Origin of the sequence: Streptomyces marianii, assembly GCF_005795905.1 — a bacterium.
GTDB classification, from domain to species: Bacteria; Actinomycetota; Actinomycetes; order Streptomycetales; family Streptomycetaceae; genus Streptomyces; species Streptomyces marianii.
On record NZ_VAWE01000001.1, the window covers coordinates 6,516,257 to 6,573,927 of the forward strand.

Annotated in this window: 44 protein-coding genes, 1 tRNA gene and 2 pseudogenes (1 of these 47 cut by a window edge); 28 read left to right on the forward strand and 19 right to left on the reverse strand. The window is 73.5% G+C overall.

Going from position 1 to position 57,671, the window contains the following annotated elements:
• The 6 genes from trpC to lgt form a co-directional block, all read left to right on the forward strand.
• On the forward strand, nucleotides 1-290 hold the end of the coding sequence (gene trpC / locus FEF34_RS29560) for an indole-3-glycerol phosphate synthase TrpC (protein WP_138055880.1). The gene continues 520 nt to the left of window position 1, outside the view; only the last 290 of its 810 coding nucleotides appear in the window; its start codon lies beyond the left edge, outside the window; the stop codon is at nucleotides 288-290.
• A gap of 8 nt (nucleotides 291-298) precedes the next feature.
• Nucleotides 299-517 (forward strand): tryptophan biosynthesis modulator TrpM, encoded by a 219-nt coding sequence (gene trpM / locus FEF34_RS29565; protein WP_138055881.1) that lies wholly within the window; start codon nucleotides 299-301, stop codon nucleotides 515-517.
• A gap of 69 nt (nucleotides 518-586) precedes the next feature.
• Nucleotides 587-1,891 carry a tryptophan synthase subunit beta gene (gene trpB / locus FEF34_RS29570; protein ID WP_138055882.1) on the forward strand — a complete coding sequence of 435 codons (1,305 nt, stop codon included), beginning with the start codon at nucleotides 587-589 and terminating at the stop codon, nucleotides 1,889-1,891.
• Complete coding sequence (gene trpA / locus FEF34_RS29575) at nucleotides 1,888-2,700, forward strand: tryptophan synthase subunit alpha (protein WP_138055883.1); 813 nt, start codon at nucleotides 1,888-1,890, stop codon at nucleotides 2,698-2,700. Before trpB ends, trpA begins: the two co-directional genes overlap by 4 nt.
• A gap of 112 nt (nucleotides 2,701-2,812) precedes the next feature.
• Nucleotides 2,813-3,640, forward strand: coding sequence for a DsbA family protein (locus FEF34_RS29580; RefSeq protein WP_171053142.1), 828 nt, complete (start codon nucleotides 2,813-2,815; stop codon nucleotides 3,638-3,640).
• Between the two features lie 307 nt (nucleotides 3,641-3,947).
• On the forward strand, nucleotides 3,948-4,913 hold the full coding sequence (gene lgt, locus FEF34_RS29585; RefSeq protein WP_138055885.1) for a prolipoprotein diacylglyceryl transferase: 966 nt from the start codon (nucleotides 3,948-3,950) through the stop codon (nucleotides 4,911-4,913).
• 359 nt (nucleotides 4,914-5,272) lie between these two features.
• Here the strand turns inward: lgt and FEF34_RS29590 are convergent, their stop codons facing one another.
• From FEF34_RS29590 to FEF34_RS29620, 7 genes are all read right to left on the reverse strand, one after another.
• Nucleotides 5,273-6,070: an HpcH/HpaI aldolase/citrate lyase family protein gene (locus FEF34_RS29590; protein WP_138055886.1), complete on the reverse strand. Its 798-nt coding sequence runs from the start codon at nucleotides 6,068-6,070 to the stop codon at nucleotides 5,273-5,275.
• The gene (locus FEF34_RS29595; RefSeq protein WP_234042610.1) at nucleotides 6,067-7,317 is read right to left on the reverse strand and encodes a CaiB/BaiF CoA transferase family protein; all 1,251 of its coding nucleotides are present in this window, start codon (nucleotides 7,315-7,317) and stop codon (nucleotides 6,067-6,069) included. Before FEF34_RS29595 ends, FEF34_RS29590 begins: the two co-directional genes overlap by 4 nt.
• A 309-nt stretch (nucleotides 7,318-7,626) precedes the next feature.
• Nucleotides 7,627-8,535 carry a ribokinase gene (gene rbsK, locus FEF34_RS29600; RefSeq protein WP_138055887.1) on the reverse strand — a complete coding sequence of 303 codons (909 nt, stop codon included), beginning with the start codon at nucleotides 8,533-8,535 and terminating at the stop codon, nucleotides 7,627-7,629.
• Complete coding sequence (locus tag FEF34_RS29605; protein ID WP_138055888.1) at nucleotides 8,532-10,025, reverse strand: ADP-ribosylglycohydrolase family protein; 1,494 nt, start codon at nucleotides 10,023-10,025, stop codon at nucleotides 8,532-8,534. Before FEF34_RS29605 ends, rbsK begins: the two co-directional genes overlap by 4 nt.
• Nucleotides 10,022-11,188 carry an ADP-ribosylglycohydrolase family protein gene (locus FEF34_RS29610; protein ID WP_138055889.1) on the reverse strand — a complete coding sequence of 389 codons (1,167 nt, stop codon included), beginning with the start codon at nucleotides 11,186-11,188 and terminating at the stop codon, nucleotides 10,022-10,024. The genes FEF34_RS29605 and FEF34_RS29610 overlap by 4 nt, the downstream gene beginning before the upstream one ends.
• Before the next feature lie 73 nt (nucleotides 11,189-11,261).
• Nucleotides 11,262-12,680 carry an ADP-ribosylglycohydrolase family protein gene (locus tag FEF34_RS29615; protein WP_407698363.1) on the reverse strand — a complete coding sequence of 473 codons (1,419 nt, stop codon included), beginning with the start codon at nucleotides 12,678-12,680 and terminating at the stop codon, nucleotides 11,262-11,264.
• A gap of 590 nt (nucleotides 12,681-13,270) precedes the next feature.
• Nucleotides 13,271-14,266 (reverse strand): ADP-ribosylglycohydrolase family protein, encoded by a 996-nt coding sequence (locus tag FEF34_RS29620; RefSeq protein ID WP_138055890.1) that lies wholly within the window; start codon nucleotides 14,264-14,266, stop codon nucleotides 13,271-13,273.
• A 232-nt stretch (nucleotides 14,267-14,498) separates the two neighbouring features.
• On the opposite strand from FEF34_RS29620, the gene FEF34_RS29625 reads away from it, so the two are divergent.
• The 5 genes from FEF34_RS29625 (at nucleotide 14,499) to FEF34_RS29645 (ending at nucleotide 23,668) form a co-directional block, all read left to right on the forward strand.
• On the forward strand, nucleotides 14,499-15,227 hold the full coding sequence (locus tag FEF34_RS29625) for a VIT1/CCC1 transporter family protein (protein ID WP_138055891.1): 729 nt from the start codon (nucleotides 14,499-14,501) through the stop codon (nucleotides 15,225-15,227).
• Between the two features lie 411 nt (nucleotides 15,228-15,638).
• The gene (gltB, locus tag FEF34_RS29630; protein ID WP_138055892.1) at nucleotides 15,639-20,228 is read left to right on the forward strand and encodes a glutamate synthase large subunit; all 4,590 of its coding nucleotides are present in this window, start codon (nucleotides 15,639-15,641) and stop codon (nucleotides 20,226-20,228) included.
• Complete coding sequence (locus tag FEF34_RS29635; RefSeq protein ID WP_138055893.1) at nucleotides 20,221-21,681, forward strand: glutamate synthase subunit beta; 1,461 nt, start codon at nucleotides 20,221-20,223, stop codon at nucleotides 21,679-21,681. The genes gltB and FEF34_RS29635 overlap by 8 nt, the downstream gene beginning before the upstream one ends.
• 580 nt (nucleotides 21,682-22,261) lie before the next feature.
• Complete coding sequence (locus tag FEF34_RS29640) at nucleotides 22,262-22,984, forward strand: vWA domain-containing protein (protein ID WP_138055894.1); 723 nt, start codon at nucleotides 22,262-22,264, stop codon at nucleotides 22,982-22,984.
• A 213-nt stretch (nucleotides 22,985-23,197) separates the two neighbouring features.
• Nucleotides 23,198-23,668, forward strand: coding sequence for a pyridoxamine 5'-phosphate oxidase family protein (locus FEF34_RS29645; protein WP_138055895.1), 471 nt, complete (start codon nucleotides 23,198-23,200; stop codon nucleotides 23,666-23,668).
• Between the two features lie 109 nt (nucleotides 23,669-23,777).
• Here the strand turns inward: FEF34_RS29645 and FEF34_RS29650 are convergent, their stop codons facing one another.
• The 4 genes from FEF34_RS29650 to FEF34_RS29665 all read right to left on the reverse strand — a co-directional run bounded on the left by FEF34_RS29650 (nucleotide 23,778) and on the right by FEF34_RS29665 (nucleotide 30,342).
• On the reverse strand, nucleotides 23,778-25,349 hold the full coding sequence (locus FEF34_RS29650; RefSeq protein WP_138055896.1) for a DUF4139 domain-containing protein: 1,572 nt from the start codon (nucleotides 25,347-25,349) through the stop codon (nucleotides 23,778-23,780).
• Between the two features lie 4 nt (nucleotides 25,350-25,353).
• Complete coding sequence (locus tag FEF34_RS29655) at nucleotides 25,354-27,534, reverse strand: DUF4139 domain-containing protein (RefSeq protein WP_234043260.1); 2,181 nt, start codon at nucleotides 27,532-27,534, stop codon at nucleotides 25,354-25,356.
• A 643-nt stretch (nucleotides 27,535-28,177) separates the two neighbouring features.
• Entirely contained in the window at nucleotides 28,178-29,188 is a 1,011-nt protein-coding gene (locus FEF34_RS29660) for an acyl-CoA dehydrogenase family protein (RefSeq protein ID WP_138055897.1), read from the reverse strand.
• A 2-nt stretch (nucleotides 29,189-29,190) separates the two neighbouring features.
• On the reverse strand, nucleotides 29,191-30,342 hold the full coding sequence (locus tag FEF34_RS29665; RefSeq protein WP_138055898.1) for an acyl-CoA dehydrogenase family protein: 1,152 nt from the start codon (nucleotides 30,340-30,342) through the stop codon (nucleotides 29,191-29,193).
• Between the two features lie 49 nt (nucleotides 30,343-30,391).
• On the opposite strand from FEF34_RS29665, the gene FEF34_RS29670 reads away from it, so the two are divergent.
• The 5 genes from FEF34_RS29670 (at nucleotide 30,392) to FEF34_RS29690 (ending at nucleotide 35,436) form a co-directional block, all read left to right on the forward strand.
• Nucleotides 30,392-31,180 carry an SDR family oxidoreductase gene (locus FEF34_RS29670; RefSeq protein WP_138055899.1) on the forward strand — a complete coding sequence of 263 codons (789 nt, stop codon included), beginning with the start codon at nucleotides 30,392-30,394 and terminating at the stop codon, nucleotides 31,178-31,180.
• 154 nt (nucleotides 31,181-31,334) lie between these two features.
• Nucleotides 31,335-31,949, forward strand: a complete 615-nt coding sequence (locus FEF34_RS29675) for a TetR/AcrR family transcriptional regulator (protein WP_138055900.1) — start codon at nucleotides 31,335-31,337, stop codon at nucleotides 31,947-31,949.
• A gap of 60 nt (nucleotides 31,950-32,009) precedes the next feature.
• A complete protein-coding gene (locus FEF34_RS29680) occupies nucleotides 32,010-33,167 on the forward strand; it encodes an acetyl-CoA C-acetyltransferase (RefSeq protein ID WP_138055901.1) in 1,158 nt (385 codons plus the stop codon).
• Nucleotides 33,168-33,409: 242 nt separating this feature from the next.
• Nucleotides 33,410-33,613, forward strand: coding sequence for a cold-shock protein (locus FEF34_RS29685; RefSeq protein WP_093653209.1), 204 nt, complete (start codon nucleotides 33,410-33,412; stop codon nucleotides 33,611-33,613).
• A 92-nt stretch (nucleotides 33,614-33,705) separates the two neighbouring features.
• The gene (locus FEF34_RS29690; RefSeq protein WP_138055902.1) at nucleotides 33,706-35,436 is read left to right on the forward strand and encodes a DEAD/DEAH box helicase; all 1,731 of its coding nucleotides are present in this window, start codon (nucleotides 33,706-33,708) and stop codon (nucleotides 35,434-35,436) included.
• Between the two features lie 83 nt (nucleotides 35,437-35,519).
• Here the strand turns inward: FEF34_RS29690 and FEF34_RS29695 are convergent, their stop codons facing one another.
• From FEF34_RS29695 to FEF34_RS29710, 4 genes are read right to left on the reverse strand one after another with little or no spacing between them, the layout of a single operon-like run.
• On the reverse strand, nucleotides 35,520-36,569 hold the full coding sequence (locus tag FEF34_RS29695; protein ID WP_138055903.1) for an NAD(P)H-dependent flavin oxidoreductase: 1,050 nt from the start codon (nucleotides 36,567-36,569) through the stop codon (nucleotides 35,520-35,522).
• Nucleotides 36,566-37,315 (reverse strand): CoA-transferase subunit beta, encoded by a 750-nt coding sequence (locus FEF34_RS29700; RefSeq protein ID WP_138055904.1) that lies wholly within the window; start codon nucleotides 37,313-37,315, stop codon nucleotides 36,566-36,568. Before FEF34_RS29700 ends, FEF34_RS29695 begins: the two co-directional genes overlap by 4 nt.
• Nucleotides 37,312-38,163 (reverse strand): CoA transferase subunit A, encoded by an 852-nt coding sequence (locus FEF34_RS29705; protein WP_138055905.1) that lies wholly within the window; start codon nucleotides 38,161-38,163, stop codon nucleotides 37,312-37,314. The genes FEF34_RS29700 and FEF34_RS29705 overlap by 4 nt, the downstream gene beginning before the upstream one ends.
• Before the next feature lie 3 nt (nucleotides 38,164-38,166).
• Nucleotides 38,167-38,910: an enoyl-CoA hydratase family protein gene (locus FEF34_RS29710; protein WP_138055906.1), complete on the reverse strand. Its 744-nt coding sequence runs from the start codon at nucleotides 38,908-38,910 to the stop codon at nucleotides 38,167-38,169.
• Nucleotides 38,911-38,976: 66 nt separating this feature from the next.
• Here FEF34_RS29710 and FEF34_RS29715 point away from each other — a divergent pair, with 66 nt between their 5' ends.
• A complete protein-coding gene (locus FEF34_RS29715) occupies nucleotides 38,977-39,903 on the forward strand; it encodes an SDR family oxidoreductase (protein WP_234042611.1) in 927 nt (308 codons plus the stop codon).
• 1 nt (nucleotide 39,904) lies between these two features.
• Nucleotides 39,905-40,828 carry an SDR family oxidoreductase gene (locus FEF34_RS29720; RefSeq protein ID WP_138055907.1) on the forward strand — a complete coding sequence of 308 codons (924 nt, stop codon included), beginning with the start codon at nucleotides 39,905-39,907 and terminating at the stop codon, nucleotides 40,826-40,828.
• A 145-nt stretch (nucleotides 40,829-40,973) separates the two neighbouring features.
• Here FEF34_RS29720 and FEF34_RS29725 read toward each other — a convergent pair whose 3' ends face one another.
• Nucleotides 40,974-41,873 (reverse strand): hypothetical protein, encoded by a 900-nt coding sequence (locus FEF34_RS29725; protein WP_138055908.1) that lies wholly within the window; start codon nucleotides 41,871-41,873, stop codon nucleotides 40,974-40,976.
• Nucleotides 41,874-42,140: 267 nt separating this feature from the next.
• Here FEF34_RS29725 and FEF34_RS29730 point away from each other — a divergent pair, with 267 nt between their 5' ends.
• From FEF34_RS29730 to FEF34_RS29750, 5 genes are all read left to right on the forward strand, one after another.
• Nucleotides 42,141-42,911, forward strand: a complete 771-nt coding sequence (locus FEF34_RS29730; protein WP_138055909.1) for a S1 family peptidase — start codon at nucleotides 42,141-42,143, stop codon at nucleotides 42,909-42,911.
• 544 nt (nucleotides 42,912-43,455) lie between these two features.
• Nucleotides 43,456-43,794, forward strand: coding sequence for a chorismate mutase (locus FEF34_RS29735; protein ID WP_138055910.1), 339 nt, complete (start codon nucleotides 43,456-43,458; stop codon nucleotides 43,792-43,794).
• A gap of 53 nt (nucleotides 43,795-43,847) precedes the next feature.
• A complete protein-coding gene (pepN, locus tag FEF34_RS29740) occupies nucleotides 43,848-46,343 on the forward strand; it encodes an aminopeptidase N (protein WP_138055911.1) in 2,496 nt (831 codons plus the stop codon).
• 678 nt (nucleotides 46,344-47,021) lie between these two features.
• On the forward strand, nucleotides 47,022-48,440 hold the full coding sequence (locus FEF34_RS29745; RefSeq protein WP_234042612.1) for a pyridoxal phosphate-dependent decarboxylase family protein: 1,419 nt from the start codon (nucleotides 47,022-47,024) through the stop codon (nucleotides 48,438-48,440).
• Nucleotides 48,437-49,882 (forward strand): lysine N(6)-hydroxylase/L-ornithine N(5)-oxygenase family protein, encoded by a 1,446-nt coding sequence (locus FEF34_RS29750; RefSeq protein WP_138055912.1) that lies wholly within the window; start codon nucleotides 48,437-48,439, stop codon nucleotides 49,880-49,882. Before FEF34_RS29745 ends, FEF34_RS29750 begins: the two co-directional genes overlap by 4 nt.
• A gap of 474 nt (nucleotides 49,883-50,356) precedes the next feature.
• Here the strand turns inward: FEF34_RS29750 and FEF34_RS29755 are convergent, their stop codons facing one another.
• Complete coding sequence (locus FEF34_RS29755; RefSeq protein ID WP_138055913.1) at nucleotides 50,357-52,150, reverse strand: bifunctional metallophosphatase/5'-nucleotidase; 1,794 nt, start codon at nucleotides 52,148-52,150, stop codon at nucleotides 50,357-50,359.
• A 182-nt stretch (nucleotides 52,151-52,332) separates the two neighbouring features.
• Between FEF34_RS29755 and FEF34_RS43300 the strand changes: the two are divergent.
• From FEF34_RS43300 to FEF34_RS29775, 4 genes and pseudogenes are all read left to right on the forward strand, one after another.
• Nucleotides 52,333-52,611 (forward strand): annotated as a pseudogene (locus tag FEF34_RS43300) (SIMPL domain-containing protein); the annotation flags it as partial.
• 142 nt (nucleotides 52,612-52,753) lie between these two features.
• Nucleotides 52,754-54,190, forward strand: coding sequence for a pyruvate kinase (pyk, locus tag FEF34_RS29765; RefSeq protein ID WP_138055914.1), 1,437 nt, complete (start codon nucleotides 52,754-52,756; stop codon nucleotides 54,188-54,190).
• Between the two features lie 116 nt (nucleotides 54,191-54,306).
• Entirely contained in the window at nucleotides 54,307-54,891 is a 585-nt protein-coding gene (locus FEF34_RS29770) for a hypothetical protein (protein WP_138055915.1), read from the forward strand.
• A gap of 26 nt (nucleotides 54,892-54,917) precedes the next feature.
• The gene (locus FEF34_RS29775) at nucleotides 54,918-55,694 is read left to right on the forward strand and encodes a hypothetical protein (RefSeq protein ID WP_138055916.1); all 777 of its coding nucleotides are present in this window, start codon (nucleotides 54,918-54,920) and stop codon (nucleotides 55,692-55,694) included.
• Nucleotides 55,695-55,734: 40 nt separating this feature from the next.
• On the opposite strand, the pseudogene FEF34_RS29780 reads toward FEF34_RS29775, so the two are convergent.
• Together FEF34_RS29780 and FEF34_RS29785 are read right to left on the reverse strand one after the other, a co-directional pair.
• Nucleotides 55,735-56,524, reverse strand: a pseudogene (locus tag FEF34_RS29780) (helix-turn-helix domain-containing protein).
• A gap of 79 nt (nucleotides 56,525-56,603) precedes the next feature.
• Nucleotides 56,604-56,687: transfer RNA gene (locus FEF34_RS29785), tRNA-Leu, on the reverse strand.
• A gap of 93 nt (nucleotides 56,688-56,780) precedes the next feature.
• Here FEF34_RS29785 and FEF34_RS29790 point away from each other — a divergent pair.
• The gene (locus FEF34_RS29790) at nucleotides 56,781-57,446 is read left to right on the forward strand and encodes an ANTAR domain-containing response regulator (RefSeq protein WP_138055917.1); all 666 of its coding nucleotides are present in this window, start codon (nucleotides 56,781-56,783) and stop codon (nucleotides 57,444-57,446) included.
• Nucleotides 57,447-57,671 lie beyond the last annotated feature (225 nt).

The following is a 57,671-nucleotide window of genomic DNA, read 5'->3' on the forward strand; positions in this document are numbered from 1 at the left end:
GGGCCGTGGACGCCGGAGCCAAGATCATCGGTGTCAACGCGCGTGACCTCAGGACCCTCAAGGTCGACCGCTCCACCTTCGAGCGGGTCGTCCCCGAGGTCCCCGCGGGGATCGTCAAGGTCGCCGAGTCCGGCATCCGAGGCCCGCACGACCTGATCGCGTACGCCAACGCCGGCGCCGACGCGGTGCTGGTCGGGGAGTCGCTGGTCACCGGTCGGGACCCGAAGGCCGCCGTGGCCGACCTGGTCGCCGCCGGCGCCCACCCGGCCCTGCGGCAGGGGAGGGACTGACCCACCCCGTGACCGCCGTCGTCCGCCGCGCGCACACCGCCACCGGGCCGGGCCTTCCCCGGCCGGGCCGGGCGGCCGGGGGCGCCTGCGTGCCGCACGCCCCGCTGGCGCGCGGCTGCCGTCCCCGCGGCTGCCGCGCCCCGGCCCGGCGGGTGCACGGACGACGGGTCAGGTACGTCATCGGGGACGAGCCCGGCCAGGTCAACGGCATGCGATGGCGCCGCTGAGCGACACGCTCAGCACCGCACGTCATCACTCATTTCTCTTCGGCTCACACGCATACGAGGAGTTCTGGCATGCCCAGTCAATACTTCGTTCCCGACCCCGAGGGCCAGGTGCCGAACGCCGCCGGCTACTTCGGCGACTTCGGCGGCAAGTTCATTCCCGAGGCGCTCGTCGCCGCGGTCGACGAGGTGGCCGTCGAGTACGACAAGGCCAAGTCCGACCCGGCCTTCGCCGCCGAACTCGACGACCTGCTCGTCCACTACACGGGCCGGCCCAGCGCCCTGACCGAGGTGCCCCGCTTCGCCGAGCACGCGGGCGGCGCGCGGGTCTTCCTCAAGCGCGAGGACCTCAACCACACCGGCTCGCACAAGATCAACAACGTGCTGGGGCAGGCGCTGCTGACCCGGCGCATGGGCAAGACCCGTGTCATCGCCGAGACCGGCGCGGGCCAGCACGGTGTGGCCACCGCCACCGCGTGCGCTCTCTTCGGCCTCGACTGCACGATCTACATGGGCGAGATCGACACCGAGCGCCAGGCGCTGAACGTCGCCCGCATGCGCATGCTCGGCGCCGAGGTCGTGCCGGTGAAGTCCGGCAGCCGCACCCTGAAGGACGCCATCAACGAGGCGTTCCGCGACTGGGTCGCCAACGTCGACCACACGCACTACCTGTTCGGCACGGTCGCGGGCCCGCACCCGTTCCCGGCGATGGTCCGCGACTTCCACCGGGTGATCGGCGTCGAGGCCCGGCGCCAGATCCTGGAGCGCGCCGGCCGCCTCCCGGACGCCGCCGTGGCCTGTGTCGGCGGCGGCTCCAACGCCATCGGCCTCTTCCACGCCTTCATCCCGGACGAGGGCGTGCGCCTGGTGGGCTGCGAGCCCGCGGGCCACGGAGTCGAGACCGGCGAGCACGCGGCCACCCTGACCGCGGGCGAGCCCGGCATCCTGCACGGCTCCCGCAGCTACGTCCTCCAGGACGACGAGGGCCAGATCACCGAGCCCTACTCGATCTCGGCCGGTCTGGACTACCCGGGCATCGGCCCTGAGCACTCGTACCTCAAGGACACCGGACGCGGCGAGTACCGGGCCGTGACCGACGACGCCGCCATGCGGGCGCTGCGGCTGCTCTCCCGCACGGAGGGCATCATCCCGGCCATCGAGTCCGCCCACGCGCTGGCCGGCGCCCTCGAACTCGGCAGGGAACTCGGCGCGGACGGACTGATCCTGGTCAACCTGTCCGGCCGGGGCGACAAGGACATGGACACCGCCGCCCGCTACTTCGGGCTGTACGACGCGGACGGCGGCGCCGGCACGGACGCCGTCGTCGAGGCGGACGCCGCCGGCGAGGTCGCGGAGATCGAGGGGGACGCCAAGTGACCGGGAACATCCGACTGCTGAGCGACACGCTCGCGCGGGCGAAGTCCGAGGACCGGGCCGCCCTCATCGCCTATCTTCCGGCCGGTTTCCCCACGGTGGACGGCGGCATCGAGGCGATCAAGGCCGTTTTCGACGGCGGCGCCGACGTCGTGGAGGTGGGCCTGCCGCACAGCGACCCGGTGCTCGACGGACCGGTCATCCAGACCGCCGACGACATCGCCCTGCGCGGCGGCGTCCGGATCGCCGACGTGATGCGCACGGTCCGCGAGGCCCACACGGCCACCGGCAAGCCGGTGCTCGTGATGACGTACTGGAACCCGATCGACCGGTACGGCGTCGAGCGCTTCACCGCCGAGCTCGCCGAGGCGGGCGGCGCGGGCTGCATCCTGCCGGACCTGCCCGTCCAGGAATCCGAGCTGTGGCGCGAGCACGCCGACAAGCACGGGCTCGCCACGGTGTTCGTCGTCGCGCCCAGCAGCAGGGACGAACGGCTCGCCGAGATCACGGCCGCGGGCTCGGGCTTCGTCTACGCCGCCTCGCTGATGGGGGTCACCGGCACCCGGGAGTCCGTCGGCGCCCAGGCCCAGGACCTGGTGGGACGCACCCGCGCCGGCACCGAGATGCCCGTGTGCGTCGGGCTGGGCGTCTCCAACGCCGAGCAGGCCGCCGAGGTCGCGGGCTTCGCCGACGGGGTGATCGTCGGTTCGGCCTTCGTCAAGCGGCTGCTCGACGCCGAGGACCACGAGGCCGGGTTCTCCGCGGTGCGGGCGCTTGCGGCCGAGCTGGCAGAGGGCGTCCGCAAGCGCTGACGGCGGGCCCGTCCGGTCACGGACGAGTGATCTGATCGGACCGGCTCACCCGTCCGGGTGGACATGGGACCGGGGAGGCGCATGGGCGCCTCCCCGGTTCGTTGCTGTGGGCGTGAGCGAGAACAACCAAGACGGAAGGCGGGCCGCGCGCGAGCGGCTCATGCGCGATCGCGAGCTGCAGAAGGCCCGCGAGAAGCGACGGCGCCTGTTGATCGTGTCCGCCGCCGTGGTCGGCGTCCTGGGCCTGGCCGCGGTCGTCGGCGTGATCGCGGCGGGCGGCGGGGGCAAGGACGAGGGCTCGGCCGCGGACGGCCCGGTGGTCGCCCCGAGCGGCGCCCAGGGCGAGGACGCGCTCGCCCTCCCGGCGGGCGCCGACGACGCGCCGTCCACGCTCACGGTCTGGGAGGACTTCCGCTGCCCGGCCTGCGCCCAGTTCGAGAACGTGATGAGGGACACCATCCACGACCTGACCGCCTCGGGGCAGCTCAGGGTCGAGTACCACCTCGCGACGATCATCGACGGGGGCATGGGCGGCGACGGATCGCACCGCTCGGCGAACGCCGCCGCGTGCGCGCAGGACGCCGGGAAGTTCGTGGAATACCACGACGTGCTGTACCAGAACCAGCCGCCGGAGACCGATGACGCCTTCGCGGACAACAAGCGGCTGATCGAGCTGGCGGGCAAGGTGCCGGGGCTCGTCACCCCCGCGTTCACGGAGTGTGTGGAGTCCGGCAGGCACGACGGCTGGGTGGACAAGTCCGGTCAGGCGTTCCAGGAGAAGAACTTCCGGGGCACCCCGACGGTGCTGCTCAACGGCGAGTCCGTGTTCCCGCAGAAGGGCAACGAGCAGATCAGCCCCGAGAACCTGCGCAAGTGGGTCACCGAGGCCAACAAGGGCAAGAAGCCGGGCTCCGCGCAGCCGAGCCCCGCGGCCTCCTGACGGGCCGGCGCTCCCGGTGGGCGTTCCGCGGCACGGCCGGGGGACGCCCACCCGCGTGGTCCGCCGGGTCGCGTGTCCGCGCGTCAGCGTGCTCGTGCGCCCGCCGGGCCGGGTGTCCGCGCCTCCGGGTGTCCACGTGCTCGTGCGCCTGCTGCCCGTGCGCCCACGTGTCGGTGCGGCCGCGTGTCCTCGTGGGCGTACCGCGCCGAGGAGGGCGGAGGCCGCGCCGCGCCACGGGGCTCGTTATGCAGACGTTGCGCGGTCGCTTGCCGTGCCCGGGGCCCGGCAAGGTAGCGTCGGACCTGCCATGGACCTTGCCTACATTCCCAGCCCGTCCACGGGTGTCGTCCACCTCGGACCGCTTCCGCTGCGCGGCTACGCCTTCTGCATCATCATCGGTGTCTTCGTGGCCGTCTGGTACGGCAACAAGCGCTGGATCGCCCGCGGCGGCAAAGCCGGCACGGTGGCCGACATCGCCGTGTGGGCCGTCCCCTTCGGCCTCGTCGGCGGCCGTCTGTACCACGTGATCACCGACTACCAGCTGTACTTCGGCGAGGGTGAGAACTGGGTCGACGCGTTCAAGATCTGGGAGGGCGGCCTCGGTATCTGGGGCGCCATCGCGTTCGGCGCGGTCGGCGCGTGGATCGGCTGCCGCCGCCGGGGCATCCCGCTGCCCGCGTACGCCGACGCCATCGCACCGGGCATCGCGTTCGCCCAGGCGATCGGCCGCTGGGGCAACTGGTTCAACCAGGAGCTGTACGGGAAGCCGACCGATCTTCCGTGGGCGCTCGAGATCAGTGAGGGCGCGAACCGGGAGGCCGGCCTCTACCACCCCACGTTCCTCTACGAGTCGCTGTGGTGCGTCGGCGTGGCGCTGCTGGTGATCTGGGCGGACCGCCGCTTCAGGCTCGGCCACGGGCGCGCCTTCGCGCTGTACGTCGCCGCGTACTGCGCCGGCCGGGCGTGGATCGAGTACATGCGCGTCGACGAGGCGCACCACATCCTCGGCCTCCGGCTGAACGTCTGGACCGCGCTCCTGGTCTTCGTCCTGGCCGTGGTCTACATCGTGCTCTCCGCCCGGTTCCGCCCGGGCCGCGAGGAGATCGTCGAGCCCGCGGCGGTGCAGCAGGACAAGGCGGGCTCCGGCTCTGGATCCTCCGGCTCTGGATCCTCCGGCTCTGGATCCTCCGGCTCCGGGGCCCTGCCGCCGGCCGAGGGCGCTGAGGACGCCGAGGGCGACCCCGCGGACTCGGGGTCCGCGAACAGAAGCTGACCGGGAGCCTAGGCTCCGCACAAGGCGTTCCCCAGGGCCGCCCGGCCGTCACGGCCGGGCGGCCCTGATCCGTCTGCGGGGCCATCGCCCGGCCGCCTGCGACGAGCGTGCGCCGCCCGGGCCCTTCGGGCCGGGCCGCCGGCGTACGGGACACGGGACGCATCCGCCGCAGCGCGTGGTCGTCGGCGGCGCGGGATGCACCCGCCGCCGTGCGTGTCGACGGCGGAACCTGCGCCCGTCCGCGTGCCTCGTCCGCTTTCTCCGCGCTGCCCGAGCACGGTCGGTGGGTTCGCTGCCGTCAGCGGCCGGGCAACAGGCGTCGACTGCCCGACTGCCCGACTGCCCTGCCGCAGTCCGCGTCACGCGCCGTCGCGGCCGGCGAGGGAGAGGGTGCGGTGGGCGGCGGCGACGACCGCCGCGTCCACGAAGCGGCCGTCGGGGAGGGCGAGGGCGCCCGCGTCCGTCGTCGCCGCCTTGACGATCTCCTCGGCCGCCTCGACCTCCTCGGGGCCGGGCAGATAGGCGCGCTCGATCACCGGGAGCTGCCGGGGGTGGATGGCGGCCCGGCCGAGGAAGCCCAGGGAACGGCCGTGGGCGCAGGAGGCCGCCAGCCCGTCCAGGTCGCGGATGTCGGGGAACACCGACTGCGTCGGCGGCGGCAGCCCCGCCGCGCGGGCGGCGACGACGACGCGGCTGCGCGGCCAGTCCAGTCCGGTGTCGTTCCGCACGCCCAGGTCCGCCCGGAGATCCGCCTCGCCGAGCGCGATGCCGCGCACCGCGGGGTCGGCGGTCGCGATGGCGTAGGCGTGCTCCACGCCGCCGGCCGACTCCAGCAGCGCGTAGAGCGCTTTCCCCGGGGCCAGCTTCGCCGGGACCCGGATGTCGGAGGCGTGTGTCACCTTGGGGATGCGCAGCGCCGCCAGGCCCGGCAGAGGGGCCAGCGGGGCGATGTCGCGTTCCGCGTGGATGCGGACGTGGACCGGCACGGGCTGGGGGGAGGAGAGCAGTTCGACGGTGGACGCGAGCGCGTAGGCCTTGCGGTGCGGCGCGACCGCGTCCTCAAGGTCGACGATCACGATGTCGGCGCCCGCGGAGAGCGCCTTCTGCACCACCTCGGGGCGGTCTCCGGGGACGTACAACCAGGTCAGCGGGGTCATAGCACGCCTTCGCTGCGCAGGGCGGCGATCCGGCCGGGGGTGAGCCCGAGTTCGCCCAGGACGGTGTCGGTGTCCGCGCCGTGCGGCCGGCCGGCCCAGCGGATTCCACCAGGGGTCTCGGAGAGGCGGAAGAGGATGTTCTGCATACGGATCGGGCCGAGTTCCGGATCGGGGACCTCGGTGACGCTGTCCAGCGCCCGGTACTGGGGGTCGTCCATGACGTCCCGTACGTCGTAGACGGGGGCGACCGCGGCCTCGGCCTTGTCGAAGGCGGCGATGACCTCGTCCCGGGTGTGGCGGGCGATCCAGGTGCCCACGGCCTCGTCGAGCACGTCGGCGTGCTCGGCCCGCCCGCTGCCCGAGGAGAACCACGGCTCGGAGATCAGCTCCGGACGGCCGACGAGCCGCATCACGCGCTCGGCCACGGACTGCGCGGAGGTGGAGACGGCGAGCCAGGAGCCGTCGGCCGCCCGGTAGGTGTTGCGCGGGGCGTTGTTGCGGGAGCGGTTGCCGGTGCGCGGCTGGACGTAGCCGAGCTGGTCGTACCAGATGGGCTGCGGCCCGAGCACGGTGAGGATGGGTTCGATGATGGCCATGTCGACGACCTGGCCGCGGCCGGTGGAGGCGCGCGCGGTGAGTGCGGTCATGACGGCGTAGGAGGTGGCGAGGGCCGCGATGGAGTCGGCGAGACCGAAGGGCGGCAGCGTGGGCGGGCCGTCCGGCTCGCCGGTGATCGCGGCGAACCCGCTCATGGCCTCGGCGAGGGTGCCGAAACCGGGCCGGTGGCAGTACGGGCCGAACTGGCCGAAGCCCGTGACCCTGGCCAGCACCACCCGGGGACTGGCGGCGCTGAGTTCCTCCCAGCCGAGCCGCCACCGTTCCAGCGTGCCGGGGCGGAAGTTCTCGATGACGACGTCCGCGGTGGAGGCGAGCCTCAGGAAGGTCTCCCGCCCGCCGTGAGTGGACAGGTCGAGCGTGATGGTCCGCTTGTTGCGGCCGAGCAGTTTCCACCACAGCCCGACGCCGTCCTTGCCGGGGCCGTGACCCCGTGACGGGTCGGGTTTGCGAGGGTGCTCGACCTTGATCACATCGGCGCCGAAGTCGCCGAGCATCGTCGCGGCGAGCGGCCCGGCGAAGAGGGTGGCGAGATCGAGGACGCGCAGCCCGGCGAGCGGCCCGTCCGTGGCGGGCGCCCCGGCCGGGGCGGACTGGCGGGCGGCGAAACCGTCGGCGTCGGGGTCGTGCATGGGGGCTCCTTGCGAGTCTCCTGTGTGTGCGGGTGTGCGGGTGTGCGGGTGCGCGTGAGTGCGGCGACGGGGGCGTCGGGAACGGCCGGTCGGGGCGTGTGCGGGTGCGGTGCGTGGGGGCGGACGGGCTGCGTGGGGCCGGGCCGGAGTGCGGGCTCGGTGGCGTGCGGCGGGCCGCGACCGTCTGAGCAGGCGTGGGTCCGGGCGGCTGTCGGGGACGGGGCCCGCAGCGCCGTCCAGGGCGGACGGCCCGTCGCGGGACCGGGCCGCGCGTCCGCGGCGGACACTCCGCGGGCGGACCACCCCGGCTCAGCCGTCCGTGGCGCCCTCCAGCCGGCCGGCGTCGATCTCGGGGCGGTACGGCATGGACGTCGAGGCGCCGGGGCGCTGGACGGACAGCGCGGCCGCGGTGGACGCCCAGGCCATCGCCTCGGCCGTCGGCCGGCCCTCGACCAAGGCCACGGTGAGGGCGCCGACGAAGGTGTCCCCCGCGGCCGTCGTGTCGACGGCACGCACCCGGGGTGCCGGGACCGTGACGATCCCGGTGTCACGGGCGGCGTGGATGCTGCCTGCCGAGCCGAGGGTGATCACCACCTCCGGCACCTCCCGGAGCAGCGCCTCCGCCGCCGCCGGGGGGTCGGCGATTCCGGTGAGCAGTGCGGCCTCGTGCTCGTTGGGCACCAGCAGGTCGGTGACCGCGAGCAGCTCGGGCGGAAGGGAGCGGGCCGGGGCGGGGGTGAGGACGGTCCGTACCCCGTGCCGGTGGGCGGCCTCGGCGCCGGCGATCACTCCGGCGAGGGGCAGTTCGAGCTGGAGCAGCAGCGCGTCCGCGGCGCCGATGAGGGTCTCGTCGCCGGGTGTGAGGTGGTCCACGGTCGCGTTGGCACCCGGGATGACGACGATCGCGTTGCCGCCCTCGTCGTCCACCACGATGTGCGCGGTTCCGGACGGCCCTTCTGCGGTGCGGAGCAGATCGGTGTCGACCGCGGAGTGTTCGAGCGTCTCCCGCAGTACGGCGCCGTAGTCGTCCGTGCCGACGGCGCCGATCATCGCCACGTCGCCGCCGGCCCGGGCGGCGGCGACGGCCTGGTTGGCGCCCTTGCCACCGGGAACGGTACGGAACTCCCGGCCCGTCACGGTCTCCCCGCGCAGCGGAGCCCTCGGGACGTGGACGACGAGGTCCATGTTGGTGCTGCCGAGTACGACGATGCCGGTCATGGGCGCGGGTCCTCCCGGAGAGTGATGCGGTCGCACGTGAGGCGGGCGAGCGAGTCGAAGCCGATGCCGTCGAACCCTCCGACGGTGGTGGCGAGACGGTTCTTGAGCGGGGCGGTCCAGCGCTCGGGCAGCCGGTCGGGGCGTCCGGCGAGCAGCCCGGCCAGCGAACCGGCCGTGGCGCCGTTGGAGTCCGTGTCCCAGCCGCCCGACACGGCACGGCAGACGGAACCGGTGAAGTCGCCGTCGGCATGGGTGAGCGCGGCGGCGAGCAGAGCGGCGTTGGGGACGACGTGCACCCAGTGGTAGGTGCCGTGCGCGGCGTGCAGCCGGTCCACGACCGTGTCGAAGTCCCCGTGCGCGGCGGCGGTGGCGATCGCGTGCCGCACGGCCCGCGCGAGTCGCGAACGGGGCGGGACGACACGGAGCCCCTCGCGCAGGCACGCGTGCACGTCGGCGCCGCCGCCGGCCGCGACGGCGAGTGCGGCCGCGACGAACATGGCCCCGTACACGCCGTTCGCGGTGTGGGTGAGCACCGCGTCGCGGTGGGCCTGTTCGGCCGCGGCGGCCGGGTCGCCCGGGTGGGTCCAGCCGTGGACGTCGGCGCGGATCGCCGCGCCGATCCACTCCCGGAAGGGGTTGTGCCGGGTCGCGGTCTCCGGCGGTTCCACGCCGTGCAGGAGATTGCGGTACGCGACCCGCTCGGCGGTGAAGGTACGGCCTGCGGGGAGTTCGTCCAGCCAGAGCCGGGCCACGTCGGCGGTGCCGAAGTCCTGTCCGTACTGCTGGAGGAGGAGCAGGTTCAGCAGCGGGTAGTCGAGGTCGTCGTCCTCGGGCACGCCGTCGATGTTCTCGGCGAGCGAGGTGGGGGCGGAGCGGCGGTTCCAGGGGTGGGCGGCCAGCAGTCCGGGGGGCACGCCCTCGGCGGTGAACCAGGTCGACAGCGGCCAGTTGCCGGCGGCGCGGGCGAGTGCGCGGATGGCGTGCAGGGGGAGCTTCTCCACGGGCTTGCCGAGCAGACAGCCGGCCGCCCGGCCGAGCCAGGCGGCGTGCAGCCGCTGCTCCAGCGGCTCGCGCGGACCGCCGCCCGGCGGGCCTTCCGGCAGGTCGTCCGTCCCGTGCCGTGGCGGCTGGTCCGGCCTGACGGAGGACGTGTGCGCGGGCAGGTCGTCCGTCCCGACCCGCGCCCCCACCGGCGAACGGGACGCGGGCCAGTCGGGACACGCGGCCCGGATGGCCGGCAGGCTCGTCGGCTCGCGGTCGGCGAACGGAGCGGGGAGCGCTTCCAGTTCGTCCAGCAGCCGGGTCGCCAGCGTCCGCAGCCCGGGGTCGGCGGGCCGGGGCGAGGCACCCGCGGCCGGGGGCGCGGGGGTGCCGCCCGCGGTACGCCAGCGGAGTGCGGCCGCAGAGGCGTCGCGGCCGTCCTCTGCGGCCTGTCGGAGTTCGTGGCCTACCAGGTCCTCGGGCTGGACCCAGGTGAGCCGGAGGTTCACCGGGCGTCCGTCAGCCGGGCGAAGGCGGCCTCGTGCGCCCGGCGCCGCCGGGTGTCGCGGGCGAAGACCTCCTGGGCGACCTCCGTGAGCGTGCGGGCCGGGGCGTGCAGATCCAGACGGCTGGCCTCGGAGACGGTCTTGACCCATTCGGCCGGGACCGGCTCCTCGCCGTACAGCGCGCCCGCGATCGCGCCGGACATCGTGGCGATCGAGTCGCAGTCCCGGCCGTAGTTCACCGAGCCCAGCACGGTCCTGCGGTAGTCGCCGTCGCCGATGAGCAGCATGCCCAGCGCGATGGGGAGTTCCTCGACGGAGTGCAGCCGGGAGGGGCGGCGGGCGGCGAGGGAGGGGGAGCGGTAGTCGGGCCCGACCGTGTCGAAGGGGGCGACCGCCTCGCGCAGGGGACGGAGCGCGGGCTCGAAGTCGCCGTACCGGCAGGCGACTTCGGCCACCGCCTCGATCGCGGAGCGGGTGCCGTCCTTGGCGAGGGACAGAGCGGTCTCGATGACGGTCTCCGGGCCGGCGCCGGGTGTGCAGGCCGCGGCGACGGCGGCTGCGAGGACGCCGGCGGCCTCGCGCCCGTAGGAGGACTGGTGGGCGCCCGCCACGTCCAGGGCCTCCGCGTAGGCGGCGGCCGGGTCGGCGGCGTTGACCAGGCCGACGGGGGCCATGTACATGGCCGCACCGCAGTTGACGATGTTTCCGGCCCCGGCCTCGCGCGGGTCGACATGGCCGTAGTGCAGCCGCGCCGCGAGCCACTTCTCGGCGAGGAACACCCGCTGCAGGGGGAGGGCCTCGGCCTCCAGCTCGGGAATCCAGCGGGGGGTGGAGACGAGGTCCGGTACCAGGTGGTCGGCGACGGCGTACGCGTCGAGGTGGTCCCGGACGGTGGCGTAGACGCGGACCAGGGCATGCGTCATCAGGGTGTCGTCGGTGACGTGCCCGTCGCCCTTGTGGTACGGCGCGATGGGGCGGGCGGTGCGCCAGTCGTCGCCGTGCCAGGGGCCCACGATGCCCTGGACGCGGCCGCCGTGGCGCTCCACGATCTGCTCCGGCGTGTAGCCCTCGACCGGCCCGCCGAGCGCGTCGCCCACCGCCGCGCCGACGAGAGAGCCCGTGATGCGGTCGTCGAGCGCGGCGACCGGGTGCGCTGAGAGTGTCATGTCGGAATTGTCCACCCGGGGTGGGTGCGGGTCGGGCAGGCCGCGTCGGGGATTCGCGCACGGGAGAGGCGAGTTACGGGCCCGTGGTCCGGTCGGCGCCGTGCAGGGGGGCGGCCCCGGCCGACGACAGGAGGGGCGCCGCGCCCGGCGGTGCGGTGGACGGCGGGCTGGGCGGCGCGTCCGGCGGACGGACCCCACGGGCGAGCCGTCCCGCGAGTTCGACGAGGTCCGTGCCGGCGAGACGGGGGAGGACGCAGCCGGCCAGGGTACGGCAGGCGTCCCGCCACGCCGCCGGCACCGCCGCGCCGCCGGAGAGGGCCCCGGACAGCGCGCCGGCCAGGGCGGGCGCCGAGTCGGCCACGCGTGACAGGCACGCGGCGGCCGGCAGCGCCCCGGCCATCCCGCCGCGCGCCGCCGTCACCAGGGCGAGGGCGACGGGCACGGTCTCGGCGGCGGCGATGCCGTAGCTGTAGACGTGGTCGACGATCTGGTGCTCCAGCAGGGGCACGAGGGAGAAGGCTTCCTCGGCGCCACGGGCGAGCGCGAGGGCGTGCCGGGCGTTGCGGCCGATCTCGGTGGCCTCGGGGAGTTCGGCGAGGGCGGCGCCGACGGCCGCGTCCACCCCTGCGCCGCCGAGCGCCGCGGCGACGGCGGCCGCCATGGCGCGGGCGCCGTGCACTCCGTCGCCGTCCTGGGTGTAGCGGGCGTCGAACTCGGCGAGGTCGGCGGCGTTCCGCGGATCGCCCGGGTGGACGACGGCGAGCACGGCGGCCCGGACGCAGGCGGCGTCGTCGAAGTAGTGCGGGTTGTCGTGGCCGGTGGCGGGCGGGCGCAGCCCGGTCGCGAGATTGCCGAGTCCCGCGCGCACGGAGATCCGGGCGCGGAGGGGCGGCACGGCCGCCTCGACCTCGGGGGCGCGGGCCTCGGCCGCGGCGATCTTTCCGGCCAGGGAGTTCCAGGCGGCATCGACGGCAGCGCGCATACGGCGATAGGGGTCGAGTCCGTCGAAGCGCTCACCGGCGGAGGCGAGGACGGTCTCGGCGGTGAAGGCGGCCCACTCGGCGTCGTCGGACGGGCCCAGGCGCAGTGGTTCCGGGGGCTGGTTCAGGGCGATGGGGACCGGGAGCGTGGTCGTGGCGTTCTGTTCGGCGAACGTGTCCAGCTCACGGGTGAGACGCCGGGTCCACTCCGGCATCCGGGCGGCCCGGTGCCGGGCGGCGGGCCACCCGGCGGCGTCACCGGCGGCGAGGCCCAGCAGCAGCCCCTCGATCCGTGCGCGGTACGCGTCGTGGGCGGGGGTAGCGGTGCGCCCCCGGGAGCCGGGGGCCTCGCCGGGGCGGACCGCGGTCCGGTGCGGCCAGGAGGAGTAGCCCCAGCCCGACACGGGACCGCCGGCGCCGTGCGTGTCCCGTGGCCGGGCCCGCCCGGCGGCCGTGCCGCCGTCCGCCGCCGGGCCGCGCGACCGGCTGCCCGGCGCCGTGTGCCGCCGCAGCGGGTCCGCGCCGTCCCCCGGCCGCCCTGCCGGGCGCGAGTGCTCCGGTTTCCCCGGGCGCTGCCGCGCGGTGCGGTCCGCACCCAGCACTCCGGCCGAGGGCCCGGGCGCCGGGCGGGGACGAGCACCGGGCGCAGCGTCGCCGCCCGCCGGGCAGGTGCCCGCCGGCGCCCCGCGGTGCCTCTCCGCCTGGTCCTCGTCCCCGTCGTGCCGGTCCTGTTCTTGACGCCTGCCTTCGTTGTGCTGGCCTGTCCGGTCGTCGCTCCCGTTGTGTCGGTCTTCGTTGTGCTGGTCCTCTTCCCGGCGGCTGTCTTCGTCGTGCCTCTCCGCCTGGTCCTCGTTCTTGTCGTGTCGGTCTTCGCCGTGCCGGCCCTCCTCCCGACTGCCGCCCTCGCCCTCCCCGCTCCCGCCGCGGCGATCGTGCCCCGCCGCGTCCTCCCCGTCCCGGAACGGCCCGGGGTCCGGGGCCGGCGCTCCCTCGCCGCGGGCCTCGTCGGATGCGCCCGAGGAGCCCGACGTCAGGTCCGGAGGGGAGTCCGGGGTGCCGGGGGCGGGGTGGTCCGGGGTGGCCGGGTCGAGGGGGCGGGGGGTCATGACAGTGCCTCGGAGTCGTCGTACGGAGTGAGCAGGTCCGCGATGTCCAGGACGTGGTGGCCGCGCATCGAGGGGAGGCAGCTTCCGCGGACGGGGCCGATCGCGGCGGCCCAGTCCGGCGGGATGGCGGAGGCGCCCGACATCGCGCCGGCCAGCGCGCCCGCGACCGCCGCGGTGGTGTCGGCGTCGCGGCCCATGTTCACCGCGGTCAGCACCGACGTGCGGAAGTCGCCGCGGGCCGCCGCGAACGCCCCGAAGGCGAGGCCGACGGCCTCGGGAGCCAGGTCGGTCCACGGGTAGCCGCCGATGACGACCGCGGAGCGGACCGTCCGTTCGCGACCGAGCGGGTCCGTCCCGGCGCGTTCCGCCGCGACGACCGCCCGGCGCATGGAGCGCGAGGTCCAGGAGTCGAGGGGGACGACGGACAGGGCCGCGCCGATCACTCCCGCAGGGCCGGCCCCGGTCATCGCCGCGGCCACCCCCGCCGCCACCGCCTGCCCGCCGTAGATGCCCTCGCCGTCATGGCTCACGGAGCCGTCGACGGCCACCAGCCGCGCGGCCTCGTCGGGCCGGCCCGCGGCGAACACGCCGAACGGCGCCGCCCGCATCGCCAGCCCGTCGCTCCAGGCGTGCCGGTGCTGCGCGGTGATGGGAGCCGCCAGCCCCCGGCGCAGGTTCTCCAGCGTGCCGCGCTCGCTGAAGCCGGCGCCCCGGAACGGCCCCTCGTCCAGGTCCGCGATCCAGTGGTGCCAGGCCTTCTCGACATGTGCCACCGTCAACGCCGACCCGTGCCGGGCGAGCAGCAGCCCGGAGAAGATCGCGTACTCCGTGTCGTCCGTGCCGGCGGGGCTGTCGGTCACGAAGCCCTCGATGCGGCCCCAGCGGCGGCGGATCTCGGACGGCCGCATGTTCTCCGCCGGTGCGCCGAGGGCGTCGCCCACCGCCAGTCCCAGAAGCGCGCCGCGGGCCCGATCGCATGCAATCCAGTCCACCGCGCCACTCCTTCGCACCCCCTCGGGCCTGTTCCCCGATCTGTCCCCCGCGGGGCGCCGGGTGGGGGCACGGGGAACATCGGTTCACACGTCCGGCCCAAGGGCGGAGCGCACCGCCCTGCCAGGTAAGTAAAGCCTGCCTTGCTGGCGCGCCCCTTACATCGCGCGTACTTTCGAGAGCGGAAAAAGGGGCGGGACGCAGGAGCGGACCGCTCGGGTCGAGGGGAGAGCTGTGTCCATCATCGAGACCGAGGCGACGCTTCACGAGGCGCACCGCGACAACCACACGCACCGTGACGTCAACGGCGGCTGGCTGCGTCCCGCGGTGTTCGGCGCGATGGACGGACTCGTGTCCAACCTGGCCCTGATGACCGGGGTCGCCGGCAGCTCCGCCTCCCCGCAGACCATCGTGATCACGGGCCTCGCCGGCCTCGCGGCCGGCGCCTTCTCGATGGCCGCCGGCGAGTACACCTCGGTCGCCTCGCAGCGCGAGCTCGTCCAGGCGGAACTGGACGTCGAGCGCCGTGAGCTGCACAAGCACCCGGTCGACGAGATGGAGGAGCTGGCCGCGCTGTACGTGGCCCGCGGAGTCGAGCCCGGACTGGCCCGAGAGGTGGCCATCCAGCTGTCCAGGGACCCGGAGCAGGCACTGGAGATCCACGCCCGCGAGGAGCTGGGCATCGACCCGGACGAACTGCCCTCGCCGGCCGTCGCCGCCGTCTCGTCGTTCGGATCGTTCGCCCTGGGTGCGATGCTGCCGGTCCTGCCGTACCTGTTGGGCGCCACCTCGCTGTGGCCCGCGGTGCTGCTGGCGCTCCTGGGGCTGTTCGCCTGCGGCGCGCTGGTGTCCCGGGTGACCGCCCGCGGCTGGTGGTTCAGCGGGCTGCGGCAGCTGGCCCTGGGCGGTGCCGCGGCGGCGGTGACGTACGGGATCGGAAGCCTGGTCGGGGCCGCGGTGTAGGGCGTGCTCCGCAAGTGGCGCCGCCACGGCCTCCGGGGCCTTCCCCGGAGGCTGTGACCTATGCCCTCTGCCCTATCGGGCCGCGAGGTGCGACACTTGTTCTTGGCCTCACACCATGAGCCGTTACCCGGCGGTTTCGAATCCTTAACCGCGGGGCATGAGCCACAAGCGCTGCGGGCAACGAAGCCTGCTCAGCATCCCGGGTCCGTGGACGCCGATCCCAAGCCGATCTTGTCCGCACCCTCCCCCACCTGCGCCGCTATCAGATCCCCATAGCGCGGTGTCCGCATGTTGGAATGGGCTATCCGCTTCCCGAGAACCGCTCCATCATGTAACCTGCACGAAATTTCAGCGGAGGGCCAACGTCGTCCCTCGGCACCGCCACATGCCACGACGACGACGGGAGAGCCGATGCGTTCCGACGCCTGGTCGCCCATGGACGGTCGCCCCGCTCCGCAGGGGATGTACGACCCCCGTAACGAACACGACGCCTGCGGCGTCGGGTTCGTGGCCACCCTCACCGGTGTTGCCAGCCATGAGCTGGTCGAGCAGGCGTTGACCGTTCTGCGCAACCTCGAGCACCGCGGCGCCACCGGCTCCGAGCCCGACTCCGGCGACGGGGCCGGCATCCTGCTCCAGGTGCCTGACGCCTTCCTGCGCGAGGTCGCCGGATTCGAGCTCCCCGAGGCCGGTTCGTACGCCGTCGGCATCGCCTTCGTCCCCCAGGGCGCCGAGGACGAGGCTGTCTCACGGATCGAGACGATCGCCGCCGAGGAGGGTCTCGACGTCCTCGGCTGGCGTGAGGTCCCCGTCGCGCCCGAGCTGCTCGGCGCCACCGCCCGCTCGACGATGCCCGCCTTCCGCCAGCTCTTCGTGAGCGGGGGCACCTCCCGGGCCGAAGGCTCCGGGGGAGGCGCGATCAGCGGTATCGCCCTCGACCGCAAGGCGTTCGTGCTGCGCAAGCGCGCAGAGCGCGAGGCCGGCGTGTACTTCCCGTCGCTCTCGGCCCGCACCATCGTCTACAAGGGCATGCTGACCACCGGCCAGCTGGAGCCCTTCTTCCCGGACCTCTCGGACCGCCGTCTCGCCACCGCCGTGGCCCTGGTCCACTCGCGCTTCTCCACGAACACGTTCCCGAGCTGGCCGCTCGCCCACCCGTACCGCTTCGTGGCGCACAACGGTGAGATCAACACCGTCAAGGGCAACCGCAACTGGATGCGGGCCCGTGAGTCGCAGCTGGTCAGCGAACTGTTCGGAGAAAGGGACCTGGACCGGATCTTCCCGGTCTGCACCCCGGACGCCTCCGACTCCGCCTCCTTCGACGAGGTCCTGGAGCTCCTCCACCTCGGCGGCCGCTCGCTGCCCCACAGCGTCCTGATGATGGTCCCCGAGGCGTGGGAGAACCACGACTCCATGGACCCGGCCCGGCGCGCCTTCTACCAGTACCACTCCACGATGATGGAGCCCTGGGACGGCCCGGCCTGCGTGACCTTCACCGACGGCGTCCAGGTCGGCGCGGTCCTCGACCGCAACGGCCTGCGCCCCGGCCGCTACTGGGTCACCGACGACGGCCTGGTCGTGCTCTCCTCCGAGGTCGGCGTCCTGGACATCGACCCCGCCAAGGTCGTCCGCAAGGGCCGCCTCCAGCCGGGCCGGATGTTCCTCGTCGACACCGCCGAGCACCGCATCATCGAGGACGACGAGATCAAGGCGTCGCTGGCCGCCGAGCACCCCTACGAGGAGTGGCTCGAGGCCGGGATCATCGAACTCGGCGACCTGCCCGAGCGCGAGCACATCGTCCACACCCACGCCTCGGTCACGCGCCGCCAGCAGACCTTCGGCTACACCGAGGAGGAGCTGCGCGTCCTGCTCGCGCCGATGGCCCGCACCGGCGCCGAGCCGATCGGCTCCATGGGCACCGACTCGCCGATCGCGGCCCTCTCCGAGCGCCCGCGGCTGCTCTTCGACTACTTCACCCAGCTGTTCGCGCAGGTCACCAACCCGCCGCTGGACGCCATCCGCGAGGAGCTCGTCACCTCGCTGATCTCCTCGCTCGGTCCGCAGGGCAACCTGCTGGAGCCGACCGCGGCGTCCTGCCGCTCGGTCACCCTGCCGTTCCCGGTGATCGACAACGACGAGCTGGCCAAGCTCATCCACATCAACGCCGACGGCGACATGCCCGGCATGAAGGCCGTCACCCTGTCCGGACTCTTCCGGGTCTCCGGCGGCGGCGACGCCCTGGCCGCCCGGCTGGACGAGATCTGCGCCGAGGCCGACGCCGCCATCGAGGGCGGCGCCCGGCTGATCGTGCTGTCCGACCGGCACTCCGACGCCGAGCACGCGCCGATCCCGTCGCTGCTGCTCACGGCCGCGGTCCACCACCACCTCATCCGCACCAAGCAGCGCACCCACGTGGGCCTGCTGGTCGAGGCCGGCGACGTCCGCGAGGTGCACCACGTCGCGCTGCTCATCGGCTTCGGCGCCGCCGCGGTCAACCCGTACCTGGCGATGGAGTCGGTGGAGGACCTGCTGCGCGCCGGTACGTTCATCGAGGGACTGGAGCCCGAGCAGGCGATCCGGAACCTGATCAAGGCCCTCGGCAAGGGCGTTCTCAAGGTCATGTCCAAGATGGGCATCTCGACCGTCGCCTCCTACCGCGGCGCACAGGTCTTCGAGGCCGTCGGTCTCGACGACGCCTTCGTCGCCAAGTACTTCGACGGCACCGCGACGAAGATCGGCGGGGCCGGCCTCGGCGTCGTCGCCGAGGAGGTCGCCGCCCGGCACGCCAAGGCGTACCCGGCCAGCGGCATCGCGCCGGCGCACCGCGCGCTGGAGATCGGCGGCGAGTACCAGTGGCGCCGCGAGGGCGAGCCGCACCTGTTCGACCCGGAGACCGTCTTCCGCCTGCAGCACGCCACGCGCACCAAGCGCTACGACATCTTCAAGCAGTACACGGGCCGGGTGAACGAGCAGTCCGAGCGCCTGATGACGCTCCGCGGACTGTTCGGCTTCAAGTCCGACCGCCCGTCGATCCCCCTCGACGAGGTCGAGCCGGTCAGCGAGATCGTCAGGCGCTTCTCCACCGGCGCCATGTCGTACGGCTCCATCTCCAAGGAGGCGCACGAGACCCTCGCCATCGCCATGAACCAGCTGGGCGGCAAGTCCAACACCGGTGAGGGCGGCGAGGACCCGGACCGCCTGTACGACCCGGCGCGCCGCTCCAGCATCAAGCAGGTCGCCTCCGGCCGCTTCGGGGTGACCTCCGAGTACCTGGTCAACGCGGACGACATCCAGATCAAGATGGCCCAGGGCGCCAAGCCCGGCGAGGGCGGCCAGCTGCCCGGCCCCAAGGTCTACCCGTGGGTCGCCAAGACCCGGCACTCCACCCCGGGTGTCGGCCTGATCTCCCCGCCACCGCACCACGACATCTACTCGATCGAGGACCTGGCGCAGCTGATCCACGACCTCAAGAACGCCAACCCGGCCGCCCGCATCCACGTGAAGCTGGTGTCCGAGGTCGGCGTCGGCACGGTCGCCGCGGGCGTCTCCAAGGCCCACGCGGACGTGGTCCTCATCTCCGGCCACGACGGCGGCACCGGTGCCTCGCCGCTCACCTCGCTGAAGCACGCGGGCGGCCCCTGGGAGCTCGGCCTCGCCGAGACCCAGCAGACGCTGCTGCTCAACGGCCTCCGTGACCGGATCGTCGTGCAGACCGACGGTCAGCTGAAGACCGGCCGCGACGTCGTCATCGCCGCGCTCCTCGGCGCCGAGGAGTTCGGTTTCGCGACCGCCCCGCTCGTCGTCTCCGGCTGCGTCATGATGCGCGTCTGCCACCTGGACACCTGTCCGGTCGGCATCGCCACGCAGAATCCGGTCCTGCGCGAGCGCTTCACCGGCAAGGCCGAGTTCGTCGTCAACTTCTTCGAGTTCATCGCCGAGGAGGTCCGTGAACTGCTCGCCGAGCTGGGCTTCCGCACTCTGGACGAGGCGGTCGGTCACGCCGAGCTGCTGGACACCACCCGGGCCGTGAACCACTGGAAGGCCCAGGGCCTCGACCTGGCGCCGCTGTTCCACGTGCCCGAGCTGCCCGAGGGCGCCGTCCGCCACCAGCTGGTCGAGCAGGACCACGGCCTGGAGAAGGCCCTGGACAACGAGCTGATCAAGCTGTCCGCGGACGCGCTGGCCGCGGCCACCGCCGAGGAGGCCCAGCCGGTCCGCGCCCAGGTCGCGATCCGGAACATCAACCGGACCGTCGGCACCATGCTCGGCCACGAGGTGACCAAGAAGTTCGGCGGTGCCGGCCTGCCCGACGACACCATCGACATCACCTTCACCGGATCGGCCGGCCAGTCCTTCGGCGCCTTCCTGCCGCGCGGCGTCACGCTGCGCCTGGAGGGCGACGCCAACGACTACGTCGGCAAGGGTCTCTCCGGCGGCCGGGTCGTCGTCCGCCCCGACCGCGGCGCCGACCACCTGGCCGAGTACTCGACCATCGCGGGCAACACCATCGCCTACGGCGCCACCGGCGGCGAGCTGTACCTGCGCGGCCGCACCGGCGAGCGCTTCTGCGTCCGCAACTCCGGTGCACTGGTGGTCTCCGAGGGCGTGGGTGACCACGGCTGCGAGTACATGACCGGCGGCCACGCCGTCGTCCTCGGCGAGACGGGACGCAACTTCGCGGCCGGCATGTCCGGCGGTGTCGCGTACGTCGTCGACCTCGACGAGGACAACGTCAACGCCGGCAACGCGAACGCCGTCGAGACCCCGAGCGACGCCGACAAGGAGTGGCTGCACGACGTCGTGCGCCGCCACCACGAGGAGACGGGTTCCACCGTGGCCGAGAAGCTCCTCGCCGACTGGCCCGCAGCAGCGGACCGGTTCAGCAAGATCATCCCGACCACGTACAAGGCCGTGCTCGCCGCCAAGGACGCCGCTGAGCTCGCCGGTCTCTCCGAGCGGGAGACCACCGAGAAGATGATGGAGGCGGCGACCCATGGCTGACCCCAAGGGCTTCCTGACCACCGGGCGCGAGGTCGCCGAGACCCGCCCGGTCCCCGAGCGCGTCAAGGACTGGAACGAGGTCTACGTCCCCGGCTCACTGCTGCCGATCATCAGCAAGCAGGCCGGGCGCTGCATGGACTGCGGCATCCCGTTCTGCCACAACGGCTGCCCGCTCGGGAACCTCATCCCGGAGTGGAACGACTACGCCTACCGCGAGAACTGGCAGGCGGCGAGCGAGCGGCTGCACGCCACGAACAACTTCCCGGAGTTCACCGGACGGCTGTGTCCCGCCCCGTGCGAGTCGGCGTGCGTCCTCGGCATCAGCCAGCCCGCCGTCACCATCAAGAACGTCGAGGTCTCGATCATCGACAAGGCCTGGGACACGGGTGACGTCAAGCCGCAGCCGCCGGAGCGGCTGTCCGGCAGGACCGTCGCGGTGATCGGCTCCGGGCCGGCGGGCCTCGCCGCCGCCCAGCAGCTGACGCGGGCCGGCCACACCGTCGTCGTCTACGAGCGCGCCGACCGCGTCGGCGGTCTCCTCCGCTACGGGATCCCCGAGTTCAAGATGGAGAAGCGGCACGTCAACCGGCGTATCGAGCAGATGCGCGCCGAGGGCACCAAGTTCCGTACCGGGATCGAGATCGGCCGTGACCTCACGGCGACGGACCTGCGCAAGCGGTTCGACGCGGTCGTCATCGCCGCCGGTGCCACGACCGCGCGCGACCTTCCGGTGCAGGGCCGTGAACTGAACGGCATCCACCAGGCGATGGAGTACCTGCCGCTCTCCAACAAGGTCGTCGAGGGCGACTTCGTGACCCCGCCGATCACCGCCGAGGGCAAGCACGTCGTCGTCATCGGCGGCGGCGACACCGGCGCCGACTGCGTCGGTACCGCCCACCGCCAGGGCGCGGCGTCCGTCACCCAGCTGGAGATCATGCCCCGGCCGGGCGAGGAGCGCAGCTCCGGCCAGCCGTGGCCGACGTTCCCGATGCTCTACAAGGTGACGTCCGCGCACGAGGAGGGCGGCGAGCGGGTCTACTCCGTCTCCACCACCCACTTCGAGGGCGACGCGGACGGCAACGTGCAGTCCCTGCACCTCGTCGAGGTCGAGTTCGTCGACGGCAAGCTCACCCGCAAGCCGGGCACCGAGCGTGCCATCCCGGCCCAGCTGGTCACCCTCGCCATGGGCTTCACCGGCACCGACGTCGAGAACGGCCTGGTCTCCCAGTTCGGCCTGGCGCTGGACGAGCGCGGCAACATCGCCCGCGACGCCGACTTCGCCACCAACATCGACGGCGTCTACGTCGCCGGCGACGCGGGTCGCGGCCAGTCCCTGATCGTCTGGGCCATCGCCGAGGGCCGCTCCGCGGCGCGCGGGGTGGACCACTACCTCACGGGCGCGAGCGAACTGCCCGCCCCGATCCGCCCGACGGACCGCGCCCTGACGGTCTGACCGGGCAGTCCCACCAGCCGGACCGTGTGCTGACGGTCCCTCATATACGTCCCGTACAAAGGCGTACGGAACAGACGCGGCGCCTGCCCCCGTCCCCGACCGGATGATGGGCGGGCGCCGCGGCATCTTCCGGGGTGACGGTACGCGCGCGTAGCCTCGCGGTCCGCGCGCCCGGGTGGTGCGTGTCCGGATTCCTGCCCGGATTCCTGCCCGGATTCCGGGTATTCGTCTCCTGTGCATCCCGGTCCGGCGCGTGGTCTCACGGCGCGGGCGCGGCCCGCAGTGGCAGCCGGGAGTCCGGCGAACGGGCGCGCCCGGGTGGTGCGTGTCCGGATTCCTGCCCGGATTCCGGGTATTCGTCTCCTGTGCATCCCGGTCCGGCGCGTGGTCTCACGGCGCGGGCGCGGCCCGCAGTGGCAGCCGGGAGTCCGGCGAACGGGCGCGCCCGGGTGGTGCGTGTCCGGATTCCTGCCCGGATTCCGGGTATTCGTCTCCTGTGCATCCCGGTTCCGCGCGTAGTCTCACGGCACGGGCGCGGCCCGCAGCGGCACCCGGGAGCCCGGCGAACGGAGACACGTCCATGGCGGCCATCAGCCTGCGCAAGATCGAGGAGACCGCTCCGGCGCTCGTCAGCCTCTACAAGTCCGCGGCGGTGTCGCTGGCGAAGCACGGGCTGAGCGGCCGGCGTGCGGCGGTCTACCTGGTGCTCGACTACTCCGGTTCCATGAGGCAGTACTACGGGGACGGCAGCGTCCAGGCCCTCGCGGACCGTGTCCTCGGGCTCTCGGCCCATCTGGACGACGACGGGCGCGTCCCCGTCGTCGTCTTCTCCACGGACATCGACGCCGAAACCGACATCGAACTCGCCGACCACGAGGGCCGGATAGACCGGATCGTGGCCGGGCTCGGTCACATGGGCAGGACCAACTACCACCTCGCGATGGACGCGGTCATCGACGACTATCTGGACAGCGGTGCAACCGATCCCGCACTCGTCGTCTTCCAGACCGACGGCGGCCCCAGCAACCGGGCCGCTGCCGAACGCTATGTGTGCAAGGCGGCCAGGCTGCCGATGTTCTGGCAGTTCATCGGCTTCGGCGACCCCGACAGCAGGCAGTTCGACTTCCTGCGCAGACTCGACGACCTCGCGGTCCCCGCCAAGCGCCCCGTCGACAACGCGGGCTTCTTCCACGCCGGGCAGGACCCGCGGAAGGTCCCGGACACGGAGTTGTACGACCGCCTGCTGTCCGAGTTCCCGGCATGGCTGGCGAACGCGCGGGCGATGGGCATCGTGCGCGCCTGACGCCGGGTACCCCGTCGGACGTCGACCGGGCCGCGGTACGAGGTGGCCGCCGGTCGGACCCCGACCGTGCCGCGGTACGAGGTGGCCGCCGGTCGGACGTCGACCGGGCCGCGGATACGAGGTGGCCGCCGTCGGAGTGACGTGGTGGCCGTCACGGCGATCCGCTCCGGATACCCGACGGCAGATGTCCGGTATTCGGGGTTTCCTTGGCCCATGAGCAACAGCTGGGCAGACTTTCAGGCGGCGGAGCCGGACTTCGCCACGGTGGTGCGGGAGCGCTTCGAGAAGTACAAGCACCATGTCCTCGCGACCCTCCGCAAGGACGGATCACCACGGCTCAGCGGGCTGGAGGTGACCTTCCGTTCCGGCGAGCTGTGGCTGGGGATGATGCCGGACTCCCGCAAGGCGCTGGACCTGCTGCGCGACCCGCGGTTCGCGATCCACGCCAACCCGGGCGCGGACGACTCCATGGCCGACGGGGACGCCCGCATCGGCGGACGGGCCGTCGAGGTGACCGACCCGGAGGCGAAGGCCCCGTTCCAGTCGGCGACCGAGGCTCCGGAGCCGTTCCACCTCTTCCGAGTGGAGCTGACGGAGGTCGTGCGGATCGGGGTGGAGGGCGACGAACTGGTCGTCCGCGACTGGCAGCCGGGCCGTGGCCTGCGGACCGTGCGGCGCCGCTAGGTGTAGTGACCCGAGCGTGGACAACGCAGGGCCGGGCTGCGCGAGGTGGTGTCGGTGCCCCGTTCGCCCGGTCACCGGACCGGCGCCCCGCGCGGTGCCGAGCGGAGGCTCAGAGCCCGGCCACCTTGGCGCTCGCCGACAGTTCGTAGACCAGCGTCACCGTGCGGTGGCCTCCCGGTGGGAGGGCGATGTCCCAGCGGGCGATGCCGTCGGCGTCGAGCACGTCGGGCGGCGGCGAGCAGGCTTCCTTGCGCAGGGACACCTCCACGGCCGAGACCTCGGAGACCGGGATCCGTTCGCGGAGGGCGACCATCCGCTCGTCGTGCTCCCCGGGTGCGGAGAACCGGGACAGGTGCAGCCGGACCGTGCGGGTGACCACGGTCCGCTGCGTGATGCCGGCGGTGCCGCGGGTCTCCTCGGTCTCCCGCACCACGCGGTGGTCGTCGGAACTGCCGAAGGCCAGCTCGACGGGAGCGCCGGGTGCCGTGAAGGCCAGCGTGCCACGGCCGGTGAAGCCGCTGTCGCGGATCAGGTCAACGGGCCCGGCGAGCAGCGCGTGGCCGGACCGGTTGTCGCCCCGTACGACCTGTGTGACCAGCGGTGACAGCTCGGGCGAGCAGGCGTACTCGCTGCGCGCGGCCGAGGTGAAGGCGGAGACGGGCACCCGGTGGGCACGGCCGTCGCCGGCCACCGAGACCGGAGTCGGTGACTCCAGCACCCTTGCCTCGCCGCCGTCGTCCACCCCGGGCAGACCGACCACCGGGGCCGGGCCGAGGTCCCCGACCTCCTCCTCGCGCAGTTCGACGTCGACCGTGCGGCGCTCGGCCGCAGAGCGGTCCCTGAGCGACAGCCGGTCCTCGTCGAGCCGCGGTGGGTCGGTGGCCAGCGCCGAACGGGCCGTCGAGAACGTCAGCCGCACGCCCGACCAGTCCTCGCCGGTGCGCTGCCAGACCATCGCGTCGGTCTCCAGCGTCAGGGTCCCGCCGTCGAGCACGGCCCGGTAGGCGGGCCGCCACAGGGCACACGGAGTCAGATGACTCAGCCGGAGCCGGGCCGGACCGGCCGCCGCGGCGTCCACGGTCAGCTCGATGTGGCCGGTCAGCTCGGCGGGCTCCGTCTCGGTGAGGGCCAGCGCCCGGCGGGTCTCCCCGAGTCCGGCCGCGACGGCGGCCAGCCGGGCTTCCACGGTGCGGAGCTCCTCGCCGTAGGTGTCGCGCTCGGTGTCCACCCGGTCCAGTTCGCGGGACCAGCGCTCCGGTTCGGTCTCGCCCGCCCCGGCGCCCTCGCCGATCTCCCGCAGCAGATCGGCGGCGAGCCGGCCGAGCAGGTCGAGGCGGGCCCGAAGACGGTCGCGCCGCTGTTCCAGGGCCTTCTGTTCCTCTTCGAGTTCATGCTCGCCACGGCGGAGCGCCGAGTCGTCGCCGGTGGGCGGCTGCGGGCTCCGCGGCGTCCAGTCGCGGACGATCCGCAGATCGAGCACGCTCGCCGGACGGTCCGGGTGATCGGTCGTCAGCTCGGCGTGCAGGGTGCGGTCGAGGGCCAGCGCGCTGACCGGCCCGAGACGCAGCAGCTGGACACCGGCCGCGAGATCCAGCACGGTGACGCGCTCGACGTGGGCCCGGTCCTCCAGGCAGGTCGCGGCGGTGACGGGCAAGGGAATCGGCAACGGGGCCGTGGGCATGGCTTCAGCTCCTCCGGTTGCCGCCGGCGAGGGCCTTGCCGGCCGGGATGCGGATCTCGTAGCCGCCGTCGAGCGCGGCGGTGGCGCCGGCGGGAAGGTCCACCCGCCAGATGCGGGTACCGGGCGCGTGGTGTTCGGGTCCTTCACCGTCCACGGGTGCCGTCCAGTCGGCCCGTTCCTCGATCCTCGCGTCCGGTTCCGAGGTGACCGGCACGCGCTCGCGGACCTCCACGGTGACGTGGCTCCCGAGCCGGTTGGCCAGCTCCACGTGGATCCGGTGGTCGAGCACGGTGGTGTTGTTGCGCAGGCCCGCGGTGGATTCGTGCAGCTCGGTGCGGCGGGTGACCCGGACGGCCTCCGCCGGGCCGAGACCCACGCGGCGGACCCCGCCCGGGGCGAGCGTGGGCAGTGCGGCGGTCAGCACGAAGCGGTCGTCGACGGTGACCTCCACCGGGCCGGCCAGGAGGGCCCGGTCGGTGGCGTTGGACAGTACCAGCGTGGCGTACACGGTCTCCTCCACGGACGGCACGCAGAGGTACTCGGTGCGCAGACCGACGGGCATCTCGGCGACGGTGACGGTGTGCCAGGTGCCGTCCGACGGGATGTCGGCGCGGGCGGCGGCGTCGTAGCGGTGGTCGAAGGAGCCCGCCGACTCGCGGGGCGGCACGGCGTGCCCGGGCAGCGGCAGCGCGGCCACCGCCTCGGCCCGGCGGCGGTACTCGGCGGCCACCGGGTCGCCGGGGGAAGCGGGGAAGAGCCGCCCCCTGCGACTGTGCTGCTCGTCCGGGCCGCTCAGGACGAGGGCGGCGTAGTCGAGCTCGGCACCGCTCGGCCGTGGAGGACCGGCCGCCGGTGGCGCGGCGGAACTGCCGGGGGCGGCCGGAGCCATGGGGACGCGGGCCGCGAAGGCCGCGCCGCGCGTGCGCGGCCCGGCGCCCGGTCGCGCCCCGGCCGGGCGTGCGAGATCGCGTGCCCCGCCGCCGAAGGCTTCCGGGGCGGCGCCGGGCGGACCGCCGGGGTCCGGGAGCGCGGCGGGCGGGGAGCCGTAGCCCTGCGGAGCCGGTGGCGGTGGCAGTGGCGGTCGGGGAACGGGCGCGGAGCCGGCGGCCACCGGAACGGGTACGGAGCCTGCCCCGGCGGCGGGGCGCGGGCCCGCAGCGTCGTAACCCGTGAACAGGTCGGCGAGCCCTGCCGGGGGCTCGCGCCAGCCGGAGGGCGCGGGGGCGGGCTGACGGCGCCCGATACGGACCGAGCGGAGCCTCGGCAGGTCCGTGCGCCGCCGCAGGTCGGCGGTGGACACGCCGATGCGTACGCCCGTCCAGTCCTCGCCGGTGCGCTGGGCGACCGAGGCGCGCAGCACCAGTCGGCCGCCCCCGTCGCCCTGACGGTGGGTGAGCCGGTAGGCGGGCACCCAGACCGCGCCCGGCACCCCGTACTCCAGCTCCACCTCGACCTCCGCCGCGTCCGTCCCCGGCTCCCGCTCGCCGTCCCCGGATCCGGACCCGGCTTCCGCTCGCGCTCCGACCCCGACCCCGGACCCGGCTTCCGCTCGCGCTCCGACCGCGGCTTCGGCCCCGGTTTCGGCTCTGCTGAGGGTCAGGACGACGGAGACCGTGGTCTCCACATCCGCCGACGGTGCTTCGGTGGAGGCGCGTTCGAGCCTGGCCACGGCGACGTCGAACTCGTGGTCGACCGCGCGCAGCGCCTTCTCCAGTTCGGCGAGCCGGGCGTGCAGAACCGTCAGCCGCTCGTCGACGAAGTCGCCGAGTCCCAGCCAGGCGTCGACCGGTGTGCGGCGGTGCGGGTCCTCGCGCCTGCGGGCGGGCGGGACCGGACGCAGCGCCTCGACCTCCCCGATCAGACCGAGTTGACGGTCCCTGCGCCCCTCCGCCGCCGCGCGCTCGTCGCGCAGCCGTTCGACCTCGCGCCACAGGCCGCCGGAGTTCTCGGCGGGGGCCGGCTCCGCCTCGACCTCCACCCGGGCCTCGACGACCCGTACGCCGGACCCGCCCAAAACCCGGGCCCGCAGGGAACCGGCGTCCAGCGAGCGGGGGAGTCCCTTCACCCGCACCCGGCCGTCCGCCGGTACGACTCCCCGGGCCAGCCGGCGGCAGAGCGCACCCCGCGCGTACACCACCACCGAATCGAGGGCAGATCCCCACCGCTGCGCCGTCTCGGCCGTCATCCGCCCGCCCCCGCCCCCAGTTGCGTCCACGTGGAGCGAAGCCTACGCGAGCGGCTCCCCACCCGGCGGCGTCCGGCCGACCCGGACCCGGCCCCGCTCGGCCCGGCGGTACCGGGCGCCGGCGCCTATGGCGGCGTCGGCGGTACGCGGCTAAGGAGGTTCCGGGCCCCGGCTTCGCGGTAGTGGACGTGCTGGGTCCCGGTGGTGTCGGACGTCTGGGCCTGTGGTGGCGTCGGAGCGTTCCGGCGGCTTGTGCTGCTCCGGCGGTTCCCGGCCCTGCTCGGCCCGGCGGTACCGGGCGCCGGCGCCTATGGCGGCGTCGGCGGTACGCGGCTAAGGAGGTTCCGGGCCCCGGCTTCGCGGTAGTGGACGTGCTGGGTCCCGGTGGTGTCGGACGCCGGCGCCTATGGCGGCGTCGGAGCGTTCCGGCGGCTCCGGCTGTCAGCGGCACTGGGCCGGCCCCCGGCGGTACCGGCCGCACTGCGGGACCGGCGGGGTCGGCGGGCACCCGCGTACCGGCGGGCCGGGCCCGCCGACGGCCGGGCGGCCCACCGGCGACAGAGGCGGTTCGGCAGCGCCGGCGCACCGACGCCTCCGTACGCCGTGCGCCCGCCCGCCGGCCACGCCCCGTGCTGCCGCCCGGCTACGCCCGGGCCGGGGCCGAGCCCTCCAGCACCGCCGCCCTGCACTGCGCCGGGGTGCCCCACGCGTCCCGCAGCGGGCGCGCCTTGCGCAGCCACAGGGACAGGTCCAGCTCGTCGGTGTAGCCGACGGCGCCGTGGAGCTGGAGCGCGGTGCGGGCGGCGGCGTACGCGGCCTCGCCCGCGGCGGTCTTCGCCGCCGCGACATCCGCGGCGGCGAGCGTGAGTGCCGCCCCGTGTACGAGCGGGCGGGCGAACTCCAGGGCGATCAGCGTGTCCGCCAGCCGGTGCTTGACCGCCTGGAAGGAGCCGATCGGCGCCCCGAACTGGCTGCGCTGCCGCACGTGGGCGACGGTCCGCTCCAGCAGCGCGAGCCCGACGCCGAGCGCCTGGGCCGCCGTCACGAGCCGCGCCCAGTCCGTCGCCTGCCGCACCGCCGCCGCGACGTCGGGCCCGGCGGCGACCACCTCCCCGCCCGTGCCCGGCACGGAGAGCCGCCGCACCGGGTCGACGGAGGCGCGCACCGGCCCGTGCCCGGCGGCGATCCGCAGTGCCAGGCCGTCGCCGTCGCCGTCACCGTGGTCGACCACGAGCAGGCGGTCCGCCGCGTCCGCGTCCAGGGCGTACGGACCCGTCCCCGGCGTGTGCAGCGAGAGCAGCAGGCCGCCCGACGCGATGCCGGGCAGCAGGTGTTCGGCGAGTGCGGGCTCGTTCAGGGCCGCCACGAGCACCGCGCCCGCGACCGTCTCCACCAGTGGGCCCGGCGCGGCGTGCCGGCCCAGTTCGACGAACGCGAGGGCCAGTTCGACCGGCAGCGGCCCGACCCCCTCGTACGCCTCGGGCACGGCCAGCGCCAACACGCCGGAACCGGCGATCCGCGACCACAGCGCCCGGCCGGGTGCGGGGTCGCCCGCCGCCCAGGCGCGCGCCACCGTGGGCGTGTCCGCGGCCGACAGCAGCGCGTCCAACGAGCGGACGAACGCCAGCTGTTCGTCGGTCGGCAGGAAGCGCATGGTCAGCGGCGTCCCTTCGGCAGGCCGAGCAGCCGCTCGGCGATGATGTCGCGCTGGATCTCGTTCGTGCCCGCGTAGACCGGCCCGGCCAGGGCGAACACGTACCCCTCCGCCCACCCGCCGGGTCCGTCCGCCGGCTCGCCCGCCGCGCCGAGCAGGTCGAGCGCCGTCTCGTGCAGGGCGATGTCGTACTCGGACCAGAACACCTTGTTCAGGCTCGACTCCGCGCCGATCACCGAACCGGCCGCGAATCGCGAGGCGCCCGCGCACGTGAACAGCTGGTACGCCCGCGCGCCGATCACCGCGTCCGCGACGCGGTCGCGCAGCGCCGTGTCGGAGGGGTCGGCCGCGGCGCCCCACAGCTCCACCAGGCGCCGCGCCGCGGCAAGATAGCGGCCGGGGGAGCGGAGCGTGAGCCCCCGTTCGCTGCCCGTCGTCGACATGGCGATGCGCCAGCCCTGCCCCGGTTCGCCGATCACGTCCTCGTCCGGGACGAACACGTCGTCCAGGAACAGCTCGGCGAACGCGGGCTTCCCGTCCAGCCGGCGGATCGGCCGGACCGTGACCCCGGGGGCCCGCAGGTCGAACATCAGGTACGTCAGCCCCCGGTGCGGCCGCCCGGCGTCCGGGTCGGTGCGGAAGATGCCGAACGCCCGGTCCGCGAACGCCGCCCGCGACGACCACGTCTTCTGGCCGGACAGCAGCCAGCCGCCCGCCGTTCGGACCGCTCGGGAGCGCAGCGACGCGAGGTCCGAGCCGGCCTCCGGCTCGGACCAGGCCTGGGCCCACACCACCTCGCCGCTCGCCATGGGCGGCAGGATCCGCTCCCGCTGCTCCTCCGTGCCGTGGTCGAACAGGGTGGGCGCCAGCAGGCTGATGCCGTTCTGGGAGACCCGGCCGGGGGCGCCCGCCGCGTAGTACTCCTCCTCGAACACCAGCCACCGGAAGACGTCCGCCCCGCGGCCGCCGTACCGCTCCGGCCACGACACCGCCGACCAGCGGCCGGCGGCCAGCCTCGCCTCCCACCGCCGGTGCTCGGCGAAACCCTCCCCGGTCTCCAGCGAGGGCAGTGGCACGTCCGGGACGTGCGCGCGCAGCCAGGCGCGGGCCTCGGCGCGGAACGCGTCCTCGTCCGCCGTGTGCGTCAGGTCCATCAGCGCACCTCGGTTCCCTAACAAGTGTTTGGTAGGTTAACGTGCCGGTGTGACGGACAACAAGGCTCAGTACGTTCCGGGGCACGCGCTGCTGGCCGGCCGGACCGCCGTCGTCACGGCCGCCGCCGGGGCCGGGATAGGCGGGGCCACCGCCCGGCGGCTCCTGGAGGAAGGTGCGCGGGTCGTCATCGGAGACGTCCACGCGCGACGCCTGAAGGAGACGGAGGAGGCGCTCGCGGACGAGTTCGGTCCGGACGCCGTCGCCTCACTGGTCTGCGACGTCACCGACGAGACGCAGGTGCGGGCCCTCTTCGGCGAGGCGGCACGGCTGCACGGCGGCCTCGACGTCGTCGTCAACAACGCGGGCCTCGGCGGGACGGCCGCGCTCGTCGACATGACCGACGCCCAGTGGTCCCGCGTCCTCGACGTCACCCTGAACGGCACGTTCCGTTGCACCCGGGCCGCGCTGCGGGCCTTCCGCGACACCGGCCGCGGCGGAGTCGTCGTCAACAACGCCTCCGTGGTCGGCTGGCGTGCCCAGGCCGGACAGGCCCACTACGCGGCCGCCAAGGCCGGGGTCATGGCCCTCACCCGGTGCGCCGCCGTCGAGGCGGCGGGGTTCGGGGTCCGCGTCAACGCCGTGGCGCCCAGCCTCGCCATGCACCCGCACCTGGTGAAGGTCACCTCCGCCGAACTGCTGGAGGACCTGACCGCCCGGGAGGCCTTCGGCCGGTACGCCGAGCCCTGGGAGGTCGCCAACGTGATCGTCTTCCTCGCCAGCGGATACTCCTCGTACATGACCGGCGAGACCGTGTCCGTCAGCTCCCAGCATCCCTAGTGCCGTGACCGCACTGGGGGCCGCGGTGGACCGGACATCCGCAGGCCCGGGGCGGGACCGGGTACCCCCGCCACCCGCACCGGACCGGGCGTGTCCGGCATCCGGAGGGGACCGGCCGTCCGCGGGCCGCCCCGAGCCGGACCAGAATGGACACGTGGCCACGACCAAGAAGAAGAACCAGGTGAGCGCCTCGCCCGAGCGGCGCCGCGAACTCCTCGGCACCGCCGCCGAGGTGTTCGCCGCCCACGGCTACAACGCCACCACCGTGCGCAGGATCGCCGACGAGGCGGGAATGCTCGCGGGCAGCCTCTACTACCACTTCGACTCCAAGGAGTCGATCGTCGACGAGATCCTCTCCACCTTCCTCGACGAGCTGTGGGCGGGGTACGACGCCGTCCTCGCCGCCGGGCTCGGGCCGAGGGAGACCATCGAGGCGCTCGTCACCGAGTCCTTCCGGGAGATCGACCGGCACCGCGCGGCCGTCGCCATCTACCAGAAGGAGTCCCGGCACCTCTCCGCCCTGCCGCGCTTCCGCTATCTCGCCGACTCCCAGGAGAAGTTCGAGAAGGCGTGGCTGGGGACGCTGGAGCGCGGGGTCGCCTCGGGCGCCTTCCGGGACGACCTGGACGTCCGGCTCACCTACCGCTTCGTCCGCGACACGGTGTGGGTCGCGGCGTCCTGGTACCGGCCGGGCGGCCACCACGCCCCCGAGGAGATCGCCCGGCAGTACCTGTCGATGGTCCTGGACGGCATCGCCGTACGGGACTGAGCCCCGCACGTCCGCCGACCCCCGGCCCTCCCGGGCCGCCCAACGACCTACGGAGCAGCCATGGCCGATGCATTCATCGTCGAAGCGGTCCGCACCCCGGTGGGCCGGCGCGGGGGCGGCCTCGCCGCCGTGCACCCCGCCGATCTGGGCGCGCACGTCCTGAGGGCCCTGGTCGACCGCGCCGGGATAGACCCGGCGGCCGTGGACGACGTCGTCTTCGGCTGTCTCGACACGGTCGGCCCGCAGGCCGGCGACGTCGCCCGGACGAGCTGGCTGGCCGCCGGGCTGCCCGAGGAGGTGCCCGGCGTCACCGTCGACCGTCAGTGCGGCTCGTCGCAGCAGGCCGTGCACTTCGCAGCCCAGGGCGTGATGTCGGGCACCCAGGACCTCGTCGTCGCCGGCGGTGTGCAGAACATGTCCCGGATACCCATCGCCTTCGCCTCCCGGCGGGCGGCCGAGCCCCTGGGACTCACCGAGGGGCCGTTCGCCGGCAGCGAGGGCTGGCGCGCCCGGTACGGCGACGCGCCCGTCGACCAGTTCCACGGCGCCGAGCTCATCGCACGGAAGTGGGGCATCACCCGCCGCGCCATGGAGGAGTTCGCCCTCGGCTCCCACCGGCGGGCCGTGCGTGCGATCGACGAGGGGCGCTTCGCGCGGGAGACCGTCGCGTACGGCAGCGTCACCGAGGACGAGGGCCCGCGCCGCGACACCACCCTGGAGCGGATGGCGGTCCTCCCGCCCGTGGTCGAGGGCGGCACGATCACCGCCGCCTGCTCCTCCCAGGTGTCGGACGGGGCTGCGGCGATGCTGCTCGCGAGCGAACGCGCCGTACGGCGGCACGGGCTGACCCCGCGCGCCCGTGTGCACCACCTCTCGGTGCGCGGCGAGGACCCGATCCGCATGCTGTCGGCGCCCGTCCCGGCGACGGCCCACGCGCTGAAGAAGACCGGCCTCACCATCGACGACATCGACCTGGTCGAGATCAACGAGGCCTTCGCGCCGGTCGCCCTCGCCTGGCTCGAGGAGACGGGCGCCGACCCGGCCCGCGTCAACGTCAACGGCGGCGCCATCGCCCTCGGGCACCCCCTGGGCGCCACTGGGGTCCGGCTGATGACCACGCTGCTGCACGAACTGGAACGCACCGGCGGCCGGTTCGGGCTCCAGACGATGTGCGAGGGCGGCGGCCAGGCCAACGTGACGATCATCGAACGGATGTAGGGACGCACACCGGGCGCGGGCCCCGGCGTGCCGATCGCCGGGGCCGGACCGACCGCATTTCCCGGGCGCGCGGGGCGGAACCGCCGAGTGGGAGAGCCGGGACCGCGGCGGAGCGTGCTAGGTTGTGAGGGTTGCAGTTTGGTACCCATGAACTTTATGCGCGCCTGACGGGAATGATCCGCAGGCGCTTTATCGTTTTTCCGGCATCTCCGGATGGGGCCCCTACCTATCGGGAGAATGACATGGCCACCGGCACCGTGAAGTGGTTCAACTCGGAAAAGGGCTTCGGCTTCATCGCGCAGGACGGCGGCGGCGCCGACGTCTTCGCCCACTACTCCAACATCGCCACCCAGGGCTTCCGCGAGCTCCAGGAGGGCCAGAAGGTCAGCTTCGACGTCACGCAGGGCCCGAAGGGCCCGCAGGCGGAGAACATCGTCCCCGCCTGACCCTCGGGACGCGTACCACGCGGCCGGGGCCCGCACCTTCGCGGTGCGGGCCCCGGCCTGTGCTGTGCTCAGCACCAGGAAGGCAATTTCGCATGACTCGTTCCGCACGCCCCGCACGCAAGCGGCCGGCCGAGCGCACGGCGAAGCGGGCCCCGAAAGGGGCCGGCGGTGTCGGCCGTACGGTGGGCCCGCAGGACTTCACCGTTCCGGAGCCCCGTGTCCCTGCCCTGGCCGCCGTCCGGGCCTTCGAGGAGCTGACGGACCTGCCGGCGGCGCTGCTGAAGGCCCTCGCCGCGCAGGGGGTCACGGAGCCGTTCCCGATCCAGGCGGCGACGCTGCCGAACTCGCTCGCCGGCCGTGATCTCCTCGGGCGCGGGCGTACCGGATCCGGCAAGACCCTCGCCTTCGGGCTGGCGCTGCTCGCCCGTACCGCCGGGCGCCGGGCGGAGCCGGGTGCTCCCCTCGGGCTCGTGCTCGTTCCCACACGGGAGCTGGCGCAGCAGGTGACGGACGCCCTCACCCCCTACGCGACCGCGGTGAACCTGCGTCTGGCGACGGTCGTCGGAGGGCTGTCGATCACCAAGCAGGCCAACCAGCTGCGGCGCGGAGCCGAGGTGCTCGTGGCGACGCCGGGCCGGTTGCAGGACCTCGTCGAGCGGGGCGACTGCCGTCTCGGCGAGGTGGCGGTCACGGTGCTGGACGAGGCCGACCAGATGGCCGACATGGGTTTCCTCCCCCAGGTCACCGCCTTGCTGAAGCAGGTGGAGCCCGGCGGGCAGCGCATGCTGTTCTCGGCCACCCTGGACCGGAACATCGACCGGCTGGTACGGGGGTTCCTGAGCGACCCCGTGGTGCACTCGGTCGACCCGTCCGCCGGTGCCGTCACCACCATGGAGCACCACGTCCTCCACGTCGCCGACGAGACCGACAAGAAGGCCGTCACCGTGCGCATAGCGGCCCGCGACGGCCGCGTCATCCTCTTCCTCGACACCAAGCGTTCCGTGGACCGTCTGGTCAAGCGGCTGCTGGCCAGCGGTGTACGGGCGGCGGGCCTGCACGGGGGCCGCACCCAGCCCCAGCGCAACCGCACCCTCGACCAGTTCAAGAACGGCCAGGTCAGCGCGCTGGTCGCCACCAACGTCGCCGCCCGCGGCATCCATGTGGACGACCTGGATCTCGTCGTGAACGTCGATCCGCCGATGGACCACAAGGACTATCTGCACCGGGGCGGCCGCACCGCGCGGGCGGGCGAGTCGGGCAGCGTCGTGACCCTCGTACTGCCGGACCAGAAGCGGGAGATGACCCGGCTGATGGCGGACGCCGGGATCACTCCGTGTACCGCCGCGGTCAGGTCCGGGGACGAGGAGCTGGCCCGGCTGACCGGAGCCCGCGAACCGTCTGGTGTGGCGGTGACCGTCGAGGCGCCCCCCGCCCCCCAGTCGGCCGCCGCGAAGTCCCGGCCGAAACGGAGGCGCGCGCAGGGCGGCGGCCGTGCCGGTGGACGTGGCGAGGCCGTCCGCGAGGACACCGGTGCTCGCACCGACGGCGGGCGCCGGACCGGTGCGCGAGACGAGGCCGGCCGCACGGAGCGGGGATCGGCCGACGGCGGGCGTGCCAAGGGCGGCCGCGCAGCCCGGGGCGGTACCGGCCGTGACGACGGCGGACGTGCGAGGGGCGGCCGCGCCGCCCAGGGCGGCACCGGGCGCGGCGAAACCGGACGCACCGGTGCCGGGCGGGCCGGGGGCGGCGCGGGGCAGCAGCGCGGACGCACCGCGGGCCGGCCTCAGGGCGGGTCCAGGGGCAGCAGCGCCGCGGCCCGCTGATGCAGTGACCGGGACCACGGGGCAGCCGCCCCGCGGTCCCGGCCCGGGGACGCGGGCCGCCGCCCGGGGCCGGTGGCAACGGTTCAGTCCACGGTCCGCAGCCCCCGCAGCACCCCCTCCGCCTCCGCCATCACCCGGCCGACCAGCTCCGCGCAGCTCGGCAGGTCCCCGATCACGCCCGCGACCTGGCCGGACGCCATCACACCGAGATCGGTACGGCCCTCGACCATCGCCGCCCGCAGCAGCATCGGGGTGTTGGCGGCGAGCAGGACCTGGCTCCAGGAGAGGTCCTTGCCGTGCCGCAGCGCCAGGCCGTCGCGGACCATCTCCGGCCAGGACAGCCCGGAGAGCTTCCGGAAGCCCGCCGCCCTGCGCAGCGCGTGCAGCAGGGCGCGGGTGCGACCGGAACGTTCGAGGGTCTCGACGAGGTCGGAGCGGAGCATACGGTGCGGCAGGCCGTCGACGGCGGTGGTGACCGTGACGTCCCTGACGGACGCCGCCAGATAACGGGCCTTCACCGCGTCCGGCACCGTCGAGTCGGACGTGAGCAGGAAGCGCGTGCCCATGGCGATGCCCGCGGCCCCGTACGCGAGCGCCGCCACCAGACCGCGCCCGTCGTGGAAACCGCCCGCCGCGACGACCGGGATGTCCACGGCGTCCACCACCTGCGGCAGCAGCACGGTCGTCGCCACGTCGCCGGTGTGCCCGCCGCCCTCGCCGCCCTGCACGATCACGGCGTCGGCACCCCAGGCCGCGACCTTCTCGGCGTGGCGCCGCGCGCCGACCGACGGGATCACGACCACGCCCGCGTCCTTGAGCTCCGCGATCAGCTCCCGGGACGGGGCCAGCGCGAACGACGCCACCCGTACGCCCTCGTCGACGACGATCCGCACCCGTTCCCGGGCGTCCCCTGCGTCGGCCCGCAGATTGACCCCGAACGGCGCCTGAGTGCGGGCCTTCACCTCGCGGACCGCCTGCCGCAGCCGGGCCGGCGTCATCGTCGCGGAGGCCAGGACCCCCAGGGCGCCGGCGTTCGCGGCCGCCGAGACCAGCCGAGGTCCCGCGACCCAGCCCATGCCGGTCTGGACGACGGGGTGCCGCACTCCGGTGAGCTCGGTGAGCGCCGTCCTCATCGGGCGCCGATCTCACGGTCGCGCCGGCCGTCCGGATCGAGCACCTCGCGGACGAGCCGCAGCTCCTCGGTGGTGGGTTCGCGGGTGCGCGGGACGGAGCCGCCGCCGGGGACGGCGAGCGGGAAGCCGGTCGCCTCCCGGACCTCCTCCAGGGTGACGCCCGGATGCAGGGAGGCGAGCCGCATCGACCGGTCCGGCGTCTCGAAGTCGAAGACCCCCAGGTTCGTGACGACGCGAGGGATCCGGTGGAAGCGCGCCCCGCCCGCGCGGTCGTACCCGACGCCGCTGACCATGTCGACCTTCTCGACGAAGACCCGGGTCGAGTGCCGGGGGACCCAGTAACTGACCCGGTTGTTGAGGGTGTTCACCGGCGCCCCGCGCACCCCGAGGAGCTGGCGCGCCGGCCGGGACCAGTCGCCGATGCAGGAGATGTTCTGGTTGCCGTACCGGTCGAGCTGGCTCGCGCCCATCATGACGTGCCGCTTGCCGCCGGTGACCACCGTGAGATGGCGACGGTACGGAAGCCAGCCCTCCACCTCCCCGTCCGGACCGACGAGCAGCGCCTCGCCGTCGGTGAGCAGGAGGTCGGGGGAGAAGGTGCGCCGGGCGAGCCGGGCGCCGAGGGAGGGGATCAGCCCCATGGGGCTCGCCAGCACCTCGCCGTCGCCGCGCCACGCCTCGGCGCAGGCGATCACGCAGTACTCGGAGCGGGACGGCACGGGGGTGCGGACCTGGTCGACGCTCACCGCTGCTCCTCGTGCCAGGCCCGCACGGCGGACCGGTAGGCGTGCTCGTCGGGACCCGACAGGAAGCGCTCGGCGAACTCCGGCCACGGCGTGGTCGCGTACAGCTTCTGGAAGGACTCGTCACGGGCGTGATCGGGGGCGCAGGACGTGAAGTGCGCCCCGTCCGGGGCCTCGACGACGCCCGTGACGGTGTGCCGTCCGACGAGCAGGGTCTGCGGGGCGGCGTCCTTGGTCAGCTCGGCCGTCTCCACGAGCCGCTCGCACGAGACGTACGCCTCGTCGGCCGCCTCGCAGAAGAGGTCGTCGAAGTAGGGGTCGGGCCCGAGGTACTGGCCGTTGCCGAGCCGGTCGGCACGGTTGAGGTGGACCAGGGCGGCGTCCAGGCGCAGTGCCGGGACCGCGACGAACTCCTCGCCGTCGCCGTACGGCGAACGGACCGTGCGCAGTTCCGGGTTGACCCGCATGACGTCCGAACCGAGGCCGGCCCGCACGGGCATGAAGGGGAGCCGGTTGGCCGCGGCGTGCAGCCCCCACATGAACATCGCCTCGTCCAGCTCCGTCATCGCGATCGTGCCCGCCTCGCGGGCCGCCCGGAAGTGGGGCTCCAGCGGTACGGAGTCGAGCGTCGCGAACGGCGCGACCAGCCTGCGCACCCGCCCCGCCGCACACAGCATCCCCACGTCCGGGCCGCCGTAGGAGACGACGGTCAGGCCGGTGGCCCCGGACCGCAGCAGCGCCCGTACCAGGGCCATCGGTTTGCGGCGCGAGCCCCAGCCGCCGATGCCCAGGGCCATGCCGCTGCGCAGCCGCCCCGCGACGTCGTCGGCGGTCATCGTCTTGTCCGCCATGGGTCAGGCCTCCTTGCCGAAGGTGTCCCGGACGCGGCCCGCGGTCCCGGCGAGGTTCGCCTCGAAGGTGAAGCCCTGCTCGTACCGGTAGCTGCGGTGCACGTCCACCGGGTCGATGCCGTTGATGGCGGCCTTGGCCAGCCGGATGAGACGGCCGTCCTTGGCGGCGACCTCGCGCGCCAGCCCCAGGGCCGCGGCCCGGAGCCCGTCGCGGGGGACGACCCGCCAGACCGAACCGTGGGCGCGCAGTTCGGCGGCCGTCACGGTGCGGGAGGTGTAGTACAGGGTGCGCATCAGGTGCTGGGGGACGAGCCGGGCGAGGTGCGTGGCCGCCCCGAGCGCGCCCCGGTCCAGCTCCGGCAGCCCGAAGACGGCGTCGTCGGAGGCCACCACGGCGTCGGCGTTCCCGACGAGTCCGATCCCGCCGCCCAGACAGAAGCCGTGCACGGCGGCCACGACGGGGACCTCGCACTCGTAGACGGCCCCGAAGGCCTCGTGGCAGCCCCGGTTGGCGCCGATCAGGGCCTCGTGCCCGGCGTCGCGCTGCAACTCCTTGATGTCGACGCCCGCGTTGAAGCCGCGGCCCTCGGCGGCCAGGACCACACAGCGGACCTCCGGGTCCCGGCCGGCGCGGCGCACGGAGTCGGCGAGTGCGTACCAGCCGTGGACGGGGAGGGCGTTGACGGGCGGGAAGTCGACCGTCACGACGCGAACGCCCTTCTCCGGGCTTGCGGTGGAGACACCCATCAGCGGATCAGCTACCTTTCCACCAAACGTTTGTTAGGTGACTGCTCGTCAGGAAGGTAGCAGCCGATGGAGCTGGACGGGAGGGTCGCGGTCGTCACCGGCGGAACGCGCGGTGTCGGCGCGGGCATCGCAAGGGCGTTCCTGGCGGCCGGGGCGGACGTCGTCGTCTGCGCCCGCAGACCACCCGGCGCACCCGTCGCCTCCGCAGGACGCACGGCCCGGTTCCTGCCCGTCGACCTGCGGGAGCCGGCGGCCGTCGACGACTTCCTCGCCGAGGTCGCCCGCAGCCACGGCCGGCTCGACGCCCTGGTCAACAACGCCGGCGGGGCGCCGTACCGGCTGCTGCGGGACGGCGGCCCGGCGCGGCACGCGCGGGTGCTGGAACTGAACCTGGTCGCACCGCTGACGGTCTCGCTCGCCGCGCACGGACTGCTGCGCGCCGCACGCGGGTGCGTGGTGATGGTCGGCAGCGTGAGCGCGACCCGGCCGTCGCCGGGAACCGCCGCCTACGGAGCGGCCAAGGCGGGGCTGGAGAGCCTCGCCCGGTCCATGGCGGTGGAGTGGGCGCCGGAGGTCCGGGTGAACACGGTCGTGCCCGGAATGGTGCGCACGGAACTGTCGCACCTGCACTACGGCGACGAGCAGGGGGTCGCGGCGGTGGGCCGCACCGTACCGCTGGGCCGGCTCGCCGAACCGGGCGAGATCGGCGACGCGGCCGTGTTCCTCGCGTCCCCAAGGGCGGCGTACATCAGCGGGGCGTCCCTGCTGGTCCACGGAGGAGGGGAGCGCCCCGCGTTCCTCGGCGCCGCGACGGTCAACGGGGGCGGGTCGGGCGGCGGGCCCGCGGTCGCCGGTGGGGCGGTGGTGGACGGCGCCAGGGCCGGGGTGGACCGCGACCGGTCCGGTGCGGGCGGCGAAGGGCCCGGTGCGGGCGGCGCCGCGGGCAGGACGGCCTGCGCCCCCGCGAGGGCCGCCGACGACAAGGAGGGCTGAGATGAACGCAGTTGCCGGGATCTGCCGTGACCGGGTGGTGGCCGTGACGGGTGCGGGCCGTGGGCTGGGGCGCGCACACGCGCTGGCGTTCGCGGCGGAGGGCGCGCGGGTCGTGGTCAACGACCTGGGAGTCGGGCCGGACGGCACCCCTGTCGGGGACAGCCCGGCCGGCCGGGTCGTCGAGGAGATCCGCGCGCGGGGCGGCGAGGCGGTGCCCCACTCGGGCGACGTGGCCTCGGCCGAGGGAGCCGCCTCGCTGGTGGCGACGGCGCTCGGCTCCTTCGGGCGGCTCGACACGCTCGTCAACAACGCCGGCTTCCTGCGCGACCGGATGCTGGTCAACCTCGACGAGGACGACTGGGACGCCGTGGTGCGGGTCCATCTGAAGGGCCACTTCCTGCCCCTGAGGCACGCGGCGGTCCACTGGCGGGCCGAGACCCGGGCGGGGCGCGAGCCCTCGGCCCGCGTCGTCAACACCTCCAGCGGGGCGGGCCTGCTGGGCTCGGTCGGCCAGGGGGGCTACAGCGCGGCCAAGGCCGGCATCGTGGGCCTGACCCTCGTCGCGGCGGCGGAACTGTCGCGCTACGGCGTCCAGGTCAACGCCATCGCCCCGGCCGCGCGGACGCGCATGACGGAGCGGACCTTTGCCGAGGCGATGGCGGCGCCGGAGGACCCCGGAGCCTTCGACGCGATGGCGCCGGAGAACGTCTCGCCCCTGGTGGTGTGGCTGGGCTCGACGCCGTCCGCGGGCGTGACCGGCCGGGTCTTCGAGGCGGAGGCGGGCCGGATCACGGTCATGGAGGGCTGGCGGCGGGGCCCCACGGCCGACCGCGGTGCCCGCTGGACCCCGGCGGAGGCGGGGGAGGAGGCACTGAGACTCCTCGCGGAGGGGACGCCGCCGCAGCCGGTGTACGGGGCGCGGTAGCCGGCCCCGCCGGCCGGACCCGGGTGCCCGGGCCCGGTGACGGCGGGGCGCGGTCAGGGGCGCCGGCGCGGGCGCTCGCGACAGGATGACCGCCGCCCGTGGTCCGCTGCCTGTCGTTCGGTGTGGCGGGGTGACGGAAGCTCCCTCAGGTGTCGCATTCGAGAATCGTCCGGCAGAGCCCGCACCGCGCCCGCACCCGGCCCCGCACCGGGACCCGGATCCGCTGGTGGCAGGTGGGGCAGGGGAACGAGACCCGCAGCCCGCCGCCCGGCGCGTGCTCGAAGGCGTACGGCGAGCCGTGCCCGGGCCGGTCCGGCCCCGGATGGTCCGCTGCGTACCGCCGGTCCTTGGCGTAGCGGCGCCGCCCGTTCCACCCGGCCGCCGAGAGCGGGGGCTGCCGGCCGTCGCGCAGCGCCCGGTCCCGGCCCTTGGTGTACGCGGTGTACCCCTGTGGGCTGGTGAACCAGACCGACGGGTCCTCGTCGAAGACCAGGGCGCGTTTGGCGAGCACGTAACCGAATTCCTCCGGGGTCAGATAGCCCAGTTTCTGGCTGGACAGCTCGTCCTCGCGGTAGGCGTCGAGCAGTAGCCAGCCCGCCCCGAGATAGGTCGTCACCGTGTCGGTGAGGATCTCGTTGTCCCGGGTCCCGTGGAACTCCAGCCCCAGCCGGTGCAGCAGCACGTGCGTGATCTCGTGCGCGAGGGCCGCGCCGATGTCGCGGCGGTGGCGGCGGAACCGGTCGTTCAGTTCGATGAAGTACTCGGGGCCCGCGGTGAGTTCCACGCTCGCGGCGTGGTGCATCTCCCGGAAACTCACGATCATCCGGGCCTCCGGCAGCCGCAGTTGACGGACCAGCGCGCGGGCCACCCGCTGGGCCCCCAGATGGAGGTCGTCGTCGTCGGCGAAGGCGACGTCGGCCGGCGGGACGCTGCCCGCGTAGGCGCGCACGCCGTCGTACGAGAGCCGCTTGTGCAGCGCCGTGATCGCCGCCCGCACCGTGTCGAGGTGCGGGAAGCCGTGTACGACCTCGCTGCCGTTCGCCATGCCCGAACCCCCTGTGGGTGCTGTCCGAGGCCGGTCCGCCACCGGCCGGGAGGATGTCCGGACCCTCCCGACTCTACGGCGCGCGACGGCGTCTCGACGGTTGCCCGCGGTGCCGTCGAGGGTTCTCGTCTGGCCGAAAAGTACTTCTTGTGGGGCTCGTGTGACGCTCCCCATAATCCGAAACACGCTTTGACGGGCTCATGTCACTACCCAGGGCAAGGGCCCGCCTGTGCGCACGCGTCAACCCCCCACGAAAGAAGGCAGACCTTGAACAAGCTCGTTCGCGCCCTCAAGAGATGCGCGGTCGTCGGCGCCGTCGCCCTCGCGGCCGTCAGCCTCCAGCCCGCCTCCGCCTCCGCCGCCGCCCCGCCCGTCGTCGGCGGAACCCGCGCCGCCCAGGGCGAGTTCCCCTTCATGGTCCGGCTCTCCATGGGCTGCGGCGGTTCCCTGCTCACCCAGCAGATCGTCCTCACCGCCGCCCACTGCGTCGGATCCTCCGGCAACAACACCAGCATCACCGCCACCGCCGGTGTCGTGGACCTCCGCAGTTCCAGCGCCATCAAGGTCCGGTCCACCAAGGTCCTCCGGGCCCCCGGCTACAACGGCAACGGCAAGGACTGGGCGCTGATCAAGCTCGCCCAGCCGATCAACCTGCCGACGCTGAACATCGCCGAGTCGGCCGCGTACGACAACGGCACCTTCACCGTCGCCGGCTGGGGTGCGGCTCGCGAGGGCGGCCCGCAGCAGCGCTACCTGCTCAAGGCGCAGGTCCCCTTCGTCTCCGACGCCTCCTGCCGGCAGTCCTACCCGAGTCTGATCGCCGACGAGGAGATCTGCGCGGGCTTCACCCAGGGCGGCATCGACACCTGCCAGGGAGACTCCGGCGGACCCATGTTCCGCCGCGACAACGCCGGCGCGTGGATCCAGGTCGGCATCGTCAGCTGGGGCCAGGGCTGCGCCCGCCCCGACTACCCCGGTGTCTACACCGAGGTCTCCACCTTCGCCTCCGCGATCAAGTCCGCCGCGGCGACGCTGTAACCAGGCCGGGCGCCCCTCGCGCCGCACCGGCCGCGCACTGACCTGAGGGCGCGGCGGGGAAGCCGTCGCCGGCACCGCCGGCGTACGTCCTCCCCGCCGCGTTCCAGCTCCGGCACCGACAGCTCGTCGGTCACCTCGCGCCAGGCCGGACACGAACGGCGACTCCTACGGCGCCGCCGACCGGTACCGGCCCCGGGTAAAGCCGTGGACCCAGCCGAATGCCCGCGCCAAGCACGGCAGTTCCAGCGCCGCGTCCCCGGGGAAGCCGCCTCCGCGACCGCCCGGTACAGCCCGGACAAGCCCCGCAGTGCCCCGTCCCGCCCGCCGCCCCCAGCCGGCGCCGCCGCCGGGCCCCAGCCCCCGTCCCGACGAGCCACGACGACCCCGCCCGCTGCGCCCGGCCGTTCACCCACCGTGCCTGCACCGCTGCGACCCGCTTCCGCGAACGGCAGGGTCGGAGCGTCCCCGGCGGCCGGAGCGACCGCGTCCCGGATCCCGAACACCCCCCGACCGTCACCCCCCGGCCGACGTAAGCTCACACTCCATGACCACCAGCGAGACGAGCGGCACCGACGACTCCGTCCTGGCCGAGCTCACCAGGCTGCGCGAAAGCATCGACAACATCGACGCGGCCGTCGTCCACATGCTCGCCGAGCGCTTCAAATGCACCCAGCAGGTCGGCCACCTCAAGGCCGAACACGATCTCCCGCCCGCCGACCCGGCCCGCGAGGCCCGCCAGATCGCCCGGCTGCGCCGGCTCGCCGAGAGCGCCAAGCTCGACCCCGGCTTCGCCGAGAAACTCCTGAACTTCATCATCGCCGAGGTCATCCGTCACCACGAGCAGATCGCCGACACCCCCGGCGCCGCCACCGGCAAAGGCTGATCAACACACATACCCCCGTGTACGGGACCGGGGCCATCGGGCAGCATGGCCCCATGCCCGTACTCACGCATGACGAAGCGCAGACCCGAGCCCAGCTCCTGGACGTCCGCCGCTACTCGGTCGAACTCGACCTCACCACCGGCGAGACCTTCGCTTCACGCACCGTCATCGAGTTCACCGCCCGCGCCGCCGGCGACACCTTCGTCGAACTCAAGCCCGCGGCCCTGCGCTCGGCGACCCTCGACGGACAGCACCTCGCCCCGGAGAAGCTCGTCGACAACCGGCTCCCGCTCACCGGGCTCACCGAGGGAGAGCACGAGCTGCGCATCGACGCCACCATGCGCTACTCCCGCACGGGCGAGGGCATGCACCGCTTCACCGACCCCGCCGACGGCGAGACGTACGTCTACACCCAGCTCTTCCTCGACGACGTGCAGCGCGTCTTCGCCGCCTTCGACCAGCCCGACCTCAAGGCGGTCTTCGAACTGTCGGTGACCGCCCCCGAGGGCTGGACCGTCCTCGCCAACGGCGTCACCACCGACCACGGCGACGGCCGCTGGACCGCCGCACCCACCCCCCGCATCTCCACCTACCTCGTCGCCGTCGCCGCCGGACCCTGGCACTCCGTACGCACCGAGCACCGGGGCCTGCCCTTCGGCATCCACTGCCGCCGCTCCCTCGCCCGCCACCTGGACGAGGACGCGGACGAGATCCTCGACATCACGCGGCAGTGCTACGACCGCTACCACGAGAAGTTCGAGGAGCCCTACCCCTTCGACTCCTACGACCAGGCCTTCGTACCCGAGTTCAACGCCGGCGCCATGGAGAACCCCGGACTCGTCACCTTCCGCGACGAGTTCGTCTACCGCTCCGCCGTCACCGACACCGAACGCCAGACCCGTGCCATGGTCATCGCCCACGAGATGGCCCACATGTGGTTCGGCGACCTCGTCACGCTCCGCTGGTGGGACGACATCTGGCTGAACGAGTCCTTCGCCGAGTACATGGGCTACCAGACCCTCACCGAGGCCACCCGCTTCACCGACACCTGGACCGACTTCGCCATCGGCCGCAAGTCCTGGGGATACGACGCCGACCAGCGCCCCTCCACCCATCCCGTCGCCCCCGACCCGGACAAGGTCCCCGACACCGCCTCCGCGCTGCTCAACTTCGACGGCATCTCCTACGCCAAGGGCGCCTCCGCGCTCCGCCAACTGGTCGCCTGGCTCGGCGAGAAGGACTTCCTCGCCGGGATCAACATCCACTTCGCGCGCCACCGCTTCGGCAACGCCACCCTCGCCGACTTCATCGACTCCCTCGCCGAGGCCACCGACCGCGACGTGCACACCTGGGCCGCCACCTGGCTGCGCACCACCGGCGTGGACACCCTCACACCGCGGATCACCACGGGCACCGGCACCTGGCGCCTCGACATCGACCAGGACGGAAGCCGGCCGCACCGCATCGCCGTCGGCGCCTACGACCGCGACCCCGTCGACGACCGCGCGCTCGTCCTGCGCGAACGCTTCGAGACCGACGTGCCCCAGGCCGAGAGCGGCACCGTCCGCACCGGCCGCCGCCCCGACCTCGTCGTCCTCAACGACGGCGACCTCACCTACGCCAAGATCCGCCTCGACTCCGCGTCCGAGGAACCGGCCCTGCGCGGTCTCTCCGGTATCCCCGACGCGCTCACCCGCGCCGTCGTCTGGAACAGCCTCCGCGACATGGTCCGCGACGGCAGGCTCGAACCCGCCGCATACCTGGAGACCGCCCGCGCCCACCTCCCGCACGAGCGCGACCTCGCCGTCGTCCAGGGCGTCCTCGCGTTCGCCCGGGCCCAGATCGCCGACCGCTACCTCACGCCCGGGGAACGCCCCGCCGCGCTCGCCCTGCTCACCGGCCTCACCCGCGACCTCATCCGCCGCACCGAGGACGGCAGCCACCCCGACCTCCGCCTCACCGCCGTACGCCACTTCATCGACGCCGCCGCGCACCCCAACGGACTCCACGACTGGCTCGCCGACGGCAGCGTGCCCGGCGGCCCCGCCCTCGACGCCGAGCTGCGCTGGCGCGTCCTCGGCCGGCTCGCCGTCCTCGGCGCCACCGACGAGGCCGAGATCGCGGCGGAACTCGACCGCGATCCCAGCGCCACCGGGCAGGAGGGCGCCGCCCGCTGCCGTGCCGCGCTGCCCACCCCGGAGGCGAAGGCGGCCGCGTGGTCCCGGCTGTTCGACACCGACGACCTGTCCAACTATGTCTTCGCCGCGACCGCGCAGGGCTTCTGGCAGGCCGAACAGGCCGAACTCGTCAGCGCGTACGTGCCGCGCTTCTTCCCGGCGGCCGTCGCCCTCGCCGACCGGCGCGGGCCCGCGATCGCGGAAGCGGCCGGGCGCTACGCCTTCCCCCTCCACGCCGTGGACGCGCAGACGCTGCGCCTCGGCGAGGAGTGCCTGCGCGACGCGACGATGATCCCGCTGCTCCGGCGCAAGCTGGTGGACCAACTGGACGACCTGCGGCGGGCGCTGGGGGTGCGCGGGCACGGCGCGTAGGGCGGGCGCGTTGCGGGTGCGCGGCGCGTGGAGGGGGCGCCGCGCCGCCCCCCGCGCGGGCACCCGTCGCCGGGCCCCGCCCCGGCGACGGGCGGCCCCGTGGCGCGGTGCCTCGTGCCCGCACGGAATCGGAACCTCTCGTACTGGCGTCCGTGGCGGTGATTCCGTCGTGCGGGAGGCGGAACGTCCTCGTATCGGCGCCTGTGCGGAGATCGCGTCGCCCGAGTGCGGTTCCGTCGCCGGGGGTCGGTCCCGCATTCGCCCCTGGACCGTGGCGCGTTGAGCGGGGCGGTTCTGTACCTGCCGGGCGTGATGCTGTGCCGGACTGTTCGACACTCCGGCGCGTTGCCCGGGGCGGTTCTGTACCTGCCGGGCGTGATGCTGTGTCGGACCGTTCGACACTCCGGCGCGTTGCCCGGGGCGGTTCTGTACCTGCCCGGCGTGAAGCCGTGCCGCACCGTTCGACACCCCGGTGCCCCGCCCGGAAACCGTCGCACGACGAGCACGGGCCCCGGTGGGCGCACGGCGCCCGCCCAACGCCCCACGGCAGAGGACGCGTACCGCTTTCGGGTTCCGATCGTTGAGTTCTGCGGGCAGCCCACCCCGACCCCGTACACCCTGGCGGGAGGCCCGTCCGCGCCCCGCAGGGCCAACGCCGACGTCCCCTAAGGACCCCGCATGACGACGCCGCCGCGCCTGACGTCGAGCCCCGGCCCCGGTGGCGGAATCCCGCCGCTCGCCGGCGGGGCCGAAGGGCCCGACGCGCTGCGGCCCCTCCTCGGCGTGGTGCTGGACGCGCTCCGCGCGGGCGCCGTCGCGCGGAACGGGCCGCTGCCGCCCGGCGGGCCCGAACCCCTGGGCAGGGCCGTGGCGGAGACCGTCGCCCCCGTGATCCCCGACCATGGCCGCGGCGCCGAGGAAGCGCTCCGAAGCCTCGTCGAGGCCGTCGCCTACGGCGCCGCCGACCCCGCCGACCCCCGCTGCGCCGCCCACCTCCACACCTCACCCCTCGCGCTCGCCGTGGCCGCCGACCTGGCCGCGTCCGCGCTCAACCCGTCCCTGGACTCCTGGGACCAGGCGCCCGCCGCCTCCGCGCTGGAGACCGAGGTGACCCGCGCCCTCGCCGCCGAGGTGTACCCGCGGGCCGCGCGCCCCGACGCCCTCGTCACCACCGGAGGCACCGAGGCCAACCAGCTCGCCGTCCTCCTCGCCCGCGAGCACCACGGACCGGTCCGGATCGTCTGCGGCGCCGACACCCACCACTCGGTGCGCCGCTCCGCCTGGCTCCTCGGGCTCCCCGAGCCCGTCACCGTCCCCGCCGCGGACGGCATCACCGACCTCGCCGCCCTCGACGCCGCGCTCACCGCCCTGCCCGGAGGCCCCGTACTCGTCACCGCCACCGCGGGCACCACCGACGCCGGACTCGTCGACCCGCTCCCCGCCATCGCCGACCTCTGCGCACACCACGGCGCCGAACTGCACGTCGACGCGGCCTACGGCGGCCCGCTGCTGTTCAGCCGCCGCCACCGGACGCTGCTGCGCGGCCTCGACCGCGCCCACTCCGTCACGTTCGACCTCCACAAACTGGGCTGGCAGCCGGTAGCCGCCGGCATCCTCGCCGTCCCCGACGGCACCCGGTTCGCCCCGCTCGCCCACACCGCCGACTACCTCAACCCGGACGACGACACCGAGGCCGGCCTGCCCGACCTCCTCGGCCGCTCCCTGCGTACCACCCGCCGCCCCGACATCCTCAAGATCGCGGTCACCCTCCGGGCCCTCGGCCGCGACGGCCTCGCGGACCTCGTCGACCGCACCTGCGCCGCCGCCCGGGAATGCGCCGACCTGATCGAGAAGCACCCGGCCCTGGAACTCCACCGCCGGCCCGTGCTGACCACGGTCCTCTTCCGGCCCCGCGGCGCGAGCGACGCCGCCGTCGCCGCGCTCCGCCGCCGGCTCCTGTACGACGGCCGCGCCGTCCTCGGCCGCGCCCATGCGGACGGCAGGCTCTGGCTCAAGGCCACCCTGCTCAACCCCCACACCACCGCGCACGACCTCGACACCCTCATCGCACTCGTGGAAGGCAGCAGCACCCGATGACCGGCACGTCCGCCCCCGGCGCCCCCCACACCGACCGGCCCCACGACCTCGTGGGCATCGGCATCGGGCCCTTCAACCTCTCCCTCGCCGCCCTCGCCCACGGGCTACGGGCCGGGGACGCCGCGGGCGGCCTCACCACCGCCTTCTACGACCAGCGCCCCGCGTTCCACTGGCACGCCGGACTGCTCATCGACGGCAGCACCCTCCAGGTGCCGTTCCTCGCCGACCTCGTCACCCTCGCCGACCCCGCCAGCCCCTGGTCGTTCCTCCGCTACCTCAGGGACCGCGACCGGCTCTTCCCCTTCTACTTCGCCGAGCGGTTCCACATCGAGCGCGCCGAGTACGACGCCTACTGCCGCTGGGTCAGCGACCGGCTGCCCGGCCTCCACTTCGGGCACCAGGTCGACGCCGTCCGCTGGAACCCGGAACGCTCCCTGTTCGAGGTCGACTTCACCCAGCTCGACCCGCACGGGGGAGCCGAGTCACTGGGCCGCGCCCACGCCCGCCACATCGCCGTCGGCATCGGCACCGAGCCGCACGTGCCCGAACCGCTGCAACCCCTCGTCGACGCCCCCGGTGTCGCCGTGATCCACTCCGCCGACTACCTCGAGCACCGCGAACACCTCCTCACCGCAGGGCACATCACCGTCATCGGCTCCGGCCAGTCAGGCGCCGAGGTCTTCCTCGACGTGCTGCGCGCCCGTCCCGCCGGCACCGAGCGGGTCCACTGGCTGGCCCGCACCGAGGCGTTCGCGCCCATGGAGTACTCCAAGCTCGGCCTGGAGCACTTCACGCCCGACTACACCCGCTACTTCCACGCCCTGCCGGAGACCGTGCGGGACGACCTCGTCCCCCGGCAGTGGCAGCTCCACAAGGGCATCGACACCGCCACCATCGCCGCCATCCACGACGAGCTGTACCGGCGCGCCCTGCACACCGGCTGGCCCGACGCCGTCCTCACCCCGGGCGTACGCGTCCGCACCGCGGGCCGGGTCGCCACCACCAAGGTCGAACTCCACCTGGAGCACCTCCAGCAGGGCAGCCGCTCCCGGCTCACCACCGACGCCGTCGTCCTCGCCACCGGCTACCGCGAGCGCCCCCTCGACCGGATCCTCGTCGGCCTCGACCCGTACATGCGGCGCGACGCCTCCGGCAGGCCCCGCGTCGACGAGCACTTCCGGCTCGTGCTCGACCCGGCGGTCAGCGGCTCCGTGTACGTGCAGAACGCGGAGCGCCACACCCACGGCGTGGGCGCACCCGACCTCGGACTGGCCGCCTGGCGCAGCGCGACCATCCTGAACTCCCTCACGGGCAAGGAGCCCTACCCGCTGCCCCGCCGCACCGCCTTCACCAGCTTCGGCCTCGAACGGCGCGAGGCGCCCGGCATTCCCGGCCAGGCGCCCCGGCCCGCACTGATCGAGGAACGGCACCGGGCCCGCTAGGGCGTGCTGCGAAGCCGCCCCGTCCGCCCTCAGGCCAGGCGGGACACTCCCCACCCGCCCTCGGGGGTCCGGCACTAGGGCGTTTTTCGAAAGTCCCGTCTGGGCGGGGCCTCTGGCACGCACCCTCGCGGCGTCGTCGGTCGTCGGCGCAGCCCGCTGCGTTCTCCTCCCTGCGCCTCGCGATCTTCCCCTCGGCCCGGTGGGCCTGGGGAGGCCCCGCCTCCTCGGCCCGGTGGACCTGGGGAGACCCCACCCCCTCGGCCCGGTGGGCCTGGGGAGACCCCACCCCCTCGGCCCGGTGGGCCTGGGGAGACCCCACCCCCTCGGCCTGAGGGCCTGGGGAGACCCCACCCCCTCGGCCTGAGGGCCTGGGGAGACCCCACCCCCCCCGGCCCGGAGGGCCTGGGGAGTCCCCATGCACCAGAGGCCCCCGCCCCCGCCCTGGGGCGAACGACGCTACCTTCGAAACACGCCCTAGAAGACCGGAACACCGTCCCGGGTCAGCCTCCAGCCCACCGACGCGAACGCCGCCGGGTCCACCGTGCCCTTCGCCTGGACCCACTGGATGATCGTGTTGCGGATCTCGTCCGAGTTCGACCACAGCTGCCGGGCGTCGGCGACGTGCGGGAACGCACCACCGCCACTGGCCCGGTAGTTGTTCACGGCCAGGACGAACTGCGCCGCCGGGTCCAGTGCCCTGCCCTCGAACGACAGGTTCACGATCCGCGACCCGGCGGGCTTCGCGATGTCGATCTCGTACGTCAGACCCGCGACGGCGTCGTAGTTGTAGTCCGGAACGCCGTCGGCGTTCGTCAGCTTCGCCGTGTCCACCGGGGCCCCCGCCGGGGTCTGCGCGTAGTACCGCGCCGAGTACTCCAGATAGTCCTTCAGCTGGGCACCGGTCATCAACCGCGCCTCCAGCGTGTTCTCGAACGGGTACAGGCCGGCAGCGTCCCTGATCGTCACCTGCCCGGCCGGGATCGCCGCCGTGCGCGAGAAGCACGACGCCTGCGACAGCACCGGCAGCGCCGCCCACTGCCCGCCCGCCAGCGCCGACTTCACCGTCTCCGCCTGCACATGGTTGATCAGGTCGATGATCGGCTCGTCCTTCCACGGCGCCTCCGCCGTGGCCATCGCCGCCGTCGAGGTGCCGATGACCTGGTTGACGTACGCCACGACCTTCGCGTGCTCGTCCCCCAGCAGCTTCGTGACCCGCGGGTCCTCCGGGACCGTGTTGGAGTTCAGGACCTTCGCCCCCACGTTCGCCACCGTCCACCGGCCCCGCTCCCACACGAGGTCGAAGTCGAAGAGGGTCAGCCGCTGGCCCCACTTCAGCGGCTCGGACAGCACGACCGGCCTGCCCGTCTCCTTGTTGGTGACCGTGTACTCGGCGATCTCGGTGTGCGCGTGACCCACGAGGACCGCGTCGATCCCCGGGACCTGCTCGGCCACCAGCGCCGCCGCGTTCTCGACGTACGGCAGCTGGTCGCCGTACGAGGAGGTGCCGCTGGACCCGGAGTGCGCCGACACGATCACCACGTCGGCGCCCATCGAGCGCAGTTTCGGCACCCACTTCGCCGCCTGCTCCTCCAGGCCGGGGAACACCATCCTCCCGCTGACGTTGGCCTTGTCCCAGATCGCGATGCCCGGGTTCGTCAGCCCCAGCACCGCCACCCGCACATCACGCCCGTGCGGCGTGCGCAGCCGGTGCATGCTGTACGGCGGGAACGCCGGCCGCAGCGTCCTCGCGTCCAGGGCGTTGGCGCCGAGCAGGGGGAAGTCGCACTGCTCCTGGAACTTGCGCAGCACCGGGATGCCGTAGTTGAACTCGTGATTGCCGAGCGCGGCGGCGTCGTATCCGATGGCGTTCATGGCCTGCGCCATGGGGTGCACCGGGCCGCGGCGCGCGGTGATCGGGTCGACCTTGGCGTAGTAGTACGACAGCTGCGTGCCCTGGATCGTGTCACCGGCGTCGATGAGCAGCGTGTTGCGCCGGCCCTTCTCCTTGCGCACCTGCTCGACCAGGGTGGAGATCTTGGCCAGGCCGACGTCGTTGTGGGCCTTGTCGTCGAACTCCCGGTCGGTGAAGTAGTCCCAGTTGAAGACGTTTCCATGGAGGTCGGTGGTGCCCATCACGGTGAACGAGTACCGCTTCTCCCGCCCCGGGCCGCCGTGGGCCGCGGCGGGGACGGCGGTACCGCCCGCGATGGCGGCACCGGCCCCTGCGGCGGCCGAACGGCCCAGGAACGTCCTGCGATTGAGCGGCATGTGATCTCCCCTGTCTTCCATGGCGCTACGCGTGTGGAACAACGCGCGTAGAGTCTGACGCAGGGCGGCCCGGTCGCGAAAGAGCCGGAGACCGATCAGCGAGAGAGCCCACATGAACAGCGGTGTGCCGACGCCGGCCCCGCGCCCTACGGCACCCCGGAGACTCCAGAGTCGCGGTGAGCGGTGAGGCCCGTCGCCAGGCCGTCCTCGGAGCCGTACAGCGGGCCCGCGAGTACGCCGCCGCTCTCGGCGCCCGCCTGGCCGCGCTGGTCGAACTCGCCGACCTCGGCGCCGAGGCCCCGGCCCCCAGGGAATGCCAATGCCCCGGCGACCGGAGCGCTGCGCTCCGCCGCCTTCGCCGGCGCCACCGGCGAAGCAGCCCCGGCCCTCGATCTCGAACCCCAGCGGCAGACGGTGTACGTCCAGGTCAAGGCCGCTTCACCAGGACGCCACCGGAACTCCGACGCCGCCGCGGGTGCCCGGATGCTCAGAAGAGCACCCCCATGCACAATTCAATACTTGTCAATAAGGCTTCATGGAAAGGTTGTTGAGTAGTCACGGACAGCCAACTCTCTACCGGCGGGTAAGACATAGGCTCGAACCATGCGCCGAGCAAAGATCGTCTGCACACTTGGGCCCTCCACCGACTCGTACGAGCAGATCAAGGCACTCGTGGACGCCGGAATGGACGTCGCCCGCCTCAACCTCAGCCACGGCACCTACGTCGATCACGAGGAGCGGTACCGCCACGTCCGCAAGGCATCCGACGAAACCGGCCGCAGCGTCGGCATCCTCGCCGACCTTCAAGGCCCGAAGATCCGCCTCGGACGTTTCCGCGAAGGCCCCGTACTCCTTGAACGCGGCGACGAATTCACCATCACCGTCGAACCCGTCGAGGGTGACCGCGACATCTGCGGCACCACCTACGCCGGCCTCGCCTCCGACGTCACCCCCGGAGAGCGCATCCTCGTCGACGACGGCCGCGTCTCGCTCGAAGTCACCGCGGTCGACGGTCCCCGCGTCCGCACCACCGTCGTCGAAGGCGGCGTGATCTCCGACCACAAGGGCCTCAACCTCCCCGGAGTCGCCGTCTCCGTCCCCGCCCTCTCCGACAAGGACGTCGACGACCTCCGCTGGGCCATCAGAACCGGCGCCGACGTCATCGCCCTCTCCTTCGTCCGCAGCGGACGCGACATCGAGGACGTCCACCGCGTCATGGACGAGGAAGGCCGCCGCCTTCCCGTTATCGCGAAGATCGAGAAGCCCCAGGCCGTCGACACCATCGACGACATCGTCGCCGCCTTCGACGGCATCATGGTCGCCCGCGGAGACCTCGGCGTCGAAATGCCCCTGGAACAGGTGCCCCTCGTCCAGAAACGCGCGATCAAACTCGCCCGGCGCAACGCCAAACCCGTCATCGTCGCCACCCAGATGCTCGACTCGATGATCGACAACTCCCGGCCCACCCGCGCCGAGGCCTCCGACGTCGCCAACGCCGTCATCGACGGCACCGACGCCGTCATGCTCTCCGGCGAGACCAGCGTCGGCAAACACCCCGTCGAAACCGTCCGCACGATGAGCCGCATCGTCGAAGCCGCCGAGCAGGAGATCCTCGCCAAGGGCCTCCCCCCGCTCACCGAACGCAACAAGCCCCGCACCCAGGGCGGTTCCGTCGCCCGCGCCGCCGCCGAGATCGGCGACTTCCTCGGCGCCAAGTTCCTCGTCGCCTTCACCCAGTCCGGCGACACCGTCCGGCGCCTCTCCCGCTACCGCTCGCCCATCCCCCTCCTCGCCTTCACCCCCGACCCGGCCACCCGCTCCCAGCTCAATCTCACCTGGGGCGTCGAGACCTTCCTCGGACCCCGCGTCGACTCCACCGACGCCATGGTCGGCCAGGTCGACGAGGAACTCCTCCGCATCGGCCGCTGCGAGCGCGGCGACACCGTCGTCATGACCGCCGGATCCCCGCCCGGCGTCGCCGGCTCCACCAACCTCGTGCGCGTCCACCACATCGGCGAGGCCGACACCCCACGCCCCTGACCCCGGCCGCGCCGGGGCGACGGCGTGTTTGTGCGGAGAGGTCCTGGGCAGTCGGCCCCACAAGAGGCCCCGACACAAAGGGCCCCCGCCGACAACGGATGCATGCGGAGGTCCGGATGTCCACAGGAACACTCATCGCCGTCATCGTCTTGATCGTCGTCGTCCTGCTCCTGATCGCGGTGGGCGCATGGCTGACCATCCGCCGGCGCCACCTCCGGGAACGCTTCGGCTCCGAGTACGACCGCACCGTCGAGTCCGGAGACAGCAGGCGCGCCGCCGAGCGCGAACTGCGCTCCAGGGAGCAACGGCACCGCGACCTCGACATCCGGGAACTGCCCCCGGAGGCCAGGGACCGCTACTCGGCGGAATGGACCGGAGTCCAGGAACGCTTCGTCGACGACCCCTCCCGCTGCGTCGACGACGCCGACCGGCTCGTCACCCGGCTCATGAGCGACCGCGGCTACCCCACGGAAGGCTACGAGCAGCAACTCAGGGACCTCTCCGTCGAACACGGAGGCACCCTGGAGCACTACCGGGCCGCCCACGACGTCGGCCTGCGCAACAGGGAAGGCCGGGCGACCACCGAGGAACTGCGCGGAGCCATGGTGCACTACCGCGCCCTCTTCCAGGAGCTGCTCGGCGACTCCCACACGAGCCCGGATCCGACCGTCGACACCCGACGACGTCACGACGCCGCCTGACACCGCGACGCACGAGGTGAGTTGACATGCGAGACCCCAAGAGCAGGCAGGACACGACCAGGAGCGGTCTCACGACCGACGACCTGGCACACCCCCGGACGACCGGGAAGCCCCCCGAGGACAACGGCGTCGGCGAACGCCCCCCTCCCACCTTCCCCGGTGAGGCGACGGACCTGCCGGGGAACAGCACCGGGGCCCCCGCGGAACGCCGCGACCGCCCCGCCGGGCCGCGCGGCGCCGAACAGACGACCCGCCGCGCCTCCACGACGGAACCCATGACCGAACGGGAACCCGCGGCGGACCGGGAACCCGCAGCGGAACGGGAGACCACGGCGGACCGGGGACCGGTGGCGGAACGGGAGACCACGGCGGAACCGGAACCCGGGGCGGACCGGGGACCCGCGGCGGACCGGGGACCGGTGGCGGAACGGGAGACCACGGCGGAACCGGAACCCGGGGCGGACCGGGAACCCGGGGCTGAGCCGGAGTCCGAGGCCCCCGCGGCGACGGAGGGGCGACCGGGGCCCGACCGAGGCACTCCCCTGATCGCGGTCGAGGACGCCGAGAGCTACCGGGACCGCTGGCAGCAGATACAGGCGAACTTCATCGACGACCCCCGGGACTCCGTCCGCGCCGCCGACTCCCTCGTCGCCGACGTGATCCAGACCCTCGCGGCGACCTTCGCCGACCACAAGCAGGACCTCGAGTCCCGGTGGAGCAGGGGCGAGGAGACGGAGACGGAGGACCTGCGCGTCGCACTGCAGCACTACCGGATCTTCTTCAACCAGCTCCTCGACGCCTGACGCCACGGCCGCCACCGACGCACCCGCATATCGGGCCCGCTCAGTACTTGGGCCCGATACGCGCGTCCATGAGGGCGACGGAGGTGCGCCGGGCGACGGGATATGTTGTACGGCCTGCCGTACCGGGTGCATTCCTTCCACTCGACCCCGAGCCGGTCGAGCGTGTCCGTGTAGAGCCGGCGGATGTCGTCGGAGACGTTCGTGAACCAGTAGCGGGGATACTCGTAGCGCTTGGGCACTCCGCCGACGAGTCGGGTCGTCCAGTTGATGTTGCGGCACCCGTCGGAGTGAATCAGTCCGCGGACGAACTCCCACGGATGGGCGTCCACGATCTCCCGCTGCCACGACTGCAGGACGATCCGGCGTTCGTGCTTCCTGCCGGGCCCGTGTTGGGGGAAGAGGCACGACAGATGGTTCGAGTACACCTTGACGTTGCGACAGCCCTGCCTGCGCACCCGGCAGACGGAGTTGTCCGGGAAGACCGCCCGCATGGCGGTCTCGCACTCGTCCATCACGCCCTGCCACTGCTCCGCACACGTGATCATGAGGCTGGGCACACGGTGCCCCGAGTAGCGGATGATGTGCCCGTCGCCCAGGTACTGTCCGAGCAGATAGGCGTAGGCGGCTCCGTCGATCTCCCGGCCGTCGCATCTCGGGCACTGAGGTGCGTGCCTCCCGGGGCATTCGCCACGCTCCGCCCGGTCCCGGTGCCGCCAGTACGCCACGGTGCCGGCGGGCACGCCCAGCAGACGGCCCACGTCGGCGTTGCGGGCGCCGCCGCTCAGCAGGGCCAGCGCCTTCAGACGTACGTCCGTGCCATGGAGCTTCATATGACTACATTGCGCGATGGCTCGTCGCAGCGGGTGACAAGAAGCGGATGTTCACGAGAACGTGAACATCCGCTTGCTGTGCCGGGTGCGGGACTCGAACCCGCACGCCCTTTCGGGCAGATGTGTTTGAGACATCCGCGTATGCCACTTCCGCCAACCCGGCGAGGCCGCTGGTGGGAGTGTACCGGGTGAAGGTCGAGGGCTTCAGCTAGGTAGGCTTTCCAGTGCAGCACCGGCCCCGCAACGAGGAGCTCCCGTGACCGCCCCCGAGTCGCCCCAGCCCGTCGCCGACGACGGCGATGCGTCGCACGTCCCGCCGCTGACGACCCGTGTCGTCATCGCAGAGGACGAGGCCCTCATCCGCCTCGACCTGAGAGAGATGCTCGAGGAAGAGGGCTACACGGTCGTCGGGGAGGCCGGGGACGGGCAGCGAGCCGTCGAGCTCGCCCGGGAGCAGCGGCCGGACCTGGTGATTCTGGACGTGAAGATGCCGGTGCTCGACGGGATTTCCGCCGCCGAGAGGATCGCGGAGGAGTCGATCGCACCGGTCCTGATGCTGACGGCCTTCTCCCAGCGCGATCTCGTCGAGCGCGCGCGGGACGCCGGGGCGATGGCGTATCTGGTGAAGCCGTTCAGCAAGAGCGACGTGGTGCCGGCCATCGAGATGGCGGTGTCGCGGTTCGCGGAGCTGCGGGCGCTGGAGAAGGAGGTCGCGGATCTCGCCCAGCGGCTGGAGACGCGGAAGCTGGTGGACCGTGCGAAGAGCATTCTGCAGACGCAGTACGGGCTGACCGAGCCGGCCGCGTTCCGGTGGATCCAGAAGACGTCGATGGACCGGCGGCTGTCGATGCAGCAGGTCGCGGAGGCGGTCATCGAGGATGCCGAGGAGAAGAAGGCGGCCAGGGGGCGGTCGGAGCAGTAGCGGCGCACCACCGGGCAGGGCCCTCGGTCACAGGGTGATCGAGGGCCCTGTGATGTCGAGGGGGAAGTTGTGAAGGCCGATTCGCATTCGCCGGTGTGGCGGGCCGCTGCACACTAGGGTGACGTGACCTGCCCGCGGGGACTGACCGGTGAGACGGGCGGTGTTGCGGGAAGGTGCGCATCAGCCGGCGGGGGATGGTGATCCGGCCAGTTCGAGAACCCGCCG

Excerpts from the sequence above, each read along its gene's own strand:
- gltB (WP_138055892.1), top strand. The coding sequence starts at position 15,639 with ATGCGTTCCGACGCCTGGTCGCCCATGGACGGTCGCCCCGCTCCGCAG.
- FEF34_RS29695 (WP_138055903.1), bottom strand. The coding sequence starts at position 36,569 with ATGAGGACGGCGCTCACCGAGCTCACCGGAGTGCGGCACCCCGTCGTC.
- trpB (WP_138055882.1), top strand. The coding sequence starts at position 587 with ATGCCCAGTCAATACTTCGTTCCCGACCCCGAGGGCCAGGTGCCGAAC.
- FEF34_RS29595 (WP_234042610.1), bottom strand. The coding sequence starts at position 7,317 with ATGCACGACCCCGACGCCGACGGTTTCGCCGCCCGCCAGTCCGCCCCG.
- FEF34_RS29685 (WP_093653209.1), top strand. The coding sequence starts at position 33,410 with ATGGCCACCGGCACCGTGAAGTGGTTCAACTCGGAAAAGGGCTTCGGC.
- FEF34_RS29590 (WP_138055886.1), bottom strand. The coding sequence starts at position 6,070 with ATGACCCCGCTGACCTGGTTGTACGTCCCCGGAGACCGCCCCGAGGTG.
- FEF34_RS29690 (WP_138055902.1), top strand. The coding sequence starts at position 33,706 with ATGACTCGTTCCGCACGCCCCGCACGCAAGCGGCCGGCCGAGCGCACG.
- FEF34_RS29665 (WP_138055898.1), bottom strand. The coding sequence starts at position 30,342 with ATGGACCTGACGCACACGGCGGACGAGGACGCGTTCCGCGCCGAGGCC.
- FEF34_RS29725 (WP_138055908.1), bottom strand. The coding sequence starts at position 41,873 with ATGGCGAACGGCAGCGAGGTCGTACACGGCTTCCCGCACCTCGACACG.
- FEF34_RS29720 (WP_138055907.1), top strand. The coding sequence starts at position 39,905 with ATGAACGCAGTTGCCGGGATCTGCCGTGACCGGGTGGTGGCCGTGACG.
- FEF34_RS29640 (WP_138055894.1), top strand. The coding sequence starts at position 22,262 with ATGGCGGCCATCAGCCTGCGCAAGATCGAGGAGACCGCTCCGGCGCTC.
- FEF34_RS29715 (WP_234042611.1), top strand. The coding sequence starts at position 38,977 with ATGGAGCTGGACGGGAGGGTCGCGGTCGTCACCGGCGGAACGCGCGGT.
- FEF34_RS29655 (WP_234043260.1), bottom strand. The coding sequence starts at position 27,534 with ATGACGGCCGAGACGGCGCAGCGGTGGGGATCTGCCCTCGATTCGGTG.
- pepN (WP_138055911.1), top strand. The coding sequence starts at position 43,848 with ATGCCCGTACTCACGCATGACGAAGCGCAGACCCGAGCCCAGCTCCTG.
- FEF34_RS29650 (WP_138055896.1), bottom strand. The coding sequence starts at position 25,349 with ATGCCCACGGCCCCGTTGCCGATTCCCTTGCCCGTCACCGCCGCGACC.
- FEF34_RS29710 (WP_138055906.1), bottom strand. The coding sequence starts at position 38,910 with ATGGGTGTCTCCACCGCAAGCCCGGAGAAGGGCGTTCGCGTCGTGACG.
- FEF34_RS29705 (WP_138055905.1), bottom strand. The coding sequence starts at position 38,163 with ATGGCGGACAAGACGATGACCGCCGACGACGTCGCGGGGCGGCTGCGC.
- FEF34_RS29645 (WP_138055895.1), top strand. The coding sequence starts at position 23,198 with ATGAGCAACAGCTGGGCAGACTTTCAGGCGGCGGAGCCGGACTTCGCC.
- FEF34_RS29755 (WP_138055913.1), bottom strand. The coding sequence starts at position 52,150 with ATGCCGCTCAATCGCAGGACGTTCCTGGGCCGTTCGGCCGCCGCAGGG.
- FEF34_RS29745 (WP_234042612.1), top strand. The coding sequence starts at position 47,022 with ATGACGACGCCGCCGCGCCTGACGTCGAGCCCCGGCCCCGGTGGCGGA.
- pyk (WP_138055914.1), top strand. The coding sequence starts at position 52,754 with ATGCGCCGAGCAAAGATCGTCTGCACACTTGGGCCCTCCACCGACTCG.
- lgt (WP_138055885.1), top strand. The coding sequence starts at position 3,948 with ATGGACCTTGCCTACATTCCCAGCCCGTCCACGGGTGTCGTCCACCTC.
- FEF34_RS29775 (WP_138055916.1), top strand. The coding sequence starts at position 54,918 with ATGCGAGACCCCAAGAGCAGGCAGGACACGACCAGGAGCGGTCTCACG.
- FEF34_RS29660 (WP_138055897.1), bottom strand. The coding sequence starts at position 29,188 with ATGCGCTTCCTGCCGACCGACGAACAGCTGGCGTTCGTCCGCTCGTTG.
- FEF34_RS29735 (WP_138055910.1), top strand. The coding sequence starts at position 43,456 with ATGACCACCAGCGAGACGAGCGGCACCGACGACTCCGTCCTGGCCGAG.
- FEF34_RS29750 (WP_138055912.1), top strand. The coding sequence starts at position 48,437 with ATGACCGGCACGTCCGCCCCCGGCGCCCCCCACACCGACCGGCCCCAC.
- FEF34_RS29610 (WP_138055889.1), bottom strand. The coding sequence starts at position 11,188 with ATGACACTCTCAGCGCACCCGGTCGCCGCGCTCGACGACCGCATCACG.
- FEF34_RS29680 (WP_138055901.1), top strand. The coding sequence starts at position 32,010 with ATGGCCGATGCATTCATCGTCGAAGCGGTCCGCACCCCGGTGGGCCGG.
- FEF34_RS29635 (WP_138055893.1), top strand. The coding sequence starts at position 20,221 with ATGGCTGACCCCAAGGGCTTCCTGACCACCGGGCGCGAGGTCGCCGAG.
- FEF34_RS29770 (WP_138055915.1), top strand. The coding sequence starts at position 54,307 with ATGTCCACAGGAACACTCATCGCCGTCATCGTCTTGATCGTCGTCGTC.
- rbsK (WP_138055887.1), bottom strand. The coding sequence starts at position 8,535 with ATGACCGGCATCGTCGTACTCGGCAGCACCAACATGGACCTCGTCGTC.